At 44.2% G+C, this 57,671-nt stretch carries 46 protein-coding genes and 1 tRNA gene (1 of these 47 running past the window's edge); 11 read left to right on the top strand and 36 right to left on the bottom strand.

Going from position 1 to position 57,671, the window contains the following annotated elements:
- Window positions 1-411: the 5' portion of an electron transfer flavoprotein subunit beta/FixA family protein gene (locus tag AC0MXB_RS17375; RefSeq protein ID WP_474040988.1), read on the bottom strand. It extends 375 nt beyond the left edge of the window; only the first 411 of its 786 coding nucleotides appear in the window; it begins with the start codon at window positions 409-411; its stop codon lies off the left edge, out of view.
- Window positions 412-451: 40 nt separating this feature from the next.
- Window positions 452-1,633 (bottom strand): acetyl-CoA C-acetyltransferase, encoded by a 1,182-nt coding sequence (locus AC0MXB_RS17370; RefSeq protein ID WP_474040987.1) that lies wholly within the window; start codon window positions 1,631-1,633, stop codon window positions 452-454.
- 404 nt (window positions 1,634-2,037) lie between these two features.
- Here AC0MXB_RS17370 and AC0MXB_RS17365 point away from each other — a divergent pair, with 404 nt between their 5' ends.
- Window positions 2,038-2,388: a hypothetical protein gene (locus AC0MXB_RS17365; RefSeq protein WP_474040986.1), complete on the top strand. Its 351-nt coding sequence runs from the start codon at window positions 2,038-2,040 to the stop codon at window positions 2,386-2,388.
- A gap of 58 nt (window positions 2,389-2,446) precedes the next feature.
- Here AC0MXB_RS17365 and AC0MXB_RS17360 read toward each other — a convergent pair whose 3' ends face one another.
- From AC0MXB_RS17360 to AC0MXB_RS17340, 5 genes are all read right to left on the bottom strand, one after another.
- Window positions 2,447-3,775 carry a short-chain fatty acid transporter gene (locus tag AC0MXB_RS17360; protein WP_474040985.1) on the bottom strand — a complete coding sequence of 443 codons (1,329 nt, stop codon included), beginning with the start codon at window positions 3,773-3,775 and terminating at the stop codon, window positions 2,447-2,449.
- Window positions 3,776-3,831: 56 nt separating this feature from the next.
- A complete protein-coding gene (locus AC0MXB_RS17355; RefSeq protein WP_474040984.1) occupies window positions 3,832-4,782 on the bottom strand; it encodes a 3-hydroxyacyl-CoA dehydrogenase family protein in 951 nt (316 codons plus the stop codon).
- Between the two features lie 14 nt (window positions 4,783-4,796).
- Complete coding sequence (locus tag AC0MXB_RS17350) at window positions 4,797-5,621, bottom strand: beta-keto acid cleavage family enzyme (protein WP_474040983.1); 825 nt, start codon at window positions 5,619-5,621, stop codon at window positions 4,797-4,799.
- 283 nt (window positions 5,622-5,904) lie between these two features.
- Window positions 5,905-7,431, bottom strand: a complete 1,527-nt coding sequence (locus AC0MXB_RS17345) for a sigma-54 interaction domain-containing protein (protein ID WP_474040982.1) — start codon at window positions 7,429-7,431, stop codon at window positions 5,905-5,907.
- A 66-nt stretch (window positions 7,432-7,497) separates the two neighbouring features.
- Window positions 7,498-8,688 carry a multidrug efflux MFS transporter gene (locus AC0MXB_RS17340; protein WP_474040981.1) on the bottom strand — a complete coding sequence of 397 codons (1,191 nt, stop codon included), beginning with the start codon at window positions 8,686-8,688 and terminating at the stop codon, window positions 7,498-7,500.
- A gap of 363 nt (window positions 8,689-9,051) precedes the next feature.
- Between AC0MXB_RS17340 and gltB the strand changes: the two genes are divergently transcribed.
- The 6 genes from gltB (at window position 9,052) to AC0MXB_RS17310 (ending at window position 20,530) form a co-directional block, all read left to right on the top strand.
- Window positions 9,052-13,656, top strand: a complete 4,605-nt coding sequence (gene gltB, locus AC0MXB_RS17335) for a glutamate synthase large subunit (protein ID WP_474040980.1) — start codon at window positions 9,052-9,054, stop codon at window positions 13,654-13,656.
- Between the two features lie 30 nt (window positions 13,657-13,686).
- Window positions 13,687-15,171 (top strand): glutamate synthase subunit beta, encoded by a 1,485-nt coding sequence (locus tag AC0MXB_RS17330; protein WP_474040979.1) that lies wholly within the window; start codon window positions 13,687-13,689, stop codon window positions 15,169-15,171.
- 147 nt (window positions 15,172-15,318) lie between these two features.
- Window positions 15,319-16,677 carry an MATE family efflux transporter gene (locus AC0MXB_RS17325; RefSeq protein ID WP_474040978.1) on the top strand — a complete coding sequence of 453 codons (1,359 nt, stop codon included), beginning with the start codon at window positions 15,319-15,321 and terminating at the stop codon, window positions 16,675-16,677.
- Between the two features lie 48 nt (window positions 16,678-16,725).
- A complete protein-coding gene (locus AC0MXB_RS17320) occupies window positions 16,726-18,087 on the top strand; it encodes an ATP-binding protein (protein WP_474040977.1) in 1,362 nt (453 codons plus the stop codon).
- Between the two features lie 38 nt (window positions 18,088-18,125).
- Window positions 18,126-18,986 (top strand): response regulator, encoded by an 861-nt coding sequence (locus AC0MXB_RS17315; RefSeq protein WP_474040976.1) that lies wholly within the window; start codon window positions 18,126-18,128, stop codon window positions 18,984-18,986.
- A gap of 275 nt (window positions 18,987-19,261) precedes the next feature.
- The gene (locus AC0MXB_RS17310; RefSeq protein WP_474040975.1) at window positions 19,262-20,530 is read left to right on the top strand and encodes a dicarboxylate/amino acid:cation symporter; all 1,269 of its coding nucleotides are present in this window, start codon (window positions 19,262-19,264) and stop codon (window positions 20,528-20,530) included.
- Window positions 20,531-20,648: 118 nt separating this feature from the next.
- On the opposite strand, the gene garR is transcribed toward AC0MXB_RS17310, so the two are convergent.
- The 7 genes from garR to AC0MXB_RS17275 all read right to left on the bottom strand — a co-directional run bounded on the left by garR (window position 20,649) and on the right by AC0MXB_RS17275 (window position 29,048).
- Entirely contained in the window at window positions 20,649-21,536 is an 888-nt protein-coding gene (gene garR / locus AC0MXB_RS17305) for a 2-hydroxy-3-oxopropionate reductase (RefSeq protein WP_474040974.1), read from the bottom strand.
- 71 nt (window positions 21,537-21,607) lie between these two features.
- Window positions 21,608-22,498, bottom strand: coding sequence for a 4-hydroxy-tetrahydrodipicolinate synthase (dapA, locus tag AC0MXB_RS17300; RefSeq protein WP_474040973.1), 891 nt, complete (start codon window positions 22,496-22,498; stop codon window positions 21,608-21,610).
- A gap of 409 nt (window positions 22,499-22,907) precedes the next feature.
- Window positions 22,908-23,699: a carbon-nitrogen family hydrolase gene (locus tag AC0MXB_RS17295; protein WP_474040972.1), complete on the bottom strand. Its 792-nt coding sequence runs from the start codon at window positions 23,697-23,699 to the stop codon at window positions 22,908-22,910.
- Entirely contained in the window at window positions 23,696-24,697 is a 1,002-nt protein-coding gene (locus AC0MXB_RS17290; protein ID WP_474040971.1) for an NADH:flavin oxidoreductase, read from the bottom strand. The genes AC0MXB_RS17295 and AC0MXB_RS17290 overlap by 4 nt, the downstream gene beginning before the upstream one ends.
- A gap of 190 nt (window positions 24,698-24,887) precedes the next feature.
- A complete protein-coding gene (locus AC0MXB_RS17285) occupies window positions 24,888-26,246 on the bottom strand; it encodes a D-serine ammonia-lyase (protein ID WP_474041064.1) in 1,359 nt (452 codons plus the stop codon).
- A gap of 47 nt (window positions 26,247-26,293) precedes the next feature.
- Entirely contained in the window at window positions 26,294-27,403 is a 1,110-nt protein-coding gene (locus tag AC0MXB_RS17280) for an alanine racemase (protein ID WP_474040970.1), read from the bottom strand.
- Window positions 27,404-27,425: 22 nt separating this feature from the next.
- A complete protein-coding gene (locus AC0MXB_RS17275) occupies window positions 27,426-29,048 on the bottom strand; it encodes an N-acyl-D-amino-acid deacylase family protein (RefSeq protein WP_474040969.1) in 1,623 nt (540 codons plus the stop codon).
- A gap of 125 nt (window positions 29,049-29,173) precedes the next feature.
- Between AC0MXB_RS17275 and AC0MXB_RS17270 the strand changes: the two genes are divergently transcribed.
- Window positions 29,174-29,737: a helix-turn-helix domain-containing protein gene (locus tag AC0MXB_RS17270; protein ID WP_474040968.1), complete on the top strand. Its 564-nt coding sequence runs from the start codon at window positions 29,174-29,176 to the stop codon at window positions 29,735-29,737.
- A 251-nt stretch (window positions 29,738-29,988) separates the two neighbouring features.
- Here the strand turns inward: AC0MXB_RS17270 and AC0MXB_RS17265 are convergent, their stop codons facing one another.
- The 5 genes from AC0MXB_RS17265 to AC0MXB_RS17245 all read right to left on the bottom strand — a co-directional run bounded on the left by AC0MXB_RS17265 (window position 29,989) and on the right by AC0MXB_RS17245 (window position 36,431).
- On the bottom strand, window positions 29,989-30,897 hold the full coding sequence (locus AC0MXB_RS17265) for a glycyl-radical enzyme activating protein (protein ID WP_474040967.1): 909 nt from the start codon (window positions 30,895-30,897) through the stop codon (window positions 29,989-29,991).
- On the bottom strand, window positions 30,884-33,247 hold the full coding sequence (locus AC0MXB_RS17260; protein WP_474040966.1) for a glycyl radical protein: 2,364 nt from the start codon (window positions 33,245-33,247) through the stop codon (window positions 30,884-30,886). The genes AC0MXB_RS17265 and AC0MXB_RS17260 overlap by 14 nt, the downstream gene beginning before the upstream one ends.
- 12 nt (window positions 33,248-33,259) lie before the next feature.
- Window positions 33,260-33,937 (bottom strand): GntR family transcriptional regulator, encoded by a 678-nt coding sequence (locus AC0MXB_RS17255; protein WP_474040965.1) that lies wholly within the window; start codon window positions 33,935-33,937, stop codon window positions 33,260-33,262.
- A gap of 197 nt (window positions 33,938-34,134) precedes the next feature.
- Window positions 34,135-34,326, bottom strand: coding sequence for a hypothetical protein (locus AC0MXB_RS17250; RefSeq protein WP_474040964.1), 192 nt, complete (start codon window positions 34,324-34,326; stop codon window positions 34,135-34,137).
- Window positions 34,327-34,457: 131 nt separating this feature from the next.
- The gene (locus AC0MXB_RS17245; RefSeq protein WP_474040963.1) at window positions 34,458-36,431 is read right to left on the bottom strand and encodes a methyl-accepting chemotaxis protein; all 1,974 of its coding nucleotides are present in this window, start codon (window positions 36,429-36,431) and stop codon (window positions 34,458-34,460) included.
- Window positions 36,432-36,849: 418 nt separating this feature from the next.
- Between AC0MXB_RS17245 and AC0MXB_RS17240 the strand changes: the two genes are divergently transcribed.
- A complete protein-coding gene (locus tag AC0MXB_RS17240) occupies window positions 36,850-37,140 on the top strand; it encodes a hypothetical protein (RefSeq protein ID WP_474040962.1) in 291 nt (96 codons plus the stop codon).
- A 16-nt stretch (window positions 37,141-37,156) separates the two neighbouring features.
- Here the strand turns inward: AC0MXB_RS17240 and AC0MXB_RS17235 are convergent, their stop codons facing one another.
- From AC0MXB_RS17235 to AC0MXB_RS17180, 12 genes are all read right to left on the bottom strand, one after another.
- Window positions 37,157-37,588 (bottom strand): EamA family transporter, encoded by a 432-nt coding sequence (locus tag AC0MXB_RS17235; RefSeq protein ID WP_474040961.1) that lies wholly within the window; start codon window positions 37,586-37,588, stop codon window positions 37,157-37,159.
- A gap of 155 nt (window positions 37,589-37,743) precedes the next feature.
- A complete protein-coding gene (locus AC0MXB_RS17230) occupies window positions 37,744-39,771 on the bottom strand; it encodes a methyl-accepting chemotaxis protein (RefSeq protein ID WP_474040960.1) in 2,028 nt (675 codons plus the stop codon).
- 21 nt (window positions 39,772-39,792) lie between these two features.
- Complete coding sequence (locus AC0MXB_RS17225) at window positions 39,793-40,674, bottom strand: fumarylacetoacetate hydrolase family protein (RefSeq protein WP_474040959.1); 882 nt, start codon at window positions 40,672-40,674, stop codon at window positions 39,793-39,795.
- Window positions 40,675-40,703: 29 nt separating this feature from the next.
- Window positions 40,704-41,423, bottom strand: coding sequence for a DUF554 domain-containing protein (locus AC0MXB_RS17220; RefSeq protein ID WP_474040958.1), 720 nt, complete (start codon window positions 41,421-41,423; stop codon window positions 40,704-40,706).
- A gap of 111 nt (window positions 41,424-41,534) precedes the next feature.
- Complete coding sequence (locus AC0MXB_RS17215; RefSeq protein ID WP_474040957.1) at window positions 41,535-42,899, bottom strand: S-layer homology domain-containing protein; 1,365 nt, start codon at window positions 42,897-42,899, stop codon at window positions 41,535-41,537.
- A gap of 47 nt (window positions 42,900-42,946) precedes the next feature.
- Entirely contained in the window at window positions 42,947-44,335 is a 1,389-nt protein-coding gene (locus tag AC0MXB_RS17210) for a hypothetical protein (RefSeq protein WP_474040956.1), read from the bottom strand.
- A gap of 306 nt (window positions 44,336-44,641) precedes the next feature.
- The gene (locus tag AC0MXB_RS17205) at window positions 44,642-45,661 is read right to left on the bottom strand and encodes a LacI family DNA-binding transcriptional regulator (RefSeq protein ID WP_474040955.1); all 1,020 of its coding nucleotides are present in this window, start codon (window positions 45,659-45,661) and stop codon (window positions 44,642-44,644) included.
- A 356-nt stretch (window positions 45,662-46,017) separates the two neighbouring features.
- Window positions 46,018-46,956, bottom strand: a complete 939-nt coding sequence (locus AC0MXB_RS17200; protein ID WP_474040954.1) for a dihydrodipicolinate synthase family protein — start codon at window positions 46,954-46,956, stop codon at window positions 46,018-46,020.
- Window positions 46,957-47,473: 517 nt separating this feature from the next.
- The gene (locus AC0MXB_RS17195; RefSeq protein ID WP_474040953.1) at window positions 47,474-47,887 is read right to left on the bottom strand and encodes a VOC family protein; all 414 of its coding nucleotides are present in this window, start codon (window positions 47,885-47,887) and stop codon (window positions 47,474-47,476) included.
- 86 nt (window positions 47,888-47,973) lie between these two features.
- Window positions 47,974-48,888 (bottom strand): LysR family transcriptional regulator, encoded by a 915-nt coding sequence (locus AC0MXB_RS17190; protein ID WP_474040952.1) that lies wholly within the window; start codon window positions 48,886-48,888, stop codon window positions 47,974-47,976.
- A 116-nt stretch (window positions 48,889-49,004) separates the two neighbouring features.
- Window positions 49,005-49,080 (bottom strand) — tRNA-Ala (locus AC0MXB_RS17185).
- Window positions 49,081-49,171: 91 nt separating this feature from the next.
- Window positions 49,172-49,717 (bottom strand): hypothetical protein, encoded by a 546-nt coding sequence (locus AC0MXB_RS17180; protein WP_474040951.1) that lies wholly within the window; start codon window positions 49,715-49,717, stop codon window positions 49,172-49,174.
- Window positions 49,718-50,495: 778 nt separating this feature from the next.
- On the opposite strand from AC0MXB_RS17180, the gene AC0MXB_RS17175 reads away from it, so the two are divergent.
- Complete coding sequence (locus AC0MXB_RS17175; protein ID WP_474040950.1) at window positions 50,496-50,960, top strand: hypothetical protein; 465 nt, start codon at window positions 50,496-50,498, stop codon at window positions 50,958-50,960.
- Window positions 50,961-50,984: 24 nt separating this feature from the next.
- Window positions 50,985-52,586: a bifunctional metallophosphatase/5'-nucleotidase gene (locus tag AC0MXB_RS17170; RefSeq protein WP_474040949.1), complete on the top strand. Its 1,602-nt coding sequence runs from the start codon at window positions 50,985-50,987 to the stop codon at window positions 52,584-52,586.
- 148 nt (window positions 52,587-52,734) lie between these two features.
- On the opposite strand, the gene AC0MXB_RS17165 is transcribed toward AC0MXB_RS17170, so the two are convergent.
- The 5 genes from AC0MXB_RS17165 to AC0MXB_RS17145 form a co-directional block, all read right to left on the bottom strand.
- Window positions 52,735-53,985: a nickel pincer cofactor-dependent isomerase, group 22 gene (locus AC0MXB_RS17165; RefSeq protein ID WP_474040948.1), complete on the bottom strand. Its 1,251-nt coding sequence runs from the start codon at window positions 53,983-53,985 to the stop codon at window positions 52,735-52,737.
- A gap of 129 nt (window positions 53,986-54,114) precedes the next feature.
- Window positions 54,115-54,870 (bottom strand): LytR/AlgR family response regulator transcription factor, encoded by a 756-nt coding sequence (locus AC0MXB_RS17160; protein WP_474040947.1) that lies wholly within the window; start codon window positions 54,868-54,870, stop codon window positions 54,115-54,117.
- The gene (locus AC0MXB_RS17155) at window positions 54,870-56,588 is read right to left on the bottom strand and encodes a LytS/YhcK type 5TM receptor domain-containing protein (protein ID WP_474040946.1); all 1,719 of its coding nucleotides are present in this window, start codon (window positions 56,586-56,588) and stop codon (window positions 54,870-54,872) included. The genes AC0MXB_RS17160 and AC0MXB_RS17155 overlap by 1 nt, the downstream gene beginning before the upstream one ends.
- A gap of 126 nt (window positions 56,589-56,714) precedes the next feature.
- On the bottom strand, window positions 56,715-57,242 hold the full coding sequence (locus AC0MXB_RS17150) for a 2-oxoacid:acceptor oxidoreductase family protein (RefSeq protein ID WP_474039727.1): 528 nt from the start codon (window positions 57,240-57,242) through the stop codon (window positions 56,715-56,717).
- Between the two features lie 3 nt (window positions 57,243-57,245).
- A partial coding sequence (locus AC0MXB_RS17145; protein ID WP_474040945.1) for a thiamine pyrophosphate-dependent enzyme occupies window positions 57,246-57,671 on the bottom strand: 426 nt, incomplete at its 5' end.

Here is a 57,671-nt window from a genome sequence, read left to right as displayed (position 1 = left end):
GCCTAAATGCTCAGCAATTTCCGGTCCAACTTGAGCCGTATCGCCATCAATGGCCTGTTTGCCACAGAGAATGAGATCATAGGTAGCGATCTTTTTGATGGCTGAGGCAATGGTGTAGCTTGTCGCCAGCGTATCGGCGCCGCCGAAGGCGCGATCGCTAATCAGGATCGCCTCATCAGCTCCCATAGCCAAACATTCTTTCAGGGCGTCTTTCGCCTGAGGCGGTCCCATGGAGACGACGGTCACTTTGCCGCCTTCTTTTTCTTTGAGCTGCAGCGCCGCTTCCAAAGCATTTTTGTCAAAAGGATTGACAATGCTCGGTACTCCCTGGCGAACGAGCGTGTTCGTTACGGGATCAATCTTTACTTCCGTCGTGTCAGGCACTTGCTTGACACAAACTACGATTTCCATACTTTCGGCCTCCTGTTGTATAATTGCAAAAAACTTGCCTTTATATCTTTTCCACGACAGCGGCAATTCCCTGCCCGCCGCCAATACAAAGCGTTGCTAATCCGATTTTCGCCTCACGCTGTTGCAGCGAGTGAATCAGCGATACCAGAATTCGAGCGCCGCTCGCGCCAATAGGATGACCTAATGCAATGGCGCCGCCATTTACATTGACTTTAGCCGCATCAAAACCAAGTTCATTACCCACAGCTAAAAACTGTGCTGCAAACGCTTCGTTGGCTTCGATCAAATCAATATCTTTTACGGAAATTCCCGCTTTCTTCAAGGCCTTTTGTGTCGCTGGAACAGGTCCGATTCCCATAATGGCCGGATCGACGCCAGCTGAGCCGTAGCCAGTAAGTTTCACTAATGGTGTCAAACCCAGTTCACGGCATTTTTCGCCACTCATCACTACAAGTGCGGCCGCTCCATCATTAATACCCGATGCATTTGCCGCTGTTACCGTACCATCTTTCTTGAAGGCCGGTTTTAATTTTGCTACAGATTCGGCTGTCGTACCGGCTTTCGGATATTCATCCGTATCAAAAATAGTATCACCGCGCCGCGAATGAATCACTACAGGCACAATCTCTGTTTTGAACGCCCCTGTTTCAATCGCCTTAATAGCTTTTTGCTGTGACTCAGCCGCTAATTTATCTTGCATTTCACGGGTAATACCAAATTTTTCTGCCACATTCTCGGCAGTGATTCCCATATGATAGTCGTTGAAGGCGCACCAAAGTCCATCTTGAATCATGCTATCAATGACTTTCTGATGACCCATACGATAGCCCCAGCGAGCTTCTCTTCCTAATAGATACGGCGCATTCGACATGCTTTCCATACCGCCTGCCACAATAACATCAGCATCACCAGCTAAAATTGCCTGTGCTGCTAAAGTAACGGTTTTCAAACCGCTGCCGCAAACTTTATTCACTGTATAGGCTGGCGTTTCTTGCGGGATGCCTGCTTTAACTGACGCCTGGCGCGCTGGATTTTGACCAAGACCTGCCTGTAAAACATTCCCCATAATGACTTCATCAACTAGATCCGCTGTAATTTTCGCCCGCTCCAGCGCCGCTTTAATAACAATCTCACCTAGTTCCACAGCAGATAAAGAGGCTAATGACCCGTTAAAATTTCCAATAGGCGTACGAACTGCACTTACAATAACAACTTCTTTCAATTGACTCACCATCCTAATTTTTTGTTTTATTTGAGAATTTTTTCACATTATCCCGTTGGGAAGAGCTATAAATTTGTTTCTTTAAAGATACTTTGTTATTTTTTTCACTTATTTGTCTAAGAAAAAATAGCTGTCTACGGTCATACCCCCGTTTTTCAAACTAAGTGGTCATACCAGCAATCCAGCTTACAGCCCCATTATACTCAAAATCTATGATGCTGTCTATAATTTTCCGAAAATTTTTCGTGAAAAATATCACTAAAATAACCTGTTGCAATTCTTTACACTTTTCAGATCATAAATCGGATCAATGAAATGATAATGTATATATATTTTACGAAACTCCAACTCGTGACTATAATCAAAGCATAACAAATCACTCAAATTTAAGGAGGCCGATGATTATGTCAATCATTGCATTTCTCAATTCCCTGCATATGCCTGAACTCACGGTGAGCCAAGACATCATAGACAATAAAATTAACGCTTATCAAGCGAAACTGAAAGCTATGGGTTTTGAAACAACAACGGAAGCTGAAGCAACTTTCACGAATCTCGTCTTAACAAAAACCCTACGGGCCAAGAAAAATCATCTTCTTGTCTGCCTGCGTCTTGATCAAACAGGCTACGAAGACTTGTCCATTTCCTTAGAAAGAGCCGCCTTTACCTATCGCCTGCCTAACTTCTACAAGAATGCCGACGCTTTCTTTGCGGCACTCGAGGATCTTGACCATCTTGAAGCAACAGCAGCTTAATTGCTGCCATGAATGTAGCGAGCCTCCGCCTGATACCAGGGCGGAGGCTCTTGTCATGTTAGTGCGGGAAAAGAAAGATCCCGGTGATGGCAATCACATTCCCAATGATAAAGAGCAGCATAGAGAAACCAATGAGATCACGGATACTAATATTGGCAATTGCCAAAAGCGGTAACGCCCAGAAGGGACAAACGACATTCCAGATGCTCTCGCCCCAGGCCACGCCCATAGCCACTTTCCAAGGCTCAACGCCTAACTGCGCTGCAGCCGGTAGCATAAAGGGGGCTTGCACTACCCAGTGCCCGCCTGCTGACGGAACAAAAATACTAATAATGAGCGAGGAAAAATAGCAATACATTTGAAAGGTCTCCGGCGTAGCTAACTTAAGCAGCCAATCAGAGATAACAAAGACAAGTCCGCTACCTTTCATGATTCCCATAATTCCAGCATAGAAAGGGAACTGCAGGATAATGCCGCCCGCTGTAGCCGCCCCTTTGCTCATGGCCCGAGAATATTCTAACAGCGAGCCGTGCGCCAATACCCCCAGCGTGATAAAGAGGAAAATCAAGATATTCACATTTAGGTTAAAACCATTTTTCACAAAATATCCGCCCAGAAAGACAACACCCATGAGCCCCAGGGAATATTTAAGCAGTGAACTTTCATCAAGCCGATCAGCAAGCTGTTTTTCTTTCGGTGTTGCCAAAACAGCGGCCGATTCGTCCTCTAAAAGACTTGGATCGGCCAAAACGCGTTCTTCTTCTTTGGGCATCATTAATACACAAATTAGTGGAATTACAATGGCCAAAGCAATCGTGATAAATAAAGCCTGTGGATGAAAAATCGTCTGAGTCAAAGGTACAAGGCCGATTTCTTTTTCTAAGAAGTGACCTTTTGTATTAATTAGCAGCGGCACCGAGGCGGAGAGTCCGCCATGAGTGATAATAATCCCCGAAAAGGCCGCTGTCACCATCAGGCGAAAATCGACCTTAGGATGCTGTTTTGCCGCCGCCCGCGCCAACAGTCCGCCAGCAATTAGTCCAAGGCCCCAGTTAAACCAGTACAGCACCATCGAAGAAATGCCAATAAATAAGATCGTCTGTTTTGGCGTTTTTGGTATTTTTACAATCGATTCTAAGAATCGTCTGACCACATTAGCGGCGGCCAAAGCATAGCCTGTTACGAGTACCATAGTCATCTGCATAGCAAAAGCTAAGATATCGAAAAAACCCTGGCCCCAGTAATTAATAATATCAATTGGCGTCTTATGAGTAATAAAAATCGCCATAGCACAAACAACGAGCGTAATTCCCCAAGCGATAGTGAACGGATCAGGCAAATATTTCTGCATCAAATTGACGAAAAACATTAAGATTCGATTAATCATCGCCACACTCTCATTTCATCCGTATTTTGTCGTTTGCCTCGTTTCGCAAACATCGATTATTTATCTACATAATATTTAGCGGCTTTTAGCTGATGAATCAACTTTTTCAAGAAAACTTCCCGTTTTTCCGCTAAAGTTTCTGGCGGATATTTGAAAAACCCTTCGCCAGATTTCGCGCCAAGCTTGCCTTCTGCTACCTTTTCTTTTAGCAGCGGATTCGCCGCGGTCGAAGCATCCATCACTTTGAGCAGATTATCGCCAACAGTACACCAAATATCAAGGCCGCCAAAGTCAGCAACTTCGAGCTGCCCTGTTGTAGCATAACGGAAAGCGGGACCGAATTTCAACGCTTTATCAACATCTTCCGGTGCGGCGATCCCCTGTTCAATAATGGAGAAAACTTCTCTCGCCACACCTTGCTGAATTCGGTTCGCCACAAGACCAGGCACATCTTTTAGTACCTTGACAGTCTGCTTTTCAATTGCCGCAAATAAGGCTTCGACTTCTTGGTAAATCGACTCAGGCATATTGCCGAAAAAAGACATTTCTACAATCGGCATAATATGGCCAGGATTATACCAGTGATTTATGAGCATTCTTTCCCGCCGCGCTGGCGATACTTTTTCCATCATATCAGCGAGCTTTAGACTTGATGTATTGCTTGCTAAAATTGTATGACTGGGGCAAAGCTGATCAAGCAATGCAAAGAGATCTTGTTTTAACGCGATAATTTCCGGCACTGCTTCAATGACATAATCACGGTCTTTCACCGCTTCTTGCAAATCAGTTTGCAAAGAAATCAGTTTCAAAGCTTGCTCAGCAACACTTGCGTCAATATATTCTTCCGCTACAAGCAGTTGTAATTCCGCAGCAATTTCTTCTTTAGCGGCCTTGAGTCGTACTGCATCTGTATCATATAAGTTAACAGGAAAACCGTGCATAGCAAAGGCTTCGGCAATCCCATGCCCCATCGTGCCTGAACCAAGAACAGCAATTTTTTCAATCATGAAGACATCTCCCTTTAGCGATTTTTCAGTTGTAAAATTTCTCTTGCTTCATCAGGCGTTGCTACGGCTTTATTGGCCTCTTTAATTAAGCGAGCTGCTCTTGCTACAAACTGCGCATTCGATTCAGCCAGTTGGTTTTTTGCATAATAAACATTATCTTCCATGCCCACACGGATGTGACCGCCCAAAGCAAGCGTAGCATATAAAATGGGCAAATGGCCTTTGCCGATTCCCAAGGCAGACCAGGTAGCATCAGCCGGAAGCAAGCTCTTCAAATAGACGAGATTTTCTACGGTAGCCGCCGTACCGCCATCGGCTCCCAAAACAAATTGATAATGGGCCGGCGAAGCCAGTACGCCTTTCTTCATATAGTAGAAGGAGTTATAAAGCATGCCTGCATCGAAAATTTCAATTTCCGGCTTTACTTGATTTTCTAGCATAACTTTGCCAAGTTTTTCCAGAAAGGCTGGCGGATTTAAAAATAAGCCGCTATGCATCCAGTTCATTGATCCCGCATCATAAGATGCCATAGGCGGTTTAAGTTCTATAATATGTTCCATCCGCGTTTCTTCTGTTGCGAAAAGATCGCCGGAAGTTGTCAAATTCAAGACAATATCGCATTTCTCCCGAATCCGCTCTACTGTTTCTCTAAATTTTTCCTTATTCATCGTACCGCGGCCTTCGTCATCACGCATATGCAAGTGAGCAATCGCGGCGCCAGCCTGCCAACAAGCGTAAACATCATCAGCAATTTCTTTTGGCGTCAAAGGAATATTAGGGTTATGCTGTTTCGTCGGAAAAGCGCCTGTCGTCGCCACAGTAATAATAACTTTTTCCATATCAATCACCTCATACTCAAATTTACCCATATTTATTGCAAGTTAAATGCCAAAAGAAACCCTTGATAAATCAAGGCTTTTCCCGCTCTTTTCCCTCTATGTCGATGAAAAAAATCATCAGTGCAACTTATATTTTCAGAAAAAACTATATTTTCTAACCATTTAGTCACTGATGAAAAACGCCATCACTGCGATGCAATTCGTCATCAATTATGCTGAGCTTACTACTGATAGCGAATTCATTACACAAAAAGGCTGTGTCCAGAAATGAACACAGCCGCTGTTACGCTAAGGTAATGCCTAGTTTTTTCGCTTTTTTTACAATAGTGGATTGGTCAATTCCTAAAATTTTTGCCGCTTTCCGCGTACTACCGTATTTTTGGAGCGCCCGCTCAATTGTGCGCTTTTCTATGGCGGCAACTACTTCTTTTAAGCCTATTTCCCCAACTTCCCCGGCCAGAAATTCATCATCAAGGTGAAGCAACCGACCAATCTGCTCTACCGGGACTGTCGATCCGTGGCTGGAAATAATAATGAGTCGCTCTAAAATATTTTGCAGCTCTCTGATATTCCCCGGCCAATTGTATTCCTTTAGTAGCGCAAATCCCGCCTGATCAATCCCAATTTCTTTATTATATTTTACTTTATAGGTATCTAGAAAATGTTGTACTAATAGAGAAATATCACTTTGCCGCAACCGTAGCGGCGGCACTTCAATGGGGAACACATTCAGGCGATAGTAGAGGTCTTCTCGAAATTTCCCTTGCTTTACCAAATCTCTTAGGTCACAATTTGTCGCCGCAATAAGCCGCATATCAAGTAGGACAGGCTTCGTGGCGCCAATCCGCGTCACTTCGCGATGCTGAATCACTCTTAGCAGCTTCGATTGCAGTCCTAGGGGCATATCGCCAATTTCATCAAGCAGCAGCGTCCCCTGATTGGCTAGCTCAAACATGCCCAGTTTTCCCGTTGTTGCCGCACCAGTAAAGGCGCCTTTTTCATAGCCAAACAGCTCTGCTTCCAGTAAATTCGGCGGTATGGCCGCACAGTTAACTTTGATAAAAGGTCCGTCGCAGCGTTTGCTGTTCCGATAAATTTCATTGGCGACGACTTCTTTGCCTACGCCAGTTTCACCAGTTATGAGAACAGTAACTTCTAGCCCAGCCACTTGCTCAATGGCCTGGGCAACATCCTGCATAGCCCGACTTTGGCCAATTAGGTTCTTATTGAGCGCCCGACTCCGTAAGTGCTCAATTTCCTGCTTGCCTTTCTCCTTATCTTCTTCAACGGCCTTGATTTTTTGCTTTGACGACTCCAAGTCCGCCTTCATGGCCCATAAGTCAGTAATTTCCCGATCTACCACAACGACCTTGGCAACATCGCCTGCTTCATTAAATATGGGACTGCCGGTAATCAACATTTTCCTGCCGTTTCGCAAGCTTTCTCCCATCGAGTTGACGCGTTTCTTCTGCCGAATTACTTCAGGCGTCACAGCATTGCTGTACAGACCGTCGCGCAAAATTTCTTCCACGGATCGGCCAAGGATCTCATCCGGATGAATTCCTGTAATCCGCGTATAAGCCTTATTAATATAAAGTGTTTTGCCCGTCCCATCGGCAACATAAACGCCGTCATACAAGTGATCGCCAATTTCACGAAAATCGAGCGACAAAGCCAGTTTTAGCTCTTCTGCTATTGCCGTAAGCTCCTGTAGCGCCGCTGCCTTCCAGTCATCATCAAGCTGCTGCGCCTCAGCAGCTTGAAGTCTTGCCTGTAAGCGCTCCACCGAATCGTTCTTGCCTTCTCCCACGCTTTACACCGCCTTACCTTATCGCATGCTTTATGACCATAAGTCTTCTATATCCGGCTTTACCCATCACAAGGGCTTTCTAATTTGATAAATTGTGCGATAAACCCAAAAAGCATTACATAGAAGCAGCGCTGCTGTTATATAAAATACATAATGAATCCCAAAGATGGCGGCAATTTGCCCGCCGCCAATCGAGCCTAACACCACACCGGAATGCTGCGCCGATTGGTTATAACCAAAAATACGCCCAGCCACTTTATCTGGCGTCGTCTGCCGGATAAGCGTATTAATGGATGGCAGCAATCCAGCTACGGCAAGACCGACTAAAAAGCGCAAAACACCAAGTTCCATCGGGCTTTCCACAAAAGCCTGCGGAATAAAGAGCAGTCCCGCTGCAAAGAGCGCCGCCAATAAAACTCGCTGCGGCCCCAACCGATCAGACAACTTACCAAGTACCGGCGCCGCCAATACGCTAGCCAAACCGGAAGCGGCAAAAACAGCCCCGGCCACAATCGCAATATGCTCCGAGCTTTCCGAAATATGTTTAATATACACTGTCAAAATCGGCTGCACGGACATTAAAGCAAATTGAATCATTAAGGTTGTTACGAATAAACAGATCGTCGTTTTCGGCTGTGTCAAGGAAGACCAGATTTCGCCGCTCTTTAAGACTTGTTTCGTAATGGTTTTCTTCTCCTCCGCCACAAAGATGGCGCAAGCGAGAAAAGCAACAAAACAAAAACCGCCAATGACAAAGAACGTTTCTCGAAAGCCAATAACTTCCGTTAAATAGCCGCCAAATACAGGTCCCAGCAGCGTACCGCCGACCTGGCCGCTAAAGAGCATGCCTAAAGCCCAGCCTGACCGTTCCTTCGGCGTCTGCGTCGCAATCAGCGTAATAACGGCAGGTTGAAACCCCGATAAAGCCCCTTGCAGCAACCGTAGCCCCATAAGCTGATAGACCGATTGCGCAAATCCCATAGCTGCCATAATAATGGACAACCATAAACTAGCGCGTAAAATCATCGTTTTGCGGCCATAACGATCAGAAAACTTCCCCCATATCGGCGAAAAGATCGCCAGTGACACGAAATTACAGCCAAAAACAATACCGGACCAGCGGGAAATCTCCGCGGGGTCATGGATGCCCATATGCTCAATATATAAAGGAAGCATCGGCGCCATCTGACTCATACCTACCGATACGACAAAAACAGCAAACCAGCAAACTAATAAATTTCTCCGCCACGTCTCCATAAAACACCTTCATTTTGAGTTTTACTCTACTCCATACTTTTTACTTTATTTTCTATTCTTCCATCATACCACAGAATAAAGACAGCGGCGAATTGTTCATACTTTTCCTAAAATTATGGATAAAAATACATAATACTTGCTTACATATTCACTATTTCTTACAGTAAAAAGAGGATTTTATCCGTTTATGTGGAACATTAACAGCCGGGGTTGTTACAAATATCTTTTTATATAATTAAATAGAAGTGAAGTTGTTATATTTTGTTCTTTTAAAAAGCAACAACGAACTTCTGTTCACAATCCTGAGTTCTTATGTTTTTTCATGGTTTTATTATTTTGTATGATGAAAGGCAGGCCAAGCAGATGGGAAACACAGGTTTACCGCCCAAACAGGGACTTTATAATCCAGCGTATGAACATGACGCCTGCGGTATTGGCGTCGTGGCAAACATTAAAGGTAAAAAATCAAATGAAATTCTTCATCAGGCTCTGACGGTTCTACTCAACATGGAACACCGTGGCGGAGCAGGTGCTGATACAAACTCCGGCGATGGCGCTGGCGTCTTATTGCAAATTCCCCATAAACTCTTCAAACATGAATGTACTTTTCTCAATATTGACTTGCCGCCTGCTGGTAAGTATGGCGTCGGCATGGTCTTTTTACCGCAGGAAAAAGAACTACAGAAACAATGCGAAGAAAAACTAGGGAAAATCATTGCTGAGCAAGGTCAAAAACTCCTTGGTTGGCGTACGGTCCCCTGCGATACCTCCATGATTGGCGAAACAGCTAAAGCGGCGCAACCAACAATTCGTCAGGTTTTTATTGCGCCTGATGATCTTACGCTCCGCCGCCTTGCCCAAGATGAAAAAGCTTTTGAACGCAAACTCTACGTCATCCGCAAGCGAGCCGAAAATGAAATACGCTACGGCCTTGCCGGCTGCGAGCTTTTCTACTTCTCCAGCTTATCGGCTGCGACAATCGTCTATAAAGGCATGCTCACACCGAAGCAGCTTGATGAATTTTTCATTGACTTGCAACATCCCATGGTCGAAACAGCTGTTGCCATGGTCCACTCCCGCTTCAGCACCAATACTTTCCCGAGCTGGGAAAGAGCCCATCCCTACCGCTACATTATGCATAACGGCGAAATCAATACGCGCCGCGGCAATTTGAACTGGATGCACGCCAGACAAGCATTATGCGAATCGCCCTTATTTGGCAGTGACATGAAAAAACTGCTGCCAGTCATTGATGCGTCAGGCAGCGATTCCGGCATGTTCGACAACTGTCTTGAATTTTTGACTATGGCTGGCCGCTCACTCCCCCATGCTGCCATGATGATGGTACCAGAACCTTGGTCGAATCACGAAAGCATGAGCGATGAGAAAAAAGCCTTTTTCGAATATCATAGCTGCATGATGGAACCTTGGGATGGCCCTGCCGCCGTAGCCTTTACGGACGGTAAAATCATCGGTGCGATCTTAGACCGTAATGGTCTGCGCCCAGCCCGCTATTATGTAACAAAAGATGATACGATCGTTCTAGCCTCGGAAGTAGGCGTCGTAAATATCGCGCCAGAAAACATCGCCGTCAAAGAACGGCTCCGTCCTGGCAAGATGCTGCTTGTCGATATGGAAGCAGGCCGCATCGTTTCTGACGAAGAAATTAAAAACCGCGTCGTCAACGCCTTCCCTTACCAACAATGGCTTGACGAAAATATCCTGTCTTTGAGCGAATTGCCAGCAGCGCCAACACCGCCGACGCTGGAATTGCCGCTCACGAAAGCGCAACAAGCCTTCGGCTATACTTTCGAAGAGCTGACTAAGCTCTTCCGCCCGATGGCCAAAGACGGCGCTGACCCCATCGGCGCCATGGGTATGGACAGCCCCTTAGCCGTATTATCGGATAAACCGCAGCTCTTCTACAATTATTTCAAACAGCTCTTTGCGCAAGTAACCAACCCGCCGATTGATGGTCTCCGTGAAGCCATCGTTACTTCCACAGGCACAGCAATTGGGCCAGAACGAAACCTCATTGATCCTCAGCCGGAAAGCTGCCGTCAAATCCGCGTTGATACGCCTATTTTGACCAATGATGAACTGGCAAAACTGCGCCACATTAAGGAGAAAGGCTTTGAAGCTGTAACTCTCCCGATGGTCTATCCACTAGCCGAAGGCGGCGAAGGTCTGGCCAAAGCCTTAGAAAATCTTTGCGCTTTGTCTGATGAATATATTGCCCAAGGAAAAAATCTACTCATTTTATCGGACCGCTCCGTTGATGAAAAATTAGCGCCGATCCCGGCACTTTTGGCAACAGCCTGCCTGCAGCGTCACATGGTTCTTCAGGAAACACGCCTTAAGGCAAGTCTCTTAGTGGAAACAGGCGAACCGCGGGAAGTTCACCACTTTGCCTTGCTGCTTGGCTATGGCGCTGCTGGAATTAACCCGTATCTCGCTTTTGATACCATTAAAAACCTGGTAGAAAACCATTTTATTACTGACATTACCGTGGAAAAAGCCATTTACAACTACACCAAAGGCATCACGAAAGGCATTGTTAAAGTCTTATCGAAAATGGGGATTTCCACCATCGCCAGTTACCAGGGTGCGCAAATTTTTGAAGCCATCGGCGTAAGTCAAGAGATTATTGATAAATATTTTACTGATACGCCGGCCTGTATGGAAGGGATTGGCTTAGCTGAAATTGCGACTGAAACAAAGCTGCGCCATAGTCGCGCCTTTACGACGCAAGCTGGCCGCGACGAAACACTTGACAGCGGCTCCACGTATCAATGGCGTTCCGGCGGCGAAGAACATCTTTACAATCCTGAAACAATTACGACACTGCAACAGGCCTGCCAAAAAGGCGACTATGAGTTATTTAAACAATATACTTCCTTGATTGATCAGCACCACTCCAGTTTGACGCTGCGTGGTTTGCTACAGTTTAAAAAAGCCAAGAAAGGCCTATCACTCGACGAAGTCGAATCAGTGGAATCAATTTGTCATCGCTTTAAAACAGGCGCCATGAGCTATGGCTCCTTAAGTCAGGAAGCCCACGAATGCCTCGCGATTGCCATGAACCGTATTGGCGGTAAAAGCAATACAGGCGAAGGCGGCGAAAATCCCGAACGGTTTATCCCGCTCGCCAATGGCGATAGCCGCTCCAGTGCGATCAAGCAGATTGCCTCTGGTCGTTTCGGCGTAACAAGCCATTATCTTGCCCATGCTGATGAAATTCAGATCAAAATGGCTCAAGGCGCTAAACCAGGCGAAGGCGGTCAGCTGCCAGGCAAAAAAGTCTATCCTTGGGTCGCTGAAGTTCGCGGCACAACGGCAGGCGTTGGTCTTATTTCTCCGCCGCCCCATCACGATATCTATTCCATTGAAGATCTGGCGGAACTGATTCACGACTTGAAAAATGCCAATCCGAAGGCGCGCATCAACGTAAAACTTGTCGCTGAAGCTGGCGTTGGCACAATTGCTGCCGGGGTAGCCAAAGCAAGAGCCGATGTCATTTTAATCAGCGGCTATGACGGCGGTACCGGCGCATCACCGCGAACCAGCATTCGTCATACCGGGCTTCCCTGGGAAGTAGGTCTCGCCGAAACGCATCAGACACTGCTGTTAAATAATCTGCGCGATCGCGTCACTGTAGAAACAGATGGCAAACTCATGACAGGCCGCGATGTAGCCATTGCCGCTCTATTAGGCGCCGAAGAATTTGGCTTCGCCACGGCTCCGCTTGTCGTAATGGGCTGTGTCATGATGCGGGTCTGCAACCTTGACACTTGCCCGGTCGGTGTCGCCACACAAAATCCTAAACTGCGGCAAAACTTTGCTGGCAAACCAGAGCATGTAGTGAACTTCATGCACTTTATTGCTAGTCAGCTTAGAGAAATTATGGCTGAGCTCGGCATTAAAACAGTCAATGAGCTAATTGGCCGAACCGATCTCTTAGAGCAAAAAAGCGACATTACCCATTGGAAGGCAAAATCAGTCGATATCTCAGCACTCATGTATCAGCCGCAAACAGCCGCTACGATGACAGCCTATTGCTCCAAGAAACAGGATCACAACTTGGAAAAAGCTATGGATAATCGATTGCTGCGCTCGCTTTGCGCCCCAGCAATCGACCATAAGGAAAAAGTATCAGTAAGTCTTCCCATAAAAAATACAGACCGCGTAGTCGGCACGATCCTCGGTCACGAAATCACCTCACGCTACGGCGCGGAAGGGCTGCCGGAAGATACTTTATATCTCAAATTTACCGGCTCGGCCGGACAAAGCTTCGGCGCCTTTATTCCCCGGGGAATGACACTGGCTTTAGAAGGCGACTCGAACGACCATGTCGGCAAAGGTCTCTCTGGCGGTAAAATCATTGTATATCCGCCGAAAGAAACGTCTTACGCCGCCGAACACAATATCATTATTGGCAATGTGGCCTTTTATGGCGCGACCTCCGGCGAAGCCTACGTTCGCGGCGTAGCTGGCGAACGGTTCTGTGTCAGAAACAGCGGCGCCAATGTCGTTGTCGAAGGCGTTGGCGAACACGGCTGCGAGTACATGACAGGCGGCCGCGTAATTATCCTCGGAAAAACGGGACGCAACTTTGCCGCAGGCATGTCAGGCGGTATTGCCTATGTTTACGATCCGGAAAACCAATTTGCCATTTCAGCCAACCTAGAAATGGTCACATTAGAAAAACTAGAACAAAACGACGAAGTGACCTTTGTAAAAACGATGCTCGAAAATCACTATGCCTACACCAAGAGCGAAGTGGCCCAGCGACTGCTCACCAACTGGTATCAATCGCAACGCTATTTTATCCGCGTAATTCCGAAGGACTACAAACGGGCTCTTGCTGGAGTGCAGCAGCATCTTGCGAAGGGTCTATCGAAAGAAGCTGCTATTATGCGGGCTTTTGAAGAAAATAGCCGGGAAGCCTCCCGCGTAGGCGGCAACTAAGAAACTCCCGCCAGAAAGGATGAAATCAATATGGGAAAACCAACAGGTTTTATGGATTATCAAGCGGCTTTACCGGCAGACCGCCAACCGCAGGAACGAATTAAAGACTGGCAGGAGTTTCACTTGACCCTGCCAGAAGAAGAATTGCAAACACAGGCTAGCCGCTGTATGGAATGCGGCACGCCCTTTTGCCATACAGGTCTAATGATCAGCGGCATGGTATCAGGTTGTCCGCTCCATAACTTAATGCCAGAATGGAATGACCTTGTGTATCACGGCTTGTGGCAAGAAGCTTACAGTCGCCTTGCGAAAACAAATAACTTTCCTGAGTTCACTGGCCGGGTTTGCCCAGCCCCTTGCGAAGGCGCCTGTACCGCTGGTCTCGCCGCTACGCCTGTAACAATAAAGAACCTAGAGTGCGCCATTATTGACCGAGCCTTTGGCAATCAATGGATTCAACCGCAACTGCCAACCACGCGTACCGGCAAAAAAGCGGCTGTTATCGGTTCAGGCCCGGCAGGACTGGCCTGCGCCGCTCAGCTTAATAAAGCGGGTCACCTTGTTACCGTTTTCGAACGGGCTGACCGCCCTGGCGGCCTCCTAATGTATGGCATTCCTAATATGAAACTCAACAAAGACTTAGTATTACGCCGGGTCGAACTCATGAAAGAAGAAGGCATTGAGTTCGTCTTAAATACCGAAATCGGCAAGGATATTCCCGCCGATCAGCTTTTAAAAGACTTTGACGCCGTCGTGCTTTGCGCCGGCTCTACTACCCCCCGTGATTTAAAAATTGAAGGCCGTGATTTAGCAGGCATTCATTTTGCGGTTGATTTCCTCACAGCGAATACGAAGAGTCTGCTCGATTCCAAGCTCCAAGACGGCGCCTATATATCGGCGACAGGCGCTGATGTCGTAATTATCGGCGGCGGCGATACCGGCACAGACTGTGTGGGCACCTCCGTTCGTCATGGCTGTCGCACCGTAACCCAGCTAGAAATCATGCCACAGCTCCCGCTAACAAGGACGAACGACAATCCTTGGCCGCAATTTCCCCGCGTTCACAAAATTGATTACGGTCAGGAAGAAGCGGCAGCCCGCTTTGGCGCTGATCCTCGCCGCTATTGCACAACGACGAAAAAATTCGTCGGCGACCGCGAAGGGCGCGTCAAAGAAGTGCACACCGTGAAAGTCGAATGGAAGAAAAACGCAAACGGCCAATTTGTCTGCGAAGAAATTCCCGGAACAGAAAAAGTCCTGCCAGCCCAGCTCGTCCTACTGGCAATGGGCTTTACCGGACCAGAACAAACACTACTGCAGGGTTTGAAATTGGAACAAGATGGTCGCTCCAACGTCAAAGCGGAGTTCGGCCGCTTTACCACCAATATTCCTGGTGTCTTTGCCGCTGGTGATATGCGCCGCGGCCAGAGTCTTGTCGTCTGGGCAATCCAGGAAGGACGAAGCGCTGCCAGAGAGTGCGATAAATTCCTCATGGGCGCAACACAGCTGCCTTAAAAGTCAGAAACCTTGCGTTGACAGTCCTTCGCAAGATACGTATACTGTTTCTATAGGCAACGGACAAACAATGCAATGCGAAAGCGAAGAAAGCCATTCTCTGGCTTTCTTTCTTTTCTATCCCCCCTGCCTATTAGGAGGTATTTTATGAATAAAGCAAGTTTTTTAGGAGAAGATCCTGTCTCCTCTCTTTTATGGAAATTCTCCCTGCCAGCTGTAACAGGGATGCTCGTCGGAGCTCTTTATAATGTCATTGATAGTATTTTTGTGGGCCGCGGCGTCAATGAGCTAGCCTTAACAGCGGTCACCGTAGCCTTTCCGATCATGACCATTCTCATGGCTGTAGGCATGCTTGTCGGCGTCGGCGCCGCTACCTTAGTCTCCCTATATTTAGGGCAGAAAAAACAAGATCTTGCCGAAAAAATACTTGGCAATGCCGTAACCATGATGATTTTCTTTGTCTTTATTACCACAAGCCTAGCCCTCTACTTTCTGGACCCCTTATTAATCAATGTGCTGGGAGTTACACCGGAAGTACTCCCTTACGCCCATGATTTCACCTCAGTCATTTTACTTGGCAGTGTCTTTTTTCATGTCGGCTTTGGCCTAAACAATGTGATCCGCGCCCAAGGCGACCCGCGTACCGCCCTGGCGACGCAAGTCATCGCCGCAATCATCAATGGAATTCTCAATTATATTTTTATCTTCCATTGGAATATGGGCATTAAAGGCTCTGCTTTTGCTACCATTTGCGCTCAAGCCTTTGCGGCAATCTGGGTCATGACCTATTTTATCCGCGGTAAAGGCTTACTTAAGCTTCATATGAGCGATCTAAAGATCAAGCAAAAACTCATGCTGAGCATTATGAAGCTCGGCCTGGCGCCTTTTTCCATGCAGCTTGGCGCTAGCGCTGTTATGGTTGTTCTCAATCTACAGATTCAGGCCTATGGCGGCGTTCTTGCCGTCGCAGCCTTTGGGATTGTGAACCGGATTCTCATGCTGGTCATGATGCCTGTAGCAGGTATCAGCCAAGGCAGTCAACCAATTATGGGCTATAATTATGGCGCTAAACAGTACGACCGCGTCTTAGAAACTCTCTCTAAAGCCATTTTGATTTCTACGCTGATCTGCCTCGCTGGCTTTGCCGTGGTAGAATGTTTTCCCGAAAAAATCATCGCCGTCTTTAATGAAGAGCCGCAGTTAATCGCCCTTGGCAGTACGGGCCTGCAAGTTTTTCTTTGTCTAATGCCGATTATCGGTTTTCAAATCATTGGGGCGAATTATTTTCAGGCGATTGGCAAAGCCTATTACTCCATTTTATTTAATACGCTGCGCCAAATCATTGTACTGATCCCCCTCGTATTCCTGTTCTCCCATCTTTGGGGTCTTACTGGGATCTGGGCTGCCGGACCCGTTTCCGATTTAGCGTCGGCCCTGGTAACCGCTTTTTGCCTTCGCAAAGATATTAAACGCTTAAAGAGCAAAATCGCCAAGCCAGCTATGTAAGAGAACGAGACAAGTAGCAATGCTTTTGCTATAATATGATTGAATCTTTTGCTGCCAGTAGCAGCTATCAGCCTTCCTATTACAAACTGGGAAGGCTTCTTTATAGACTTTTTAGCAGGAAGGAAGGCGAAGCTTATCTTCATTCACATCATTCTACTTGTCAGCCTTGCGGGAATGATCTACATCTATCCTTTTGACAGCTATTTTCGCTTCACCTCAAGTGTAGCCATCTTATCGTCTCTCCTGCTTTATTTTCGCCATTTGCCTGTATTAAGAATTACAACAATATGCGGCTTGGTTATTTTTCTCTTTCGCTCTGCCTCTCTCTACTGTTTCGGCGGTGAAGAACTTTGGTCCGTAATCCTCCACAACTTCCCCTCCTTTTTATATTATCTTACCTTCGGACTCTTATTTTCTTTATTAAAAATTCGCGATTACCTGGAAAATGTACCAGCCCTCTTGTTACTGCTAAGCATAACCGACATAGCCAGCAATTGCGTGGAACTGATTTCGCGTCAGGAGCTCTACGGTCGCAATGCGGAATCCATCCTAGCCAGTGTTATTGGCATTGCCATACTTCGAGCGATTATTGCCGTCTATGGCTACTATGCGTTTCGTAACTACCGCTCCTTTCTACTTGCCGAAGATCAGGCGATCCGCTACGCTGCTCTGACCCTGATGATTGCCAAACTAAAGTCAGAACTGTTTTTTCTGCAAAAATCCTCCCAAGATATTGAACTTGTCATGCAAAAAGGACATACTCTCTATAAGAAACTTTCCGCCAAAGACCCCGCATCGCTGACGGACCCCGCTTCCCCGGCAGCCCAAGCTCTGGCAATTGCCCGAGATATCCATGAAGTAAAAAAAGACTATTACCGAGTTACTCAAGGAATCGAAAGTATTTTAGAACATTCTCCTGGCGAACCGGGTATGAGCCTGTCAGAAATCTTTCAACTCATGGAGCAAAATACGAAACGCTTTGTATTAGCCTTGCCCAAAAAAATTCATATTACCTTTATTAACCACTATGATTTAATTACCGACAAACATTTTACTCTTGTATCCATTCTTGATAATCTAATCATGAACGCCATCGATGCCGTAGGTTCTGACGGCGTCATTATCATTACTGGCGACCGCCGCGGCGAAAGACTCATTCTTACCGTAAGCGATAATGGCCAGGGAATTAAAGCAAGCGATCTTGAGCTCATTTTCGCCCCAGGCTACTCCACTAAATTTTCGGAACAGACGGGACAGTTATCAACAGGTCTTGGCCTATCCCATGTTACTAATCTTACAGAACATCTTGGCGGCAGCATCAAAGTAGCTTCCGAACCGGGCAAAACACTATTCACCGTTCAGCTCCCCCTTGCCGCCCTAGCTCAGGCAAATGATCTAGAAAACATCTGACAACTGCAGACAAGACTTTCATAAAGGTGGTTTTCTCGATGCGTTTTATAATTGTTGATGATGATATGAGTTTACGGAAAATATTTTGCAATATTGTGGAAAAGTACAAGCTTGGAACAGTCATTGCCGAATATGGCGATGGTCTCGAAGCAGAAAAAGCCATTTTAGATTACTCGCCAGATCTAGCCTTAGTCGATTTATTATTGCCCGGGCAAGACGGTGTTCAGCTCATTCAAAACCTACGCAGCAAAGGAAGCAGCGCTTCTTTTATTATGATTTCCCAAAGCTCCAGCCAACCGATGATTACGCAAGCCTACCAAAGCGGCATTGACTTTTATATTCACAAACCGCTCAATGTGCTGGAAGTCGTATCAGTCATTCAAAAAGTGGAAGAAAGCCGCCGACTGCGTACCGTCATGTCATTGATTTCAGAAACAACCGCCAAATTCAATAAAGGCCCGGAAAAAAACCCGGAGCAAGATCAGGGCGACAAACGCTCACGTATCTACCGCATTTTTTCCGATCTGGGGATCCTTGGCGAAAGCGGCGCCGAAACGCTCTATCAGATGGTCTTGCTCATTTACGATCGCTTAGAGGCTGGCGACGGTCAAACCTATCAGCTTCATGAAATCTTCGAAAAACTTTCGCCACTCTTAGGGCAAGATGTAAAAACGCTGCAGCAGCGCGTTAGACGAACCATTGCAAAAGCCTTTCGCAATATTGCCAGTACCGGCATTGAAGATTACCACAATGATAAATTCCAGCTTTATAGCGGTACACTCTTCGAATTTAAGGAAGTACGTCAGGAAATGGCCTTCATTCAAGGCAAGAGTTCTTACCGCGGTAAACTAAATATCAAAAAATTCGCTGAAAGTCTACTGTTTCTCTCAAATGAATAATTATAAATAATTGGCTTAATCCTTTAATCCAACTCCCAGGTGTTTCACGAGAAACCTGGGAGTTTTTCTCTCATTTTGATAAAAATACAAAAAGACGGCTTTGTATTTTGTATACTGTTACTACGGCAAAAAACTTTCTGTATGTTTCTGTAGTTTGCTGTAGCAGTGTACTTACAATGAAATTGAAATTAGCGGCAAAGTAACCGAGTTTCCAGTAGATTTCTATAATTTTTTTTGCCGCTAAATTTATAAATATAACAGAAAAGAGGGATTTTATGAGCACGCAAGCTGCTGCGGGCAAACCGAAAAAAGGGATCGGTTTGACAACGCAAATCTTCATCGGACTTGTATTAGGTATTATTTTCGGCTATGCGTTCCCAGACTATGGAACACAATTAAAACCGGTTGGCGACATGTTCATTCGTATGATTAAAATGATCGTCGTGCCTCTCGTATTCAGTTCACTGATTATGGGTATTGCCGGAACAGGCGATTTTAAACAACTAGGCCGCCTTGGCGCCAAAGCAATTATCTGGTTTGAAATTGCTACCACCTTAGCCCTCTGTGTCGGTCTATTTGTAGTAAATGTATTCCAGCCTGGCGTTGGCGTCCAGGTAGCAGCAGGTGATACGGCTTCCGTAGCTGCCGCTGCCAAAAAATCCATCAGCATGATTGATATGATCGTCAATATTGTTCCGACTAATATTGTTGACGCTATGGCTCGCGGCGATATGCTGCAAATCATTTTCTTCTCTACCTTCTTCGGCGTAGCCGCTGCTGCTATGGGCAAAACAGGCGAACCTGTTGTAAAACTGGCAGTCAGTATTGCTGAAATCATGTTCAAATTCACTTGGTATGTTATGAAACTTGCTCCGATCGGCGTATTTGCTTTGATTTCCTTCACTGTCGGCAAATTCGGTCTTGGTATGTTGATTCCTTTGGCCAAACTGATCGGCTCACTCTACTTCGCTTTGGTGCTGTTCATCTTCTTGGTACTCTTAGGCGCTTCGCTAGTAATTCGTGTAAACTTCTTCCACTTGCTCCGCGCTATTAAAGAACCAATTTTGATCGCTTTCTCGACAGCTTCCAGCGAAGCGGCTCTGCCTTTAGCGATGGAAAAACTCGAAAAGTTCGGTATCCCCAAACACATTGTTACTTTCGTATTGCCTACAGGCTATACTTTTAACCTAGACGGATCGACGCTCTACAGCGCTCTCGCTGTTGTGTTTATCGCTCAGGTTTATGGTGTTCCTTTTGATCTGTCCCATCAGATCATTATGCTGATTACACTTATGCTTTCCACGAAAGGCATTGCCGCCGTACCGGGCGCTTCGCTAATCGTTATTGCCGGAACGGCCGCCGCTTTTGGTTTACCCGTAGAAGGCATTGGCATTATCCTTGGCGTAGACCGCATATTGGATATGGCTCGTACGGCTTGTAACCTCATCGGAAACTGTGTAGCAACAGTTGTCGTTGCTCGTTGGGAAAAAGAACTTCCCAATGATAAGTTGGAAATTGCCTACTCTCAGAGTTATGACGATTAATTAATCCTATACTGTAAACGACCATATAAAATACCCCTATTTATGATATGTTTTCATAAATAGGGGTATCTTTCTGTTAATAGGATCAAAAATCTAGTCAGGTTGGGGCGATACAAGACTATCTTTTTACTTCTGTCTTCGCCATTTTTTCGTAGTACTGTATCAAACTGCCATGATCTTTTTCGCCAAGGCCATCAATCTTCAGCGACTGCATCATTTCCATAACGGAAGCCGTAAGTGGGAGGGGAACGCCAACTTCATGGGAAGTTTCCAGGACATTGTTCAAATCTTTAATGTGAAGATTGATCCGGAAACCAGGATCAAATTTACGATCCATAACGAGAGGCGCTTTTGCATCAAGTACCGTGCTGCCAGCAAGGCCGCCGCGAATTGCTTGATATACTAGTTCCGGTTCTACGCCGGCTTTTTGAGCAAGTACAAGCGCTTCCGACATAGCGGCAATATTAATCGCAACAATAACCTGATTAGCCAGTTTGGTTACATTCCCAGCGCCAATTTCGCCGGTACGAACCACAGAGCCAGCCATAGCTTTTAAAATTGGGAAACATTTATCGAAAATTTCCTGTTTGCCGCCAACCATGACTGATAGCGTTCCGTCAATTGCTTTAGGCTCGCCGCCGCTCACTGGCGCATCCAGCATTTCAACGCCTTTTGCTGCCAATTTTTCGCCAATTTCCCGGCTTACTAAAGGAGCAATGGAGCTCATATCGACAACAACAGTACCCGCTTTTGCTCCCTCAATTACACCCTTTTCACCTAAAACAACTTCTTTGACCTGTGGTGAATTTGGCAGCATCGTAATAATAATATCGCATTGCTCTGCTACTTCTTTGGGCGTAGCAGCAGCCGTCGCCCCAGCAGCAACCACTTCTTCCACAGCCGCAGTGCTGCGATTCATAACAACAAGTTCATAGCCAGCTTTCAGCAAATTTTTGCTCATGGGTTTCCCCATAATTCCTAACCCAATAAAACCGATTTTTGCCATTTCAATTTCGCTCCTATCTACATAATTAAAGATCAATATGAAAGATCACTATGGAAGATCAACGCTAAGTTTTAACCTTGAATCGCACCAAGTTTAATAAGAATCTCTTTTAACTGTTGCTGTTTTTCCGGCACCACATGCTGAATCGGCCGAATCGGATGACCGACATTCAGTCCCATTAAATTTAAAGCGTCTTTTGGCACAACAGGGAAGCTACCCAACCCATAGGCAATACGAAGTTCTGCCAGACGATATTGCGCATCAAGCGCTCCCGCTAAATCGCCAGCCATAAATTTATCATAAATCTCCACAACAAGACTCGGCACTACATTTGCCGTACCAGCTACACAACCAGTACCGCCATAAACTAAAGTCGCCAGAATCATCGTATCGCGGCCTGCCATAATGCTAAAGCCTTTGTCCTTGGTCCGACGGATATATTCTGAAGTAAGAGTCATATCGCCGCTTGTATCTTTAGCGCCGATAATATTCGGAATATCAGCTAACTTTTCAATAAGCGCTGCTGACATGTTGACCCCTGTTTTTTCCGGGTTATTATATAAAATGTTCGGAATATCAACCGCTTCGGCAATCGTTTTGAAATGCGTGTAAAGTTCTGTATCATTTGGCGTAATAAACATCGGCGTCAGTACAGTAATCGCTGCTGCATTATATTCTTTCGCCAGCTTGGCCAATTGAACGCACTCTCTTGTGGTAATCGCGCTAGCGCCGACATAGACTGGAACACGGCCATTTACCTGTTCCATGGTCACTTCTACAGCTTTTACTTTCTCCTCATAGCTGAGACCATAGAATTCACCAGTACTACCAAGTACAAATACGCCATGAACGCCGCCGTCAATTACGTGATCAATTAACCGCCGCAGCGCCTCTGTATCAAGATGCTCATTTTCATCCATCGGGGTAATCAGCGGCGGTATAACACCCTTAACTTCCAACATGTGAGATCCTCCTTCATTGTCTTGCTGCCTATTTTCTATGCAAAGAATATGCCAAAGTACAAAGTATTGATTTTTAAGCCTTTTCCAAGTATTCAGCCAATATTTTCTGCAACATCTGTTGCAGAAAAAACGCATCTTGCTAAGATCATGCAACATACGTTGTATAGAAAAAACGCCGCTTCACAGATGCGACGTTTTTTATTTATCTATGTAATTCGTTTATGCGCAATGATTGCTGAGTAATACTCGCTTCCAAAAAATCAACCATTGCTTTCGCGGTGGGCGGACAACCCTGCAAATCTTGCGGCTTCATTTCCATCATCCTCTCTAAAATAAACCACGGCCGCCTTCTTCCCGAAAGCGGCCGCAAACTTCTTCTAATCTATTAAAATTCGTAATATTCTTGTTTCTAATAACACTCTGGGCGCCGATCAGCAAAAACAGAAATCTTCCCGCGCACCTCGGCTACCACAGCCAAATCAATATCAGCTAGTAGGATTTCTTCCTGGTCTTCCGTTCCTTCGGCAATGACCTCGCCCCAAGGATTCACCACAAGAGAATGACCATAAAACTGATTGCTCGCATCTTTACCAATGCGATTTACAGCAACCACATACATTTGATTTTCAATCGCTCTAGCAATAAGTAAAGACCGCCAATGAAGCCCGCGAACAGCTGGCCATTCGGCAGGAATAAATAAGATTTGACAGCCCTTCAGCGCTAAAGATCGCGCCAGTTCGGTAAATCGCAGATCATAACAAATCATCGTTGCGGCCTGAGTATCATTTGGCTTTAGCGAAAACAAACATTGCTGGTCACCTGGCGTCAAATATTTTTCTTCCTCCATCAAGCGGACAAGGTGAATCTTCCGGTATTTAGCCGCCACCTCACCAGCAGAGGTAATCGTATAAGCCGTATTATAAATATTGCCCTGATCGAATTCGGGAATTGATCCGCCGATAATTTGCACTTTATGACGCTGAGCAAAGCGCTGCAGCAGTCGCAGCGTCGGAGAGTCGAATTCACGCTCAGCTAAAGGCGCAATGGTCTCAAGACAATAGCCTGTAGTCCACAATTCCGGTAGCACAACAAGCTCTGCGCCGCGCCAAACCGCTTCCGCCATCATGGCCTCAGCCTTAGCATGATTGGCCGCTACATCACCAAGAGCAATGTCCATTTGTAGTAAAGCAGCCTTCATCATTTTCCTCCTGCTAATTCGTCAAAAGCCCGCTGCGCCCAAGCCGAATCCTGTAATAGCGCCCGACCTACGCCGATCAAATCGGCTTTGCCTGCGGCAAGCAACGCTTCTGCCTGTTGAACCTGGGTAACCCCGCCAGTTAAAATCACTGGAATCGAGACCGCCTCTTTTACCGCGCTGCTCAATTGTGCAAAATAACCAGCTTCGCTGCGGCCTGGAATCACATAGCCGCAAAAGCCGCCGGAAATATCGAGAATATCAATGCCAGCCTTGGCAAATTCAGCCGCTGCCTGCCGACTATCCTCTGCCGTTGTTCCTCCTGGCGTAAAATCACCAGCCCCTAGTCGCAGCAAAACAGGAAAAGTCGGGCCGACAGCTTCTCGCACCGCCGCAATCACTTCTAAATGAAACCGAATCCGATTTAAGAGAGATCCGCCATATTCATCACAACGCTGATTAGTCAGCGGCGAAAAAAACTGATTTAATAAATAACCATGGGCCGAATGAATCTCTACGCCATCAAAGCCAGCCGCTTTCACCCGCACCGCCGCTGCCGCAAAGGCGTCAACAAGCTCTTTTATTTCTGATTTCGTCAACACCTCAGGTAAACTGCCTTTGCGAGGATTTTTCACAGCAGAAGCGCTTTTCGGCGTAGCGCCAATGACCGTTTCATCAGTAGCGCTGCCAGCATGATTGATCTGCATAACAGCTTTTACACCATTTTGATGAATGACATCAGCTAATTGACGTAGTCCCGGAATCATCGAGTCATCACGCACCGACAACTGCTTTAAACTTGCCTTGCCCTTAGGATCAATAAAGCTGTGCTCAATAATAATTAAAGATAAATGACCGCCTGCCGATTTCTCACGATAATACGCTAGAACGGCCTCACTGACAGAACCGTCGTCTTCTGCCTTGGCAGTAGCCATTGGCGGCATAATCAGGCGGTTTTTTAGAGGCAACAAACCTTCTGTCAAGGGAGTTAATACATGAGACATGGAAAGACCTCCTTTATCATGTTCAAAGTTTCCAAGTTAAAAGTCCCGTTTAAACCAGCTTTATTTCTTGCTATTGCCGGGAAATAACTCTCTTTTCATCATACATGATAGGGAGAATTTTACAAGCAGGCACTTTTTCCATACTGTCAGATTTTTTATAATGAATCGTCTATTATAATGGACCACTTTATTATTTCGGTAGTTTTTCTTTGCCCTGACGATAAAAATCAGCCATCACGTTCTCAGGCACCATACTACCGCCAGTAGCCCAAACAACATGAGTTGCCTGATCCATTTTATCAGCAAGGCCGTGTGTACTTACATACTGCTGGCCTGCGCTTTCCCGATTAAACGCGGCAGGACCGCCAAAGCCAGCTAGCGCCGACGGTTCAGCATAAATCCCCTCTTGATCCGCCAGTGTGGCTAAAAGTTCGTAAAGACGATCATCCTCGATGGTAAAGACGCCGCTAATATCCTTTGCTAAAAAGCGGCCCACAAAGCCAGATGGCCGTCCTACTGCCAAGCCATCGGCCGCTGTCAGATTATCAATGCCAAACTCTTGGACCGATACTGCTTCATGTTTGCCGGTCATCAAGCCTAAGAGCATGGCTGGCGAATGAGTCGGTTCGGCAAAAAAACAGTGAGCCGCGTCGCCAAATACAGTTTTGAGACCAAAAGTGACGCCGCCAGGACCACCGCCGACACCGCAAGGAAGATAGACAAAGAGCGGATGATCCGCATCAACAAGGATGCCTTGCTCGTCAAGCTGCCGCTTGAGCCGTTTCGCTGCTACAGCATAGCCGAGAAACAGATTCTTAGAATTTTCATCGTCCACAAAATAGCTTTTCGGATCTTGGGCCGATTGCTCGCGGCCTGCCGCTACGGCCTTACCGTAATCGGCCTGATGTTCTACGACGGTAACGCCTTTTTGCCGCAACAAGTCTTTTTTCCACTGCTTCGCGTCTGCCGACATATGGACAGTGACCTGAAAACCTAAAGCAGCGCTCATAATCCCAATACTAAGACCGAGATTCCCTGTAGAACCAACCACAATGGAGTGAGACGAAAAAAGTTGTTTGCAAGCATCATCAGCTAACAGCGCATAATCGCTTGCTTCTGTCAGAATACCCGCTGCTTTAGCAATGTCTTCCGCGACTTTCAATACTTCATAAATTCCGCCGCGCGCCTTAATCGATCCGGAAATCGGCAGATCATTATCACATTTCAAATAAAGTTCCCCGTCAATCGCAGCATCATACATCGTCGCTAGGGCTTGCTTCATCTGAGGAATCTTCTTTAACGGAGATTCAATGATTCCCTTCCTTGCACTCGTTTCAGGAAAAACCTTGGCAATATAGGGGGCAAACCGCGCCAATCTTGCTTCGGCATCATCAATATCAGCTTCACCGAGTTCTCGTGACGCTTTTTCTCCGCCAGCTACGGCCAACGGATTCACCCAAAATACTTCTTTCATTTGTAATATCTCGGTCAATAAGGGATGCTCTGTCTGCCACTGAGTCACTGTTTTACCAGCAATTTTCTGTTCCATCATAGCTTCTCACACCTTCTCTCAAAATATATCAATCTATATTCTCGTTAAAACCGCGCTTTCGAATTTCCTCTGGCATCTACAGTGATTCGGCCAGTTACCCGGCCCTTTTCATGCAGAACGAGAAAATTTGTCATATTCGCCGCCGAACAGGAATGATTAGGGATTACCGTTAACTTCTGGCCAACCTGCACTGTTGTTGCGCCAAGAACCTTAATTTTCCCCACTTCTTCCGATAAGCTCTCAAGTACAAGTTCCGGATGCCCTTGAATCAGTCCATAGCCGGAAACAAGCGATACGCTATGAGCGCCTTTATCAAGACCGAAACATTTGCTGCCTGCATCAATCAGGAACACATCTTCTTGCGGCTGCGCTATGACAGTAGCCAAAACCGTCAAGGCGCAGTCTGCTTCGGTAGCAACGCCAAGCGATACTTGGATGGCGTCATTATAAACGTAATTGCCTGGTCGTAGCGCTGTAATAAACGCCTTGCGACTGACCAAAGCGGCTGTGGGCGTACTGCCTGTAGCAATCATTTCACAGGGGTAGCCTGCCGACGCAAGCAGATTGGCCGCTGCTTGTAAAGCCGCCGCCTCTTCTGCCGCCACAGTTTTGACTCCCTCGTAAGAACTCTGTCCATAGACATGGCCCGGATGAGTGGCAATCCCGCGAAAACGAAGCTGCGTAAGCGCCGCCAGAGATTTGACCAATGAAACAGTCGCTTGGGGCGCCACCCCAAAGCGATGTAAGCCAGAATCTACAATTACTAAATAATCTACTTTGACAGACGCTTTAACCAGATAGGCTTGCAGTTGTTCTGCCGCTGCCAAGCCATCGAGACTGATCAAAACCTTCGCCTGCCGGGCCAAAGCGGCTACTCTGGCCAGATTGGCCTGACCCGCTACGGGATAAGCCAGCATAATCCGTTCCACCCCCTGACTTACCAGAAGTTCCGCTTCATCAAGCGTTCCTGTCAGAAAGCCGGCTGCGCCTGCTTTTGCCTGTAGTTTAGCTACTTCACTGCTTTTATGGGTCTTAACCATCGGCCACAGTTCTTTCCCTTGCTCACTGCATATCTGAGCCATAGCCGCAATATTATTTGCTAAAATATTTTGTTCCACTAAAATGCTGGGAGTAACTAGTTCTTCTATCTGCATCGTTGTCTTCTCCTTTATTGTATCACTGGCTCCGGCCGACGATCTTTCCGGCTTGAACTAGTTGCTGCCCGCGCATCAAAGCTGTCTGTCCATTTACAAATACAGCATGAATCCCCTGAGAATACTGCTTAGGCTCTTGATAAGTAGCTTGGTCGGCAATCGTTGCCGGATCAAAAACAACAAGATCGGCAAAGTAGCCAGTTTGAATCAAGCCGCGTTCTTTTAGACCCAGTCGCTTGGCTGGCAGCCCGGTCATCTTTTGAATCGCCTGTTCCCAAGTTAATAATTTTTTCTCGCGTACATACCGACCAAGAAAACAAGTGGGCGTACCAAAAGCCCGCGGATGAGGCTTGCCAAAAGCTAACAAGCCTTCTGCCGTGAGACTCATCGCATCTGAACCGATCATAGCTTCATCTTGCTTGAGGAAAGTCATGACATCGTCTTCCGCCATCGCAAAATAATTCATCTGAACCCGGCCTTTTTCGGCAATCAGTAAATCAAAAACAACGCTATAAGGATCCGTGCCTTGTTGCTTTGCTATTTCTGTAATAAACTGTCCTTCCAGTACTTTATTTTTCTCAGATTTTACTGAAGAAACATAAAACTTACTCCAACCACCGGCTGACTTGACAAAATTTTGCCAGTTAGGTAGCCCTTGCTCAATTTCCGTCTGAACTTGCCGCCGAATCGCTTTATCGCCCAGCCGCTCGATCATCTTCTCGACACCCCCCTCAAAAATCCAGGGAGGCAGACAAGCCGATAGAGAAGTAAGACCAGCCTGATAAGGATACACGTCATAAGTCACTTCAATTCCCCGTCTTCGCGCCTGGGCCAGTTTCTCAAGCACAAGATCCGTCTTGCCAAGCATATTCTGACTGAGAAGCTTCATGTGCGATAAGTGGACGGGCACCTCTGCCATTTCGCCAATGGTGAGCGCTTCATCAATCGCGCCTAAAATCCCATCGCTTTCAGTACGAATATGGGTCGCGTAAAAACCGCCATAGGACTTGATTTTTTTACAAAGCGAGGCAATCTCGTCTGCCGAAGAATATTCACCAGGCAAATAAACTAGACCGCTGCTTAACCCAAGCGCCCCTTCGGCCATAGCTGTTTCGGTAAGCTTTTCCATCTTGTATAACTGCTCTGTCGTTGGCTCGCCGCGGGAAAATCCCATTGCCGCAATCCTAATAACGCCTTGCCCAACTAAGGGCGCCAAATTCACCGCTGGTTTGTGGTCATTGAAATAAGCCAGATATTCGGCAAAACTTTGCCAAGGAAGTTCTATTTTTACGGGGATCGATCCAATCAGTCTTGTTCCTAGATAATCAATCAGTAAGTGTCGGTTTGCTTCATCAATCGGCGCTACGCCAATCCCGCAGTTACCAATAACTTCTGTCGTTACGCCACTACACAGTTTACTGTTCGCTCTCTCGTCATAATAAAAAGAAAGATCGGAATGAGTATGCATATCAATAAATCCCGGTGCTACCATCAGCCCTGAAGCATCAAAGGTTTCCCGACTATCCATTGCGCTCAAATCGCCTAAAGCAACAATCCGGCCATCTTTTATGCCGAGATCGCTTTCATAGGCAGCTAAACCGCTGCCGTCGACAATGGTTCCCTTTATAATTTTAAAATCTAACATTTTTTTCCCTCCAAATGTAGAATTTATTTTTTTCAGTCTGCTATAATAGGATCAGCATCATAAATGAAAGGTCATTTACACAGAGAAACTTTACTGTAGAATTGCCGACGATGGAGGAAGACTGCATGAGCCATACAAATGAAAATCAAAATCTTGGTGCTCGTATTGCCCAGGTTCGCTTAAGTCAAGAGATGAAATTGCGGGAGCTTGCCGAAAAAATTCAATTATCGCCGTCGATGGTCAGTCAGATTGAAAAGGGCCATGTAAATCCCTCGCTCAATACCCTGCGATCTATTGCTACCGCCTTAGGAGTTCCCTTGTTTACATTCTTTTTAGAAGAACTTTCAGCGACCAATCTTGTGGTTCGTGCCGGAACAGGTAGAAAAATTAAACAGCCTCAGTCAAATCTGGAATATACACTGCTCAGCCCCGACCTTAGCGGTTCCATCGAAATGGCCGTTATGAAGCTTGAACCCCATTCCGTCTCCTTTCAAGAACTCCTATCTCATACCGGGGAAGAAATGGCCTACGTAGAATCTGGTGAATGTCTCCTCCACTTAGGAAACCAAATCATTACACTGCAAACAGGTGACAGTGTACGAATCCCGCCAGGTATACAGCATAAATGGGAAAATCAAAGTGATGCCGAAACCGCCATTATCTTTGCCATCACACCGCCCACCTTTTAGCAAGTAACCTTCGAACTCATCTTTGATTAATTATTTATAAACAAATTAACTATAATTGAATCATATCATTCTCCTTAATGAAATTCAATCAAAAATCGATCTTAATAAAACTCTACTTTCAACGATAATCTTTAATAAGCAAAAAGCCCGGAAGTTTCTCCTTTATTAGAGAAACTTCCGGGCTTTGCTTTTCGTGCAACTAACCAATCGCGTCACAGGTCTAAAGAGTCTTACTTTTCGTTAATACTGCTTTAGGTGAAATCAAATACGGTAATACCATGATCAGTTATCTTTTGTTTAAGCAGAGCAATTTTTTCTTCGGAAGGCGCCGTAAAATCTTCACTTTGGCTGCCAATTGCCTGATATTTATTTTGACCAAGATTATGATACGTCAACAGTTCGACGCCCTTAACCTTTGTTTCGGCCTGTAAAAACTCACAAAGAGCTTCCATGTTTTCTTCACTGCTGTTTACTTCTTCCATCAGGGGAACTCGAACAACCACTTCCTGATTCAATTTAGAAATGGCAGCGATATTTGCTAAAATCCGTTCATTTTCTGTTCCAGTCCAGTTCTGATGCTGCTGCGAATTTACTACTTTAAGATCGATAAAAATAAAGTCTAACGCTTCAATAATATCCTTGACCGGTTCTAGTTCAAAAAAGCCGGAAGTCTCTACAGCCGTATCAATTCCTTGGCGCTTACAAGCGAAAACAAGTTCGCGCAGAAACTCTGGCTGCATAAAGGGTTCACCACCAGAAAAAGTCACTCCGCCGCCTGATTCCCGGTAAAAGACAGCATCTCTGGCAAGACGGCGCACTAGTTCGGCAGCTGAAACCGTTTCTCCGAGCAGCTTTCTCGCTCCCGTCGGACAGACAGAAGCACACTTCCCACAACCGTTGCATTTCGTTCGATCAAACTGAATCTTGCCATCGGCTTGGAAGATCGCCTGCTGCGGACATACATTCATACAGCGGCCGCAGTGAACGCATTTATCGGCAAAAAACCAGATATCCTTATCGCGTTGCCACGATTCAGGGTTCGCACACCAGCGACAGCGGAGCGGACAGCCTTTAAAAAAGACTGTCGTCCGAATGCCGTCACCATCATGGACGGACCACCGCTGTACTTGAAAAATAGTTCCTTCTTTAGAGGGTTTCATAAGTCGTTCTTTCAATAATCGCGTCTTGCGCTTCCCGGGACAAGTTTACAAACTGCGTGCTGTAACCAGCAACGCGAACAAGCAGGTCTTTATATTCTTCTGGCTTCTCTTGCGCTTTGCGCAGCGTTTCCGTCGAAATAACATTGAATTGTACGTGGAAGGCGCCAAGGGCAAAGTACGCGCGAATCAGCGAGGCAAGGTTTTTCAGACTGCGGTCAGATGCTAGCAGTTCCGGTGCGAATTTAACATTCAGCAAAGTACCGCCAGAATGAATATCATGGTTAATTTTTGCGGCGGAACGCATTGCCGCCGTAGGGCTTGTCAAATCCGTACCAGCATGGGGCGAAACACCTTCTGTTAAAGGACTCTTCGCTCTGCGGCCATCAGGCGTTGCACCAATTACGCTGCCTGCCGGGATATAGTTGGAAATACCCATAAAGGCTGAGTTAAAGGGAGAGCCGAAGAAATCGTTATAATCATGAACAATTTTATGATAAAAATCAGTAATTTCTACAGCAATCGAATCGACATAAGGATCATCATTGCCATATTTCGGGCAAGCCAGCGCTGCCTGACGCAGTTCTTCATAGCCTTCCCAGTTGGCGGCTAGAGCGGCCTTAAAATCGCTCAGCGTATAACGCTGTTCTTCAAAAACGAGCTTTTTCATCGCTGCCAACGAGTTGGCCGAATCAGCTACGCCAATACCAGTTAAAACTGGGCCTACATTATATTTAGCGCCGCCCTTGCTAAGGTCTTTGCCTTTTTCCATGCAGCCATCAACAAGCAGTGACAAATAAGGACGCGGTACAATTTCTGAATGAATCTGCTGTGCCGTAAGCGTAGCAATTACGCCATGCTTCACAAGATTCTCTAATTGACGGAAGAAGGCAGCTTTTACTGCTTCATAGCTTACGAGCTCGCCATTTTCGGTCAGACCGATTTCCTGGCCAGTTACTCGGCTTACGCCGTCACTTAATACATATTCAATCGCTGCAGCAAAGTTAATGTTTACTGCCGAAGTCCATTCGCCGATTTTCCGGAAATGAGGTACGACGCAGCCGCAGTTGCTCCAATCGCGAGCGTCTTCCGGTGACAATCCAGCAGCAACAAGCATAGCCGAACCGACACGGTCATTATGAACCGCTGGGAAGCCAGTACCCACACGAATCAGCTTGCAGACAGCGAGCAAAAATTCATCAGGGCTGTCAGGATGAATCCGTACGCTCAGACCTGGCTGATGGGTTTTTACATTTTCCGTAGCCTGAAGGCACATATAGGAAAGTTCGTTCGTAGCATCTTGACCGTCGCGCGTTCTGCCGCCAAGCGTCAAGTTCTGGAAAGAATTGTAGCCCGCGAAGAATTGGGCCGTATTACTAGAAATCGCCCAAACCCATTCTGATAATTTGATCCACAAAGCTTCAATCAATTCCTGGGCTTTCTCCTTGGTAATGCGACCTGCTTCAATATCTGCCGCATAGTAAGGATACATATACTGATCAAACCGGCCGATATTTAAGGCCAGGGAATTTTCCGATAAGATGGAGCCAAGCTGAGTAAACCAAACAGTCTGAATCGCTTCATAGAAAGTTTCTGGCGGGTTCATCGGCGCTTTACTGCAAACTGCTGCGATTTCCAAGAGTTCCGCTTTGCGCTCTGCCGAAGTTTCCTTCGCAGCAAGATCAGCCGCCATTTTTGCATAGCGCGACGCGAGAACGCCAATCCCTTCAGCTACAAGTGCTGCCGAGCGATAAAAGTCGATTTTATCCATATTTTCAATGGAAGTTGGCTCTAATTGCGCTAAGTGGGCCAAAGCTTCTTGTTGCAAGCCGTTAAAGCCTTTCTTGAAAACAATATCTTGGTAATCAGCCGTTACTTCGCCAACAGCGCTGCGCCATTTGGAATCATTATCGACAATACCAGTATCAACAACCACTTTCGCTGTGTCCTTATTAAGACGAGCCAGGAAAGTCTCTTCAAGAGATTTTCCTTTCCAATAAGGAAATACTTCTTTGCGCAGAATCTGCTTGGAAATATCGTCAATTTGATAAGGGTCTTGCGTTCTTGTTTCAAAAGAATCCATTTCGCGATCGACCCACTGCCAGGAATATTCTGGGCAGACAATGCCGCTACGACGGAATTCCCCAATCGCGCCGACTAAAACTTCTTCCTCAAAAATTGTCACAGGAATCGTATGGCACACATCAAAAAAAGCTTTAGCCCGACGAACAATGACCGATTCGCCTTCACTCGCCTGATGGGATTTAGTAAACTCCACGGCTCGCTTTACACTGATTGACGGTTTTGATTCAATGTAAGAGTGTTTAAAACGTTCAATTCTTTCTGTTGACATCTTTTTTCCCCCTTAGGCGTTGTGTGTATGAAGTAAATATTCTACAAGCCGTTCACTGGCTGCCGCCATATGCCGCCTCAGCCACTGCTGCGCCAGAGCTATATCCCCTTTGCGACAAGCAGCAAGCAATTCTTGATGTTCCGCTTGCGAACAGGTTTGATAATGAAGCGTAAATAAATAGAGTCGCATATACCGTTCCACATTATTGTGCATTTGGCGAATCAGTTCCAAAAGCTTGGGCCGTTTTGTTTGACGATAGAGAACTTCATGAAACTGCCAGTTGAGTTCGCCCCATTTGGCTCCAGCGCCCTCTTCATTGGCAGCTGCCAAGATTTCTGCCGCTGCTGTAAAATCTGCTTCCGTCATATTCGGAATAGCTAACTCCAAGGCTCCCAATTCGAGAAATAGACGAATATCAAAAATTTCCTGGGCTTCTTCGACTGATAGTTCTGTCACCATGGCGCCGCGATTCGGGTAAAATTTTACAAGACCTTCGGCTTCTAAGCCCTTCAGAGCTTCCCGCAAAGCACTAATACTTACGCCGTATTTAACAGCAAGCTCTTCCTGCTTTAACTGCGTTCCCTCCTTAATTTCGCCGGAAAGAATCGATTCCCGAATCAGTCCTACAAGCATAGTTGGCAGGGATCGTTGTGAATGGGTAATTTGACTTGCTAAATTATATCTTTTCATAGTTTCACTATAACATAAAATCTTGCCGCAATATATTCGTTTTTCGAATGTATACAGTATTCATAGTTAAAAGAAACAACAGATCTAACTGCCGTCACAAATTCTACTTTCTTATATAGTAAAAAAGAAAACCGTCCTTGCTTCACTGCTGATAAAAGCGAAAGCAAAAACGGCTTTTCGATGAGCTAAACCAAAAGTCACCGGCGAATATAATAGCCTGGATAGTAACCGTGATAATATCCTGGATACGGGTAATAGTAATGTGGATAGTAGTAACCAGGACCGCCAATTAAATAACCTAAGCCAAGTCCCAAAGCCAGCCCGCCGCCAAAACCATAGTGGCCGTGATAACGACGCCAGCGATCACAATAGGGGCAGCTCAGATCCATAGGTATTCAACCTCCTTTCTTCGCTTACTTTATTTTATGTAGCCTAAAAAGCAATTGCCTGCCTTGATAAAAATAAAAGAAGAGGCAAAACTGCCTCTTCTTTTATTAGGAAACTTCATTAGCGATTCATCTTATACTTTAAATTTACTAGCTGCTTCCTTTAGGTTTTGCGCTGTAGTCGCTAAAAGTTGACTTGCTGAAGCGATTTCCTCAATAGACGCCGATTGTTCCTCCGTTGCCGCTGATACAATCTGACTTTCACTAACCGCTTTATTACTTAACAATTCCACATCCTTGACTGATGTAACAATTTGCTGCCCTTTGGCGGCATTTTCAGCAATAATCACCGAGACTTGCTTCACCTGGTCAGCTACAGTAGCAACAAAGGTTTCAATTTCACTAAAGACCTGACCCGCTTGATTTACGACAACAGCCCCTGATCTTACTTGTTCCGTTCCCTGGGCCATGGCGGCTACAGCCTGTTCCGTATCGGTTTGGACAAACCGAATCAAATCAGCAATTTTCTTCGCCGATTCCTGCGATTGTTCCGCTAACTTGCGCACTTCTTCCGCAACAACAGCAAAACCGCGTCCTTGTTCACCAGCTCGAGCCGCCTCAATCGCAGCATTTAACGCAAGCAAATTCGTCTGATTGGAAATACTTGAAATTACATCAACAATCTGACCGATTTCCTTGGACCGTTCACCTAGCTTTTCTACTATTTGCGCTGAAGAGTTAACTGTATCTGATACTTCATTGATTTGCTGTACAGCCTGAGAAACAGCTTGACGACCTTTCGCTGTCTTATCTAAAGCCTGTGATGACTTTTCCGCCACAGCTTCCGCACTAAGCGCTGCTGTTTGCAGTTCTTGCGCCATTTGACCACTCAATGTCATTGAAGTATTCACTGCCTGCAATTGATTTGTGGCGCCGTCTGCTACTGTCGTAATCGAGCCAGCAATTTGACTGGAAGCCTGAGCCGACTGTTCCGCATTTTGCGTCAGTTCGCCTGACGAGACTGCCACTTGTTCTGTCATTGCTGAAATATGCTGAATCAGTTGACGAAGATTTCCTGTCATTGTTACAAAGGACTGACTGAGTCGACCAATTTCATCATCACTTCTAGTAGTTATCGTACAAGCTCGCAAATCGCCGTCCGCTACCTGCTGAGCAACTAAGGCCATTGATTGAATAGGAGCTGCAATTTTCTTGGCATAGCGGCTAATCAATAAAATAGCTAAAATTAAAATTACAGCTGTTGTCAGTAGCGAAATCATAGTTAAAGAAGCTGCGCCGCTCGTCATTTCAGCAACAGGAGCATGAAGGCTTAATGCCCAAGAAGTTCCTGGTACAGGGGCATAAGCAATAAAACTATCAATCCCATTGTCTTTGACTCGTACAATTCCTTTTTCGCCAGCAACAATCTTACGATTCGCCTCTTTTTCCTGCTCTGATACAGTATCTTTCGTTAAAATATTTTCTTTCATCGCCACTTGCGGGTCCGCATGGGCAATCGTAAGACCATTAGACTGCGTCAACACGGCATAGCCTGTTTTCCCTGTTTTCATTGCTAGTACTCTTTGCGTTAGTTCCTGCATATTGATACTGCCATAAAGCACACCAATGATTTGCCCATTCACTTTGACCGGTACAGCTACTGCTGTCAAAAGACCGCCGCCTGACTTCGGTATTAGGGGATCAGAAACTGCTATATTCCCCTGAATAGCCGCTTTAAAATAAGGCCGATCGCCTAAATTTACTGATGTTCCCAACGTATTAACCGAAGACCCATTGGGATAAATAAAGCCGAGAATGCCATAGGCCGGATTTGCTTTCATAACCGCACGTAAAAAAGGCTGGATTTCTTCGGCTTTCCCTCCCTGAATCACTGGCGCCGCCGCTAAAAAATTAATTTCCGCTTTTCTCGCATTGAGCCAGCTTCCGACATCTTCCGCTGACGTTATAGCCTGGTCACTCATATTATTTTTCGCATTATCAGTAATCACATCTAAAGCCCGCCAATAATTTAAACCGCCAAGTAGAAGTAAGGAACTCAAACAAATTGCTGCCATAATAACCACTAATTTAGTACATATACTTTTCAATACTTTCACCGCCCTTATCTTTATCTTATATATAGAATACTTTTAAATAGTGCCGCTAAGTAAGTACTTCCCTGTTAATTTTTATGTATCTTTTAAACCTTATCAGCTTCATAAGGTACCAACTTCATATGTCATTCGCTTCACTTTTCTTTGTTTCACGTTCACTATTCTAGTGTTTTTTGTTTATTATTTTATACTTTTTTTAATATAATTAAATTTTATCATTAAACTTTTTAATTTTCAACTCACAAGATTTATATATACTGTATATATTAACTTCACTCTTTCGCGATTTCATGCTGGAGACAGCAACAAACAAATAACCGTAAAGAGGCTGCCGCAGAAAGCAAAAACTTCCGCGGCAGCCTCTTCACAAAAAAGCCCCCGCTAGAATATCCTGATAGCGGGGTGTCCCGAGATGAACCTATGGAATCTAAGTGGCTTAGCCTTAGCTGTCACAGGCTGTATCTTAGGGCTTGCACTGATCGTATACCTTAATGACAAGGATAAAGAAAACGTATTAGGAAATTATCTTGTCGGTATTGGCTGTGTTTTATTAATTGCCGCATCCCAGCGAGAATCGCTTGATAATCAAGCTGAGCAGACTAATCCCGATAAGACGGATAAGTCTAATAAACCGGATCCAACGGCTGAGCAAATCAAGCAATTAACAGAACGAATCACACAATTAGAACTGCAACTGAAATAAAGGTTGAAATGAAACTTCAACTTAAGGCAACTAATACAGCGCCTAATGCAATAAACCCAACGCCAATTCCATTGAGCAAATTTATTTTTTCGCCTAATACAATAACAGCCAAAATAGTGGCTATTACAACACTTAGCTTATCAATCGGCGCAACCTGCGCTACTTTGCCATACTTTAACGCTAAAAAGTAAAACAGCCAAGATAAAGCTCCGGCGATGCCGCTCAAAACAATAAAAGTAAAGGTTTTCTTATCCGCAATGACCAGCGGTATCTGCTTTAAATTCCCCTGATAGACCACAACAGCAATGAGAAAGATCGCCATAACTATAGACCGAACCGCGGTAGCTGTATTGGCATCAACAGACTGTAAGCCGATTTTGCCAAAAATGGCGACTAAGGAAGCCGTAACGGCTGATAATAACGCGAAAATTAACCATAAATAATCCAATGTAAAGACTCCTTTCACGCCCATTGTAGCACTCGAGTGGAAAAGGAGCAACGCATCCCTGCAAATTGTAAGTCTTATTGCCGATAATGATAAATAACATAAAATGCAATCCTGGGGACAAGAAAAATCTTGTCCCCAGTCATATAATACAAGCTTTACCTACACTTAAATTTAGAAATTGCATCATTTAGTTCCACTGATATCTGCGCCAAAGCTTGACTAGAAGCAGCGATTTCCTCCATTGTTGCCGATTGTTCTTCCGTCGTCGCCGACACCGATTCTGTTTCTGCCGCATTTTCTCGACTAATTTTATCAACTTCTTGTATTGATGCAACTAGATAGTCGCTACTTACAGCAATTTGATCAATGGATGCCGCGATCCCGCGAACTTGTTCTGATAAATGTTCTACTGATGAAGAAATTTCATGAAAATTCTTATCCGCTACAGTAATGACTTCTATGCCATTTTTCGCACTGTCGCTGTTAGCATTCGTCGCTCGAATTGCGCCTTGCATATCAACCTGATTTCTTTGAATCAGTTCCGAAATCCTTTGGGCCGCCTGATTCGATTCCTCCGCCAGCTTACGAACTTCCTCAGCCACAACGGCAAAGCCTCGCCCAGCTTCGCCAGCCCGCGCTGCCTCAATAGCAGCATTGAGCGCTAATAAGTTGGTCTGACCAGTAATTGACGAAATAAGGCTGATGATCTCCCCAATCTCTTTTGACCCTTTTGCCAATTCACCAATAATACTTCGTACCGTTTCCGCTTCACTTACAATGGTGTCCATCTGCAACGTGATTCTTTCAATGGCGCTGCGACCCTGTCGCGTAAATTCAAAAGCTTCTTGGGTAATCTGAGCCACATCTTTACTAGCGCTAGAAATCTGATCAATATGTTCTGCAATCTCGCTTGTCGCTCTAGCGGCCTGCTTCACAACACCGGATTGTCGCTCTGACCCAATTGCAATCTGCGTAACCGAATTAGCAACTTGACTAGCAGCTTCAGCCGATTGATAGGAAACTGCCGTTAATTGCTGACTTGATGCTGCAACAGTTTCCGAGCGACTCTGCACATTACCAATAAATTCTCGCAAGTTTTTCCCCATACTTTGAAACGCTTTAAATAACTGCCCGATTTCATCTTTCGTATTAGCGCTTATCTCTCGCTGACGCAAATCTCCCTGTGCCAGTAGCAGCGCCTCATCTCTAAGCACAATAATCGGCTCAGTAAATTTTTTGCTAAAGAAATAAATTAGGATGCCAGCTAGTCCAATCGCTGCTAAAGTGATTACAAGTAATAGCTTCGTTAAGATACCGACCTCTTTTGTAACTTCGGCTTCTGGCGCGGAGATTACGAAAGCCCAGCGCTGATTTCCTGGCAAATGAATGGATGAAACGATCCCAACGCTAGGGATATTATCGATAGAAGCAAACTTTCCACTTGCCGGTTTGCCACTAGCCAAACTGGTCTTTAGCAACTCTGTAAAGCGATTATCGATTCCATTCGATCTTACAGGAATACTGGAATCTATTTTGTTCTCTAAGAAATTAATCTTTCCGATTATCTCTGGATTTTTATGAGTTAACAAAAGTCCTGTCTGATCAATAATAGCGCCATAACCGGACTCTTTAAAATGAATTTCATTAACAAATTCACTCAAAATCTCTAAAGAAGTTGTTCCATTAAGAATTCCAACTAAGCTGCCATTATCTAGTATTGGTACTGCTATAACGATCATAGCCTTGTTAGTACCGCGTCCAATAACCGGCTCAGAAACAACAACTTCCTTTGTTTGAATCGCCTTTTGTAAATAGGCGCGATCCGCTAGATTAATCACTTTTCCATCAAAACGAACTGTAGTTCCATCTAAAAAAACAAAATTGATCGTATCAAACATGGTACTCTTTTTTAAGGCCCTTGCTAAAGTTGCAACCATTGTATCGCGATCACGATTCGGCCGCAGATTCAGATCATTACTAATCCCCTGGAGAAAGTCGACTCGTTCTTGAACGGCGCTTTCCACTCGTTTCGCATAGCCATTTCCCATAGTAATCGCAGTTTCTTCCACACTTGCGGAAAGATATTGTTTCGAAAAATAATAACTTAAACTCGCTAGTATGCCTAATGAAATAACCAAAATGGTTAGAACCATGACGAGTAAGCGAGTACGAAGGCTGTTCACTGCAACTCCTCCTTATTAAAGCTATTCCACGCAATTTTTGAGTGTCCCAATATCACGAATGGTTATTTCAATTTCGTCGCCATATTTTAGAAATTGCGGTGGATTAAGACTTGCGCCCATTCCCTCAGGCGTTCCTGTAGCAATAACGTCTCCCGGTTCCAAGGTAATACCTGCCGAAATAAGACTAATTAAAGTAGGAATATCAAAAATAAAATCTCGAGTATTGCCATTTTGTCGTTCTTCACCATTCACTTTTGTAACAATAGTCAAATCATTGACATTCACAATATCCTTTTTATGAATCAAATAAGGTCCCATCGGTGCGGAACCATCAAGGCTCTTTCCTCTAAACCACTGGACATGTTGTTTCTGTAAATCCCTTGCTGTAATATCGTTGATTATGGTGTAACCAAAGACATAATCCATTGCAGCTTCTTTGGTAACGTAAGAAGCCTTTTTTCCAATAACAACCGCCATTTCTCCTTCATAGTCTAAGGACTGTGTTATTTCTTTATGGCAAGGAATTGTATCACCATCGCCAATAATTGACGTTGGCGCCTTCGTAAAAATAACCGGGTGCGGCGGTAACTCCCCAGGAGTTTTATAGTTTTTAGCAATACAAAAAATATTCTTCCTTGTCCTTGGAATCGGTGCTAAAACCTTAACTTGGTCTACTGGAATTAACAACGGAAACTTAGTATCCGCTACAATGCGCTTAGCGATTAATTCAATTCGTAATAAAGCAGTATCTCCCGTTTCAATGAACGCAATCATACTATTCGGTAAAGTAATCTCCCCAAAATAGTATCTTTCTGCCGCTAATAGTGGAATGATCTTCTGTTTATCAGTTGTAAGTACGCCAATTTCCTGTGAACCATTTATCTCATAAGTTAAAAAGTACATTTTTTCAGCTCCATTCCATTATGAATCAATTACATAATATACTGCGACCATACATAGGATAAGGGCATAACAATTACCATAGCTGGAAGCATGTTCCCAATAGGAAACGACAGTATACCGCAAATTCTAAAGCCTGTTGCCAACATAAGAATACCTCCGGCAGCATTAAAATCAGCTAGCATGGCTGGTGTAGTCATGGGCATAATCAAGGTAGCTCCCAAGAATAACGTCATAAGGACTAAAAATTGCGGAATAAAAATAACTGCCACAATAAAGCCCAACGACGCGGCAAATATAATGGCTGAGAATAGATCTAAGATTGATTTTGTCAGTAAAATCGTTTGATCGCCAGTCATACCTGACTGTAATGCGCCAAACACCCCTGTGCCACTAGCACAAAATAACACTAGAACACCAATAAACTTTTCCATAAAATCCGCTTCATCTTGGCTGCTTTCTTTATTTGATAGAACTTTGTCTAATAAAACACGGACTTTTCCAGCGCCCCATTCAATAGCTGTTTCAAGCTTAGCAAATTCCCCTAGGGCTGTTCCCAAAATCACGGCTAATACAACGGCTGGAAGATCCTGTATCTTCTCCATACTTACAATTCCCATGGCCATAGAGGCCGCACCAAGTATGAGAGGCAACTTTTCCCGCAATCGTTGGGGAATTTTATGCCCCAGCAAGCCGCCAATAATCCCGCCAATCAATACAGTAGTCGCGTTTGTTATAACGCCAATTGGCATATTTTCAGCCTCCCACGCTGTTCCAAATGCTTTGAGCGCAGAACTCTAAAGAGTCTACGCCCAAAGTTCTTTTTTGATAATAATATTGGCTAACGCATTGAAGCGCCCTATCTAGAATTTCACATCAAGTTCAGCCTTCCAGATTACACTATCGTTTACAGAATTCGGCGCATCTTTATCATTGATTGCTAATCTTTGAATGTAAAACGAGGTTGTCGGTGAAAAAGCATAATTAATTCTCGCATCAGTAATTTGCTGCGCATGATTCACATTCGCACCGGAAGCGCCTTCCAACATAGCATAGCGGTTGAAGATGGCATTCTTTTGGGCATCAAGATATTGGTATGATACATTCCATTGTCCTTTTTTCTTCAGAACTTGATCACCATAGGTAATTTTGGCCGTTGCAAATCGCCCTTGTACGTCGGCGCTATTTCTACCATATTCAAAGTCAAGACCGACCTTAGGCGCTACAAGGAAGCCCACATTAGCAAATGTATATCTTAGCAAATCGACTTTCGCTGTATCATTTTTAAAGTCAGCATAGCCGAGTTGATATTTTACACCATTTACTTTTCCATTCAGAACGATGGATGCAATGTTTACATTATTAAAATCGGTAGCTTTTTTATTGCCCCAACCAGTAAAACCAGTAAGAGTTACGCCTTTATAAAAAGTCCCATACTGTGCTGTAACATTAGCTTCATCGCCAAGCCCCTTAATTTTCTGACTTACTTTACCGCCGCCATAGCTATAAAACGTACTGTCAACAATGATATTCATTGGATCAAGCACTAAGGCCTGTTCCCCTAAAGTAAACGAAGTATCCTTCCCTAGCTTCGTCGTATAGTAGTAGCGATCAATCAAATTATTATAGGTATTATTAGTGCCATTCGCCGTGGTTTGATTTTCCCCGCCAGCACTTGTCCAGGAATCATTCCAGAGATTATTTTTATTAGGAGCCTTCGTTACAAAGCGAAAGCCAACTGAAGAATCTTCGTCAACTTTTACCTTGGCATCCAAACGAATACGGTATTGATTTAATACTTGATCTGTTGCTGCTTTAGAAGAATAATCTTGATTTTTATATCTAGCACTCAGCATACCTGTAAATAAAACCTTGCCTTGATCACTTTCTAATTTTCCCAGCCGTTTATCATGATCAAGCAGTTTTTTATAAATATCGTTGTACTCCGCTCTTAACGCATCAATTAATAGCTTTTGATTTGCATCGGCTTTATCATACTTCTCCATGGCTCTAAATACCATTTGAGCCATTTCATAGCGACTTATGGACTTATCACCAGCAAAAGTATCTTTCTCAACGCCAGTAATAATTCCCGCATTGCTTAACTGTTTAACTGCTTGATAAGCCCAGTGAGAGGGACTTACATCACTATAATTCTCGGCGGCAAAGGCCGTAGTAGAAAAGCATAGTACCAACAGGAATAGCAATATATACGTAATTTTTCTCACGAAAAATCTCCTCCTAAATTAAAAGTTAATAATAAACACAGCTTAAATTATGCCAAAAATACAACCATGCAATAAGCGCCTACTAGTCCGAGACCACAAGGAATAAGGTTTTTACGCGCCAGATCCTGTGTATCGACTCCCACCATTGCGGCAGATACAGCAAGAAATCCCCATGGTACAAGCGTCGCCCCTGTCCAAATCGCAGCCATAACCGCCCCAGCTACTAAGTAAACTACCTTAGCGCCAATAGCAGTACCTAACGATACGGCTAGTGTGGCTCCCAGCGGAATGGCAGCAAAACCAGAACCGTCAAAAGCCGCCAATACACTAGCAAGCATACAAATCGCGGCAACGGCAAATATATTTAGCGGAATATGGGCAGCAAGCCAATATCCCCAGTCATATGTAAGTCCCTGCAATTTGGGATTGCCCACAATCGATTTAATATGATCGCCGCCCAGCCAAAAGAGCCCCGCAATAACTACCACAGGCCCAAATACCGTAAAAGCAAAAGCCCAACCTTGTCTTGAAAATTCAATTAATTTATCAAAAGCTTCGGCTTTATATTGACCAATCCCGGCAACAATAGCCAATGCGAGTGTCGTTGCACCAATCAAAGCAATGGCATTTCCGCCTTGAAACACTTTGTAATTCAGCATAACAATAATGTCGATGAGATAGGACAAAGGCATAAGGAAAGCCATAACCTTTCCTATCATACTAGCTTGTACATCTTCAAAGGCCAAACGAGCTTTTTCTTGCATCTCACTGCAAGCAGCATCTTCGCCTCGCCGTTTATGAATAATTCGATAAGAAATAATGGTTGTAATAACAACAGCTACAATTGATGTTGCCGCCCATACCGGAGTAATGCCCGCTAAGACATCCATAATCGGTAAATTCGTGGACTTTGCTGTGATATTGGCTGTACCAAGCGTAATAAAGTCTCCTGATAAAGCGATCCCTTTGCCATATATAGCTAGGGCCATACCAGCAACAATCCGCGGCATGCCTGCCACAATAGCCACTGGTACGAGTAACGTGCCAATTAATAATACAGTAGAGGTTGGCCTAATACATAAGGAAAGAAAGAAACAGGTAAGTCCAATAACCCAATAGGCAATAAAGGGGTTATTTAAAAAATTCCGTAACGGTGCAATGAGCACGCGATAGGCTCCGGTATCCTCCATGACTTTATTCATCATAACCACAAAAGCAATAGTCATAATGATACTCAGTAAATCAATCGTTGCTGCGGAAATAGCATTAAAAGCAACGACTAGCCCTTCAAAAATATTCCCTTTTAAGACAGAACCAGTTATGATAAGCCCTACAACCGAAGGAATCAGAGCGTCCTTACGCATTGCCAGGGTAATCAGTATCACAAGAATAGTAAGCATATAAACCCAATCAGCTAGAGAAAGTGTAATATTCAAGTTATCATCTCCATTTCCCATCAACCTGGTTGCTTTTTATTTATACTATTGCATCCAACTTAACCAAAGCAGAATATTGGGATTTTTTTCGATATTTATTTTTTTCTGTTAAATTTTAGTGAAAAAGAAAGGAAAACCGATTATTGCTGAAAAATCGAGTTTCCCATTCGTTATAAATTGCTTAAATGCTTTGACTATGCTATAGTCAAAGTAGTAGGTTATTGGTTAGCAAGGCCTACGGTTTTTCTCAGATACAGCGCAAATGTATCTGAGCTTTTTTATGCTCATTTTCACAATTTAAAGTTATTAAATCGCACTTACAGACTTTCTTTCGATAATGGCAGTATTGAAGATAATGTTGGCATTATATTTTTGATTTTCGCCTTCCATGATGACATCAACCGCCTTCGCCCCCATATCATAAAGCGGAACCTTTAAAGCGGTAAGCGGCGGCGTAATATAATTCGCATTTGGTAAATCCCCAATACTAATCATAGAAATATCATCAGGAACCTCAAAGCCTCTTTCTCGCAAAGCCCGCAGCGCACCTATAGCAATATTATCATTGCTACAACATACCCCAGTAAAAGGTAGTGCCCGATCCAATAGAAGATTTGCTGCTTCATAACCGCCTTTCCAGGAGTTATCGCTGTAAGCAATCATTAAATCATCTACCATCAAGCCATGATTTCTCATACTTAATTTGTATCCGTCTAACCTTTCAAGGGCGGTATAGGTATTTTCAGGACCGCTAAGATAGGCAATGGAAGTATGGCCTCGTTCAATTAAGTAATTGGTAATCACTTCACCGGCGATGCGATTGTCAATCGCGACATAGTCCATATCGAGTCCTTGCGGTGCTAAAGCAACAATCTTATGACCGTTATTTTGAAAACGATTGATTTGCTGTAGTAATTTTTGCTTATAAGATTCTAAATTAAGTCCGCCGCCACCTAAAATAATCCCGCGAACTTTATACTGCCAGAGCAATTCATGATATTGAATTTCATTTTCTGGATTCCTACCTGTATTACAGACAAAGGTCAAAATCCCGTATTTATTGGCAGTTTCAGTAACACCTCTGGCCATTTCGCCAAAATAAGGGTCTGAAATATCTCGCGTAATCAGCGCAATAATATTATTAAAAGACTGCCGCAAACCTTGTGCCGAAATATCAGGCCGATAATCTAGTTCCTGAATGGCTTTCATTACTTTCTTTTTAGTCTTTTCCGAAACAGGATGGCTTGAATTATTAATTACCCTAGAAACAGTTGGAATAGAAACTCCAGCTCGCTTCGCCACATCATCTATTGAGATTCTCGCCAAATTAACATCCCCTTTTATTCATGCGTATTCACTTCACACATTGATCTTTCATAATAACTCTAAGGATAACGTTTTCTTCGACATTTATTATATAGGTTTTTCCTATACAGTCAATCATAATATAATTGTGTATATTAAGCTATAAAGATAATGTGAGAATACATATGAAAAATGGGAAATCGATATCCTGTTATGTTGAATTACTAAAAAGAAGGGGAAACCGATTATTCATGAAAAATCGAGTTTCCCATTCGTTATAAATTGTTTAAATAGCTTACGCTATAGTCAATTTATTAGGTTATTGGCTAGCAAGGCCTAAGCTTTCTCAGATACAGCGCAAATGTGTCTGAGTTTTTTTATACCAATTTGACCTTGCCTACATCGCCCAATTTAAGAACATCTGTGACTCCGTCTTTTTCGTCCTGCGATAAAGGCATAATTGGCGGACGCATTAATGCCGAGCTAAAGATACCGCGCTGATATAAAACTTCTTTCATACGAGCATGGGCTTCACCAGTAGGTTCGCCGACACCATAAATCGCTGCTGACATTTTCGATACAGGAGTATTGGCTTTTAAAATTTCTTTTAAATCGCCTTCTTGAATTTTTTGATAGAGATTGCTGATCAGTTCAGGTACGCAACCGCAGAAGCCAATTAATGCTCCGTCTAATTCCTGGATTAAGGAAGACATGAGATATTCATCATGACAAGTCCACAATCCTACATGAGGCGCTTTTTCTTTCAGAATTCTTACATCGCGTTCATAAAGAGCTTGATTTCTTGTTCCCATTTTAATTGCTACAACTTGCGGAATTTTCGTCATTTCTACAAGCGTTTCTACAGGATAGAAACCTTTGGTATTAGAAGGATACAGGTGGATTACAATATTGATATCAGCTGCTTCAGCAACATCTTTGACAAACTTGATTGGAGTCTGAGGTTTCATGCCAAAACGCAACCACAGATGAGGCGGCATCAGAAGAATCGCATCTGCCCCTGCTTCTTTAGCATCTTTGGCATGGTCAATCGCTTCAAAAGTACCTTCCGCACATACGCCGGAGATAACGCGAACTCGGCCTTTAGCCTGATCAGCTACAATCTGCGTAACCAATTTTCTTTCTTCCCGATTGAAACCCGTAATTTCTCCAGTGTGACCATTAGTAACTAAGCCAGTAATATGTTTGTGTGTAATCAGCCATTCCACATAAGCTCTTAATTCTTTTTCATTAATTGAATAGTCATCATTCAAAGGTACCATAATTGCGGGGTTCAATCCCATCCATTTTTCACTCATTCTTAACACTTCCTCTTTATTTTATAGTTTGAAGTTATTGAATCTTGCTTATATACTTTCCTGTTCGGCGCGCACTCTGAGCAAGTAAGTATTTAGCAAGCAACTTACGGATAACGTTTTCCTTGTTTTTTATTATATTTACTTTTCTGATAATCGTCAAGAGATTTTTTCAATTTTTCCTACTATTTTCTATATTCTTTGTAATCACCTAAACAGTCGCTAAAAACCCAGATAAACCAACACTTATCTCTCTAGTAAATCGTATATTGATTACGGAAAACTACACTTTTTTTCTTAAAACACTTTCTTAAAATAAACCTAAATTTTATATTACAAACGGAAAACGTTATCCAATTAATGATTGATAGTTCCTTGTTTTAGGTATAAAATTCATCGCAGTCTGCAATAAAAAAGAAACAGAGCCTGGCCATCCAGCCATTTTCTGCTTCCTATCACACTAATCATTATAAATCCTATAGAGGGAATAACCACAATAATTACGACCAAATACGATTCGTTACCGTTTAATTTCTCCGACAGTCTGGACAAATTCAACTAATATGCCTTCCGTATGCTTCGGGCGAACAAAATTGACGATAATATCGCTAGTTCCTTGCACAGCATGCTGTTCAAGCATACCTAAGCCTTTTGCTTCAAATTCTTGACGTACGGCCTCCACATCATCCACTTCAAAGGCCAAATGAGCAATGCCGCCTTTGCCATTATTAAACTCGGTAAGAACCCCTTCTTTCGGGATAATGAACTCGAGAGGGCTCTCATTCTCGTTATATTTCGTAAAAATCAAATCCGCATGATAAGCTTCAACAAATCCGGTATAATCCACTTCTAAACCAATTTTCTCCATTAGGCTATGCGCTTTTTCTACTGAAGGAAGAACAATCCCCACATGATGCAGTCTCATTGGTTTCATAGTAAGCCAGCTCCTCTACCACTTTTGCTTTGAATTATACTGAATTAAGACTGAAAAGTGAAATTCTTATATATAATTCAGTGTATTTAGATTTTGAATAAGTGAAGAGCTGATGATTCTGCGGCAAAAAAAGCCTTAGCAAATTTGAAGAATTCACGAACAGCATGAGAAAGATACCGTTCTCGTTTCCAAACTAACGCCAATTCCAAATAGATCTGTGAATCATTAAAGGAACGTGAAATAACTGCCTTGCTATCAAACTCTTTACATATGGCACTTGGGAGCAATGCTATACCTAAATTAGCAGCAACCATTTGAACCATCAACTCACGCTGCCCTGTTTCAAACACAATCTTGGGATAAAATCCAGCCTCTTTGCAACGCGCAATAATCTTATCGTGAAGTTTAAAATCCTGATCATACAATATAAATTGTTCTTCCCGCAGCGTAGCAAAGTCAATTACCTTATCGTGTGATAAAGGATTGTCTTGATTCATAATGATCTGAAGTGAATCCCAGGAAAAACTAATTCGTTCAAAGGTGCTGCTATCTTCCGGCGGAATACTAATGCCAAAATCCAAGAGCCCATCATTGATTGCAGGCTCAATCTTTTTTGCTCCATATTCAAATAACTGGATCGTTATATTGGGATATTCTTGTTTGAATAATCCAAGCAGTTTAGAAAAAGGAGTGATCCCAGTTATAGGTGGCAAACCAATATGGATTTTACCAGACTGCAATTTAGTCAGACCATCTAAGCGAGCCGTAATATTATGAACGGAAGATACGATCTGCTGCGCTTGCTCCAGTATGGCTCTACCGGCATCAGTCAATTCAACAAATTTTGTATTGCGATAAAACAAGGTTACTCCCAACTGAGTTTCTAAATCTTTGATTGCTTTACTGACAGATGGTTGAGATATATGCAATATTTCTGCAGCTTTACTAAAATTTTTTTGGCGGGCCACTTCGATAAAATACTCCAGATGCATCGTATCCATTGATTCCCCATCCTTTTACGCTATACTTTCTGATCTCAATATAATGAATGACCTTACTATGTTTCTAGTTTAATATACAAAAAAGGTTCTGAGAAACTCTCAGAACCCTTGATTACTGGTGGAGACGAGGGGGATCGAACCCCTGACCTTTTGAATGCGAGCCAAACGCTCTCCCATCTGAGCTACGCCCCCACAAAAATTTTAATAACGTGTTTAGTATAACACAAATTCCCAATTTTTTAAAGACTACAAGAAAAAAGCAGGCTCTAGGCCTGCTTTCTTCTTAGAATTTATGGCTAATGCCGAAGCCGACTCCATCCAGCCGCGAGCTGCCATCTTCTTTATAAGACTTATACCCTACATTCAAGGTTGTCTGATTGTCCATATTATAATTGACACCAGTCTGCCATTCCGTATAACGGCTATTTGTGGTAGCCGATACATAGCCATCTACATTTTGTGCTAAATTGGCTGACAGACCCACTCCATAAAAGAATTTGTCGCCGCCGCCATTGCTGAAATCACGGTTACCAGCAATCAAACGAACATTGTCATTTACTTTATATTGTGCATAAACATCAGTTGTCTTTGCATCATAATTATTGGGAAACGCATAACCATTTCGTTCCACGCCAACAATTACCTTGGGAGCAACGCCGGCTTCCAAATAAAAGCTATCATCCTTCACAGAATTACCGTTTTGATCTAAATTATAATGATTGTAGCCAAGTACAGTTTGCCCTTCTTGTACATCACTTAATGGAGCAGCAAATACCGGAACAGCTGTTAAAAGAGTCCCTGTTACAATAGCCATAATTGTTTTTTTCATAATTATGTACCTCCTTGTCATCCTTGACAATATTTTATACTTTTTCCGATAAGCTTTAACCACAACTTATCTTTGTATGTATCATACTTTATTTCTATGACAAAATTATGACAAAGAGAAAAAACAAAGTTATACACCATTTCAACACCTTATCAACAGAGTTATCCACATTTAAACAAGCCTAATTCTTTTATTCGCATCATTTATCCACAAATTCAGTCGATAAAACTTGCTTCGTTATCCACATGGCGATAGTTTGTTCGCTTTTTACTTAACTGCCAGACTTTGAAATTTATTCTTTCGTAGATAAAATAAAAAGAGAAATGCTCTCGCATTTCTCTTTATTCTTTCTATCTACGATATGGATCGTAGTTACTGTCGTTTTCATGAAAACGCCATTGTTGAAATCTATTCAGTTGTCACCGGTTTAGCTGAGAGATTCAATGGATCAACCCCCTTGGATTCCGGCTGTTCTATTTCAACATCCTGTCCCATTGGACTCACCCCTCTCAATCTAAGTCGCTTTCGTAAGTAGTTATTATTATCTTCTACTTTTCTTTATTATATAGCGTCTATCTACCTTTAGCAATAGAAAAGTTATGTGTATTCATAATACATATTATTCATTAGAATTTATTATTCTAATGAATAAGTCTTAACATCTCTTTCTACGATATATAATTTAGAATGATTTTATCCAATCAAAAAGGAACGTTTCCTTTTCTGGAGAATAAAGCAAGAGCTAATAAAAAAGCTCGTGCTAGAAAGGAGAAAGATAATGCGCAAATCTTTCACTGTCGCACTCGCCGCCTCAGTCGCTTTGATAACAGGAGCCGCTTCTTATATGTTACTCACGCCAAACGAGCCACCCGCAGCTGCCAAGGAAGAAGCAGTTGTTTATCCGACCGCACCGCCGCCCCCCACTGGGGTACCAGTCAAAACAAGCGAAAAAGCACCATCTGATGCTTCAGTATCGCAAAAATCACCAAGTTTAGAAGAACCAAGCGAAGAAAAAGCAGAAACATTTCAGCCTCAGCTAAATAAAAATTTTAATAAACCAGCTCCATCACCCAATTTATCAGACTACGAATACTCAATTAAACAGCCTAAAAAACAAGAATATCACGTCTCACCAAATGTTTCCGTTCATAATCAGACCGTAGAAATTAAGTTGGATCAAGACGGTGATCAAAGTGTAAATGTAACAACATCTAAACAAGTCTTCTTAAAAAATAAATTCTAACCGCAACCTCGGGAGGTTCTAACTTTGCAAAAATCAAAGGGATTGCTTTGTTCTTTTCGGCCGCTCCTGCTAACATTCCTTACCATTTTACTGCTCTCCATCAATAGTCTGGTCTTGGCTTCGGAAGATCAGGAACAAGTATACTTAACGATCCTTTCTGTAAATGATTTTCACGGCGCCCTTGCCGATAAAGGTCCTGGCAAAGATCCAGGCGCCGCTGGATTAGCTACATTTATTCAGCAAGAACGCGCTAAAAATCCAACAGGTACACTGCTGCTATCGGCTGGTGACATGTTCCAAGGAACAGTTGATTCCAACCTGCTTTATGGCAAACCGGTCCTAGCCATGATGAATGCTCTTGCCTTTGATGCACTATCCATTGGCAATCATGAATTTGACTGGGGAATACCTGCTTTAACGAAACTAAAAGAAAACTCTCGCTTTCCTTGGGGCGGCGCCAATATTAGATTGCAAGAAGAAATTCCCGCCTTTGCTCTGCCTTACCCTAACACAAAGCAGCCTTTTATGATTGTAACAAAAGATCACTTGAAAATTGCTATTATTCCGCTGACCACACCAGAAACATCAACAAAGACCAATCCGCGCATCGTAAAAGACTACTCCTTTGAAAATCCCGCTACGACGGTAAAGAATCTACTGCCAGCCATCAAACAGTCCGGAGCCGATCTTGTGATCCTATTAGGCCATATTGGCAGCGTTCAAGACAATACGGGAAGAATTACTGGCGAGGCGGCTGATCTGGCGAATGCACTGCCTAAAAACGCTGTGGCCGCCATCGTAACAGGTCATACGCATCTCGTTGTCGCTGGCAGCGTCAATGAGATTCCCATAGTCCAAGCAGGCTATCGCGGCCAACATGTAGGAGAAATTCGGCTCACCTATTCGAAAAAAGAAAAACGAGTCGTTGCCGCCCAAGAAGAAACGTTTGATCTAACCAAGCTTTCTCTTACACCTGATCCGACCGTGAAAACCATTGTTCTCACCTATGAAGCGCAGATAGCGGCAACGAAAAAACAAGTCATCGGCCAAATTGGCGCCCCGATGGTCCACGAACGGTATCATCCCAGCGTATCACTTATGGGACAATGGGTCACTGATGCCATGCGCCAGGCGACCGGAGCAGATGTGGCCTTTCAAAATGGCGGCGGTCTCCGCGCCAGTTTCGCTACTGGACCGATTACTTTAGGCAATCTTTATGAAGTTCTTCCTTTCCATAATACGTTAAGTACCATGGAGCTTACCGGCAGAGAAATTCGCCAAATTCTCAGTTATGGCATCCTAAACCCAAAGGTAGGCATGCTTCAATTCTCAGGGCTTACTGTCGTCTATGATACTGCCCAGGAGCCGAATGAACGAATTATCTCAGCAACCCTCGCCGATGGTAGCCCCCTTGATTCCGATAAGTTTTATAAAGTAGTTACGAATGATTTTCTGGCCAGCGGCGGCGACGGCTATCCCTGCTTTACTACCGCTAGAAATCGCGAAGATACAGGGATTGATGTACAAGATATTTTGATTGACCAATTGCAGCAAAAGCAGCCGCTCACCGTAACCGATGATGAACGCTTCACCTTGCTAAATAATCCGCTAGATAATAATAAATAACACCTCGATAGATAAATAAATAAGAATACGAAAAAACGGCAGTCTCATACTTTGTTGATGAGACTGCCGTTTCTTTTTTGATTAGCTAAATAGAACTCGCTCGATCTACTACCTGGCGAGTTATCTACAAGTTAAGATTTCAAAAATACTAAATACGAAGCGCTATATTTCCGTCCTGATCAAAAGTAAGGGGATATGTTTCCCCAATGATTATATCGGACCGTTCCGAAAGTTCTGGCACAATCGCTGCCGATACAAAACACTCTGACAAGAATAGCGTATTAGGGATAATGACTAGGCGAAGTTTTTCCGGTTCAATACCGGATAAACTATAGAGTGCTGCTTCCATCACTTTTTCTTCGGTAGCAAAATACATCGGTATGGCCGCTCGCACGACAAAAGTGCTTGTAAGACAATTAAGATACGTTTTCGGTCGATCCATTTTTTGCACTAATTTTTCCGTCACAAAATCAGCCATCCCCACGCCGGTGGCATTTCCATGGGACTCTTCCGACAAATCAAGTACGGCGATACGCTGAATCGACGGCGACTCCGGCTCGGCCACACCATGAATCCGAGCCCGGCCAATAATATTCGTATCAATGCCTGTACCACTAAAATTTTTTCCCATTTCCTGAATAATTAATAGATCCAGCTCGGAAACTGGTAAAGCAGGCATAAGCGATTTCGAGTATTCAAGAACTTTACTTTCTGTTTCAATCATATTTTCCCGATCAATCCCTTGAATAAGCGCTGTTTCTTCATAGGCATTTTCCACAATAGCCAGACCGCCGAGAACAGGTACATGATCTAAAATTACTTGACCGATTTCGGTTAAGAGCCGCGGCAATTCCGCCGGGCCAAAACTATGGAACTGCTGGGCGCCTTTCGGGCCTCCCAGGCCGACAACGAGTTTTTTTATGAGACCGCTCTCTACAGTTCCTTTAAAGGAAGTATGGGTTTTGACGCGGTTTACGACGATAATACCATCCATAGACAAAGCAGACTCCAGCATATACGTAGCAAGGCCGCTTACCGTACGGGCAATGAGCTTCGATTCAGCACAAGTCAGAACAGGCGCCCCAAGAGCTTCTTCCGTAATACCGAGGCCATCGAGCATTTCTTTTTGCCCTGCCGCCGTACCGCCGCCATGGCTTCCCATCGCGGCAAGCAAATAAGGTTCGCCGCCTAAGGCCCGCACAAAATCAATTGTCAGTTTGAGTAGTGGCAGCAAATTTTGTATGCCACGGCTGCCCGCCGTAATTCCAATTTTTTGTCCTGGTTTAATTTTGACAGTCAAATTGAGTTTTTCTAGTTCTTCTGCTACCGTTTTTGGCAAATCGTTCACTAAGGGACGTGGGAAAACCTGTTTTACGCGATACATCGTAGGCAAATTCATCGACTTATCTCCCCTCATCACAATCTCATCTTAGCCTTATTATAATAATTTTTTTGATTTTTGTGGCAAAATTTTCACTGAATCAGCCAAAAGCAACCACAAAGCGGTCGTTTATTCACGCAAGACTCGTTATAAGTTCACATAGAATTCAAGACGCTTCGTATTGGCTCTGCTCACAGGAATCTCTGCTCCTTTAGCACCGCCCAGCTTCAACAAATAACCGCGATTGAACCATGATGCAATTTCCCGTACCTCATTCATATTGACAATATAATTTCGATGACAGCGAAAGAAGCTGGCAGGATCAAGCTTCTGCTCAAACTCCTGCAAGGAATACTTTGTATAATATTTATCACCATCTACAGTCTGCAGAAACACTTCACGGTTTTCTGCACAGATAAACTGAATCTTTTCTACGTCAAGAATCGTTGTTTTCTCATTAGCCGTAACGCCCAGCCTTTTAATATAAGGCACAGACTGCTGCTTGCGGCTGCGGTTATCAATCAGAATACTTTTAAAATAGAGCTTGCGGATTTTTTGCAGAACCCTTTGAATATCTTCTTCGTCAAAAGGCTTTAATACATAATCAAGCGCATTCACTGAAAAGGCTTGTAGCGAATAGTCATCATAAGCTGTCACAAAAACAATCAAAGGGCTGTCCGTCGCTTTTGCTAATTGAGCCGCAATTTCTAAACCACTTTGTCCCGGCATCTGAATATCCAGAAAGAGTAAATCAGGCTTAAATTTCTCTACTAAAGTCAAAGCCTCATCGCCATCATAGCCAATGCCAAGAACCTGAGTATTGCAGTTTTCCTCTAAGATACGACGGAGCAAATCAGCCATAACAGCTTCATCATCAACAACTACAGCCGTAAGCGCTTTCATTATGGATTCCCCCTTGTAATCATATAAGGTAAACAAACAGTCACTGTCGTCCCTGCATCAATTTGGCTGGTAATCGCTAAACCATATTCAGCGCCATAAAGCGACTGTAACCGTTTATTCACATTCTGTAAACCAATCCCTGTACCGCTAGAAGAAGGCAGCACCATCTCGCCTTGCTCAAAAGACTGTAACGTCTCTTTGGCTATACCTACGCCATTATCCTGGACCTGTACATATAAAAACTTACCTTCCGGCCACGCTTTAATCTCAACTTGACCGCCGCCTTTTTTGCGGCTTAATCCGTGGCGAATGGCATTTTCAACAAGAGGCTGCAATGAAAAAACGGGCACAGGATGACTCAGTAACTCTTCTGATATACTGATGACAATCTCCAGTCTAGAGCCAAAACGAACCTTCTCAATGCGGCTATAATGCGAAACAGTTTCTAATTCCTCGCCTAAAGTAACAATTTCCTGGCCGCGTTTTAGCATGCGACGCAGCAATTGAGCTAAGTCTTTAATCAAAGCACTGGCTGTCTTGGGATCAGCCAAAACCAGCGCTTGTACTGTTCCCAAGGTATTAAAGAAGAAATGGGGATTAATCTGAGCCTTAAGCATATTATACTCGGTCTGCAGTAACAATTGCTGTTTTTCCGCGAGCTTCTGCTGAGCCAATAATGGGCCGAGAAAATCAGCAATTCCCTGAATGACTTCTCGTTCAAAATAAGAAATCGTCTCATAATTGATTTTATAGAGCTTAATTGTGCCAAGAAGCTGATCTCCCACTAAAAGCGGTGCATCAATGACCGCAGTAAGCATGCAACCTTGATGGGGACAGCCGATCTCTTGACGGCCGCTAGTGATTACCGTCTGCCGCCTCTCAATGGCCCGCTTCGTCGCTGCCGTAATAATCGGAGTTCCTACAGCATGATGATCAGCCCCTTCGCCAATAAAAGCAAGGACTTTCTTATCGTCAGTAATACTGATGGCCGCTGCCTGAGTTTCATGATAAATAATCTGAGCAATTTCCGCTGCTGTATGCTCGTTTAAACCCTTTTGCAAAAAGCTAGTAGTTTGCCGAATCATTCGCAGTGATTTTTGTACCGATAAAGCCTGAGCCTTATCTTGTTCGCGAAACACATCGCCCACAATATAGCAAAAGAATACAACAGCAGAGCTATTGGCAAGAATTGTCGGCAGAGCAATCGCTTGTTCCAAGGCCACAGCCGCCTCAAAGGATTCTGATAAGGTAATGATCATAAATTTTAGCAAAAGTTCGCAGATAAGCGCCGTAGCTAAAGCCGTTTTAACTGTCATGCGCTCCTGTTTATAGATAATATAAACGAAGCCACTAATTAGTCCGGCCAAAATATTCGACCAGACAGCCGGCCACATGGTAAAACCGCCAATAAAATACCGCACAAAAGCGCCAAGGGCCCCAGCAATAAATCCGACAAGCGGTCCGCCCAAAAGCCCGCCGGCAATCGGTCCCACTATGCGCTGGTTGGCGCTTGAACCGAGAACAGGAATTCCCATCCAGGTACCAAGGATCGAAATACCGCCAAAAATAAAGCCTAGCATCACCTTATCTTGCAGGCGATATTCAGAGCGCGTCACAGTGCGGCGAATTAAGGGAAACCGCGTGAGAAGGTAGCCAACTATACCGATCAGCGACGTATGATATAAAATATTCAAAACTAAATCTGGATAAAAAAACACGCCTACACCTCTTTATTGCGGCATATCATGATGAGTAAGAATAATCAAAATACTTTTTTCTGTAAAAAAGCAGGAGAATCCTTCAGACTCTCCTGCTTTTGGGGAAATAAACATTGATCTGCAATTTTATTTAATCAACGCAAAGCCAAGTTCAATAGCTTTTTCATTCAGAGCTTCTGTTCCTTTTGGTACACGCGATAGAACCGCTTTCACCAAGGATTCTTTCGTTACGACATTCGTAATCGCCGTCATAGCGCCAAGCGCAACGATATTAGCAAACAATACTTTGCCTAAGCCTTCTTGGGCTGTATGGGTGATCGGCAGTTCATAGACTTTTTTATACTGTTTCTGCGGTAATTCTGTTACAAACAGGCTGTCTGTAATCAAAATGCCTTCTTCCGTTAAATCGCCTGTATATTTCTTACAAGCTTCCTGGCTCATAGCGAGTACCAGATTGGGCACGGTAATTTTCGGGAAGTGAATCGGTTTTTCCGAAATCAATACTTCCGATTTACTCGAACCGCCGCGCGCTTCCGGTCCATAGGACTGGGATTGTACTGCCAGTTTCCCGTCGCGAAGGGCTGCTTCTGCTAAAATAATTCCGCCTAGGATCAGACCCTGTCCGCCTGTTCCTGATAATCGTAGCTGCTGCATCTCTTATTTCGCCCCTTTCTGGGCCTGTTCAATGATCAGGTCATATTGTTTCGTATATTCCGGTGCTTCCGCTTTATGAAGTACACCAATAATAAACTTGTCGGCAAGCTGTTCTTCCGTCATCTTAGCAGCCTGACCCGCTGTTACGGCATGGTCTCTCTGCCATTTCATCATCGCAGCGCCGTCGCCGCGTTTGTTCTGACGACCAAAGCCAATCGGGCAAGCCGTTACCGCTTCTACTAAGGAGAAACCGTCATGGGCGATGGCTTCGGCAATGAGATCCGAAAGCTGCTGCGCATGGAACGTCGTACCGCGACCAACGAAGGTAGCGCCAGCGGCTTTCGCTAATTCTACTACATTAAAGCTCCGTTCAATCGTGCCATAAGGCGCAGTAGTGGCTTTACTATGGGTTGGCGTCAATGGGGAATA

The sequence above is a fragment of the Pelorhabdus sp. sgz311001 genome (assembly GCF_055901755.1).
Note: the sequence above shows the minus strand (reverse complement) of the source record. Positions and strands in the feature narration are given on the sequence as shown.

What these genes read in the sequence shown, in the direction of transcription:
- AC0MXB_RS17150 (WP_474039727.1), bottom strand. Translation starts at nt 57,242, where the DNA reads ATGCAGCAGCTACGATTATCAGGAACAGGCGGACAGGGTCTGATCCTA.
- AC0MXB_RS17200 (WP_474040954.1), bottom strand. Translation starts at nt 46,956, where the DNA reads ATGAGTGAAAAATGGATGGGATTGAACCCCGCAATTATGGTACCTTTG.
- AC0MXB_RS17160 (WP_474040947.1), bottom strand. Translation starts at nt 54,870, where the DNA reads ATGAAAGCGCTTACGGCTGTAGTTGTTGATGATGAAGCTGTTATGGCT.
- AC0MXB_RS17270 (WP_474040968.1), top strand. Translation starts at nt 29,174, where the DNA reads ATGAGCCATACAAATGAAAATCAAAATCTTGGTGCTCGTATTGCCCAG.
- AC0MXB_RS17195 (WP_474040953.1), bottom strand. Translation starts at nt 47,887, where the DNA reads ATGAAACCAATGAGACTGCATCATGTGGGGATTGTTCTTCCTTCAGTA.
- AC0MXB_RS17315 (WP_474040976.1), top strand. Translation starts at nt 18,126, where the DNA reads ATGCGTTTTATAATTGTTGATGATGATATGAGTTTACGGAAAATATTT.
- AC0MXB_RS17280 (WP_474040970.1), bottom strand. Translation starts at nt 27,403, where the DNA reads ATGCAGATAGAAGAACTAGTTACTCCCAGCATTTTAGTGGAACAAAAT.
- AC0MXB_RS17180 (WP_474040951.1), bottom strand. Translation starts at nt 49,717, where the DNA reads ATGAAAAAAACAATTATGGCTATTGTAACAGGGACTCTTTTAACAGCT.
- AC0MXB_RS17175 (WP_474040950.1), top strand. Translation starts at nt 50,496, where the DNA reads ATGCGCAAATCTTTCACTGTCGCACTCGCCGCCTCAGTCGCTTTGATA.
- dapA (WP_474040973.1), bottom strand. Translation starts at nt 22,498, where the DNA reads ATGTTGGAAGTTAAGGGTGTTATACCGCCGCTGATTACCCCGATGGAT.
- AC0MXB_RS17355 (WP_474040984.1), bottom strand. Translation starts at nt 4,782, where the DNA reads ATGATTGAAAAAATTGCTGTTCTTGGTTCAGGCACGATGGGGCATGGG.
- AC0MXB_RS17220 (WP_474040958.1), bottom strand. Translation starts at nt 41,423, where the DNA reads ATGCCAATTGGCGTTATAACAAACGCGACTACTGTATTGATTGGCGGG.
- AC0MXB_RS17350 (WP_474040983.1), bottom strand. Translation starts at nt 5,621, where the DNA reads ATGGAAAAAGTTATTATTACTGTGGCGACGACAGGCGCTTTTCCGACG.
- garR (WP_474040974.1), bottom strand. Translation starts at nt 21,536, where the DNA reads ATGGCAAAAATCGGTTTTATTGGGTTAGGAATTATGGGGAAACCCATG.
- AC0MXB_RS17225 (WP_474040959.1), bottom strand. Translation starts at nt 40,674, where the DNA reads ATGTACTTTTTAACTTATGAGATAAATGGTTCACAGGAAATTGGCGTA.
- AC0MXB_RS17310 (WP_474040975.1), top strand. Translation starts at nt 19,262, where the DNA reads ATGAGCACGCAAGCTGCTGCGGGCAAACCGAAAAAAGGGATCGGTTTG.
- gltB (WP_474040980.1), top strand. Translation starts at nt 9,052, where the DNA reads ATGGGAAACACAGGTTTACCGCCCAAACAGGGACTTTATAATCCAGCG.
- AC0MXB_RS17290 (WP_474040971.1), bottom strand. Translation starts at nt 24,697, where the DNA reads ATGTCTCATGTATTAACTCCCTTGACAGAAGGTTTGTTGCCTCTAAAA.
- AC0MXB_RS17255 (WP_474040965.1), bottom strand. Translation starts at nt 33,937, where the DNA reads ATGAAAAGATATAATTTAGCAAGTCAAATTACCCATTCACAACGATCC.
- AC0MXB_RS17165 (WP_474040948.1), bottom strand. Translation starts at nt 53,985, where the DNA reads ATGAATTTGCCTACGATGTATCGCGTAAAACAGGTTTTCCCACGTCCC.
- AC0MXB_RS17295 (WP_474040972.1), bottom strand. Translation starts at nt 23,699, where the DNA reads ATGATGAAGGCTGCTTTACTACAAATGGACATTGCTCTTGGTGATGTA.
- AC0MXB_RS17250 (WP_474040964.1), bottom strand. Translation starts at nt 34,326, where the DNA reads ATGGATCTGAGCTGCCCCTATTGTGATCGCTGGCGTCGTTATCACGGC.
- AC0MXB_RS17325 (WP_474040978.1), top strand. Translation starts at nt 15,319, where the DNA reads ATGAATAAAGCAAGTTTTTTAGGAGAAGATCCTGTCTCCTCTCTTTTA.
- AC0MXB_RS17365 (WP_474040986.1), top strand. Translation starts at nt 2,038, where the DNA reads ATGTCAATCATTGCATTTCTCAATTCCCTGCATATGCCTGAACTCACG.
- AC0MXB_RS17275 (WP_474040969.1), bottom strand. Translation starts at nt 29,048, where the DNA reads ATGTTAGATTTTAAAATTATAAAGGGAACCATTGTCGACGGCAGCGGT.
- AC0MXB_RS17285 (WP_474041064.1), bottom strand. Translation starts at nt 26,246, where the DNA reads ATGGAACAGAAAATTGCTGGTAAAACAGTGACTCAGTGGCAGACAGAG.
- AC0MXB_RS17240 (WP_474040962.1), top strand. Translation starts at nt 36,850, where the DNA reads ATGAACCTATGGAATCTAAGTGGCTTAGCCTTAGCTGTCACAGGCTGT.
- AC0MXB_RS17360 (WP_474040985.1), bottom strand. Translation starts at nt 3,775, where the DNA reads ATGATTAATCGAATCTTAATGTTTTTCGTCAATTTGATGCAGAAATAT.
- AC0MXB_RS17340 (WP_474040981.1), bottom strand. Translation starts at nt 8,688, where the DNA reads ATGGAGACGTGGCGGAGAAATTTATTAGTTTGCTGGTTTGCTGTTTTT.
- AC0MXB_RS17190 (WP_474040952.1), bottom strand. Translation starts at nt 48,888, where the DNA reads ATGGATACGATGCATCTGGAGTATTTTATCGAAGTGGCCCGCCAAAAA.
- AC0MXB_RS17260 (WP_474040966.1), bottom strand. Translation starts at nt 33,247, where the DNA reads ATGTCAACAGAAAGAATTGAACGTTTTAAACACTCTTACATTGAATCA.
- AC0MXB_RS17265 (WP_474040967.1), bottom strand. Translation starts at nt 30,897, where the DNA reads ATGAAACCCTCTAAAGAAGGAACTATTTTTCAAGTACAGCGGTGGTCC.
- AC0MXB_RS17330 (WP_474040979.1), top strand. Translation starts at nt 13,687, where the DNA reads ATGGGAAAACCAACAGGTTTTATGGATTATCAAGCGGCTTTACCGGCA.